The organism is Streptomyces sp. B6B3 (genome assembly GCF_039871525.1).
In the GTDB taxonomy this organism is placed as follows: domain Bacteria; phylum Actinomycetota; class Actinomycetes; order Streptomycetales; family Streptomycetaceae; genus Streptomyces.
The window spans coordinates 1-45,210 of sequence record NZ_JBDPLU010000037.1; the positions used below are offsets into that span (position 1 = coordinate 1).

At 69.8% G+C, this 45,210-nt stretch carries 32 protein-coding genes and 3 pseudogenes; 17 read left to right on the forward strand and 18 right to left on the reverse strand.

Features of this window, described 5'->3' with window-relative positions; genetic code table 11:
• Positions 1 to 151: 151 nt before the first annotated feature.
• From ABGB06_RS37595 to ABGB06_RS37615, 5 genes are all read right to left on the reverse strand, one after another.
• Positions 152 to 1,186, reverse strand: coding sequence for a LacI family DNA-binding transcriptional regulator (locus ABGB06_RS37595; protein WP_347599539.1), 1,035 nt, complete (start codon positions 1,184 to 1,186; stop codon positions 152 to 154).
• A gap of 198 nt (positions 1,187 to 1,384) precedes the next feature.
• Positions 1,385 to 2,764 (reverse strand): glycosyl hydrolase, encoded by a 1,380-nt coding sequence (locus ABGB06_RS37600; RefSeq protein WP_347599542.1) that lies wholly within the window; start codon positions 2,762 to 2,764, stop codon positions 1,385 to 1,387.
• 658 nt (positions 2,765 to 3,422) lie between these two features.
• Positions 3,423 to 4,472, reverse strand: a complete 1,050-nt coding sequence (locus ABGB06_RS37605; protein WP_347599545.1) for a LacI family DNA-binding transcriptional regulator — start codon at positions 4,470 to 4,472, stop codon at positions 3,423 to 3,425.
• A 38-nt stretch (positions 4,473 to 4,510) separates the two neighbouring features.
• On the reverse strand, positions 4,511 to 7,141 hold the full coding sequence (locus ABGB06_RS37610) for a family 78 glycoside hydrolase catalytic domain (protein ID WP_347599548.1): 2,631 nt from the start codon (positions 7,139 to 7,141) through the stop codon (positions 4,511 to 4,513).
• A complete protein-coding gene (locus ABGB06_RS37615) occupies positions 7,131 to 9,500 on the reverse strand; it encodes a beta-galactosidase (protein ID WP_347599551.1) in 2,370 nt (789 codons plus the stop codon). The genes ABGB06_RS37610 and ABGB06_RS37615 overlap by 11 nt, the downstream gene beginning before the upstream one ends.
• A gap of 511 nt (positions 9,501 to 10,011) precedes the next feature.
• Here ABGB06_RS37615 and ABGB06_RS37620 point away from each other — a divergent pair.
• From ABGB06_RS37620 to ABGB06_RS37640, 5 genes are read left to right on the forward strand one after another with little or no spacing between them, the layout of a single operon-like run.
• Complete coding sequence (locus tag ABGB06_RS37620) at positions 10,012 to 11,832, forward strand: ABC transporter substrate-binding protein (RefSeq protein WP_347599554.1); 1,821 nt, start codon at positions 10,012 to 10,014, stop codon at positions 11,830 to 11,832.
• Positions 11,833 to 11,836: 4 nt separating this feature from the next.
• The gene (locus ABGB06_RS37625) at positions 11,837 to 12,829 is read left to right on the forward strand and encodes an ABC transporter permease (protein WP_347599557.1); all 993 of its coding nucleotides are present in this window, start codon (positions 11,837 to 11,839) and stop codon (positions 12,827 to 12,829) included.
• A 10-nt stretch (positions 12,830 to 12,839) separates the two neighbouring features.
• A complete protein-coding gene (locus ABGB06_RS37630; RefSeq protein WP_347599560.1) occupies positions 12,840 to 13,997 on the forward strand; it encodes an ABC transporter permease in 1,158 nt (385 codons plus the stop codon).
• Positions 13,998 to 14,026: 29 nt separating this feature from the next.
• The gene (locus ABGB06_RS37635) at positions 14,027 to 16,201 is read left to right on the forward strand and encodes an ABC transporter ATP-binding protein (protein WP_347599563.1); all 2,175 of its coding nucleotides are present in this window, start codon (positions 14,027 to 14,029) and stop codon (positions 16,199 to 16,201) included.
• Positions 16,198 to 17,613, forward strand: a complete 1,416-nt coding sequence (locus ABGB06_RS37640; RefSeq protein WP_347599566.1) for a hypothetical protein — start codon at positions 16,198 to 16,200, stop codon at positions 17,611 to 17,613. The genes ABGB06_RS37635 and ABGB06_RS37640 overlap by 4 nt, the downstream gene beginning before the upstream one ends.
• A 526-nt stretch (positions 17,614 to 18,139) precedes the next feature.
• On the opposite strand, the gene ABGB06_RS37645 is transcribed toward ABGB06_RS37640, so the two are convergent.
• The 3 genes from ABGB06_RS37645 to ABGB06_RS37655 form a co-directional block, all read right to left on the reverse strand.
• The gene (locus tag ABGB06_RS37645) at positions 18,140 to 19,294 is read right to left on the reverse strand and encodes a site-specific integrase (protein WP_347599569.1); all 1,155 of its coding nucleotides are present in this window, start codon (positions 19,292 to 19,294) and stop codon (positions 18,140 to 18,142) included.
• Positions 19,275 to 19,604: a helix-turn-helix domain-containing protein gene (locus tag ABGB06_RS37650; RefSeq protein ID WP_347599572.1), complete on the reverse strand. Its 330-nt coding sequence runs from the start codon at positions 19,602 to 19,604 to the stop codon at positions 19,275 to 19,277. The genes ABGB06_RS37645 and ABGB06_RS37650 overlap by 20 nt, the downstream gene beginning before the upstream one ends.
• A gap of 328 nt (positions 19,605 to 19,932) precedes the next feature.
• Positions 19,933 to 21,126 (reverse strand): ROK family transcriptional regulator, encoded by a 1,194-nt coding sequence (locus ABGB06_RS37655; protein WP_347599575.1) that lies wholly within the window; start codon positions 21,124 to 21,126, stop codon positions 19,933 to 19,935.
• A 428-nt stretch (positions 21,127 to 21,554) separates the two neighbouring features.
• Here ABGB06_RS37655 and ABGB06_RS37660 point away from each other — a divergent pair, with 428 nt between their 5' ends.
• The 3 genes from ABGB06_RS37660 (at position 21,555) to ABGB06_RS37670 (ending at position 24,172) form a co-directional block, all read left to right on the forward strand.
• Positions 21,555 to 22,217, forward strand: coding sequence for a lytic polysaccharide monooxygenase auxiliary activity family 9 protein (locus ABGB06_RS37660; protein WP_347599577.1), 663 nt, complete (start codon positions 21,555 to 21,557; stop codon positions 22,215 to 22,217).
• Between the two features lie 106 nt (positions 22,218 to 22,323).
• The gene (locus ABGB06_RS37665) at positions 22,324 to 23,508 is read left to right on the forward strand and encodes a cellulase family glycosylhydrolase (protein WP_347599580.1); all 1,185 of its coding nucleotides are present in this window, start codon (positions 22,324 to 22,326) and stop codon (positions 23,506 to 23,508) included.
• Positions 23,509 to 23,755: 247 nt separating this feature from the next.
• Positions 23,756 to 24,172: a substrate-binding domain-containing protein gene (locus ABGB06_RS37670; protein WP_347599629.1), complete on the forward strand. Its 417-nt coding sequence runs from the start codon at positions 23,756 to 23,758 to the stop codon at positions 24,170 to 24,172.
• On the opposite strand, the gene ABGB06_RS37675 is transcribed toward ABGB06_RS37670, so the two are convergent.
• Both ABGB06_RS37675 and ABGB06_RS37680 read right to left on the reverse strand, forming a co-directional pair.
• Positions 24,162 to 26,984: a glycoside hydrolase N-terminal domain-containing protein gene (locus ABGB06_RS37675; RefSeq protein WP_347599583.1), complete on the reverse strand. Its 2,823-nt coding sequence runs from the start codon at positions 26,982 to 26,984 to the stop codon at positions 24,162 to 24,164. The genes ABGB06_RS37670 and ABGB06_RS37675 overlap by 11 nt on opposite strands.
• 473 nt (positions 26,985 to 27,457) lie before the next feature.
• Positions 27,458 to 29,056 (reverse strand): annotated as a pseudogene (locus tag ABGB06_RS37680) (glycoside hydrolase 43 family protein); the annotation flags it as partial.
• A gap of 783 nt (positions 29,057 to 29,839) precedes the next feature.
• Here ABGB06_RS37680 and ABGB06_RS37685 point away from each other — a divergent pair.
• The 7 genes and pseudogenes from ABGB06_RS37685 to ABGB06_RS37715 form a co-directional block, all read left to right on the forward strand.
• Positions 29,840 to 31,741: pseudogene (locus ABGB06_RS37685) on the forward strand (beta-L-arabinofuranosidase domain-containing protein); the annotation flags it as partial.
• Between the two features lie 126 nt (positions 31,742 to 31,867).
• Positions 31,868 to 32,965, forward strand: a complete 1,098-nt coding sequence (locus tag ABGB06_RS37690) for an arabinofuranosidase catalytic domain-containing protein (RefSeq protein ID WP_347599585.1) — start codon at positions 31,868 to 31,870, stop codon at positions 32,963 to 32,965.
• Positions 32,966 to 33,174: 209 nt separating this feature from the next.
• Entirely contained in the window at positions 33,175 to 34,026 is an 852-nt protein-coding gene (locus ABGB06_RS37695) for a PHP domain-containing protein (RefSeq protein WP_347599587.1), read from the forward strand.
• Positions 34,027 to 34,663: 637 nt separating this feature from the next.
• Entirely contained in the window at positions 34,664 to 34,804 is a 141-nt protein-coding gene (locus ABGB06_RS37700) for a hypothetical protein (protein ID WP_347599590.1), read from the forward strand.
• Between the two features lie 170 nt (positions 34,805 to 34,974).
• Positions 34,975 to 35,310 (forward strand): YciI family protein, encoded by a 336-nt coding sequence (locus tag ABGB06_RS37705; RefSeq protein WP_347599593.1) that lies wholly within the window; start codon positions 34,975 to 34,977, stop codon positions 35,308 to 35,310.
• Positions 35,307 to 36,554 carry a sigma-70 family RNA polymerase sigma factor gene (locus tag ABGB06_RS37710; RefSeq protein WP_347599596.1) on the forward strand — a complete coding sequence of 416 codons (1,248 nt, stop codon included), beginning with the start codon at positions 35,307 to 35,309 and terminating at the stop codon, positions 36,552 to 36,554. The genes ABGB06_RS37705 and ABGB06_RS37710 overlap by 4 nt, the downstream gene beginning before the upstream one ends.
• 28 nt (positions 36,555 to 36,582) lie before the next feature.
• A complete protein-coding gene (locus ABGB06_RS37715; RefSeq protein WP_347599599.1) occupies positions 36,583 to 37,059 on the forward strand; it encodes a DinB family protein in 477 nt (158 codons plus the stop codon).
• Between the two features lie 299 nt (positions 37,060 to 37,358).
• Here ABGB06_RS37715 and ABGB06_RS37720 read toward each other — a convergent pair whose 3' ends face one another.
• Positions 37,359 to 38,240 carry a TIGR02452 family protein gene (locus ABGB06_RS37720; RefSeq protein WP_347599602.1) on the reverse strand — a complete coding sequence of 294 codons (882 nt, stop codon included), beginning with the start codon at positions 38,238 to 38,240 and terminating at the stop codon, positions 37,359 to 37,361.
• A 367-nt stretch (positions 38,241 to 38,607) separates the two neighbouring features.
• On the opposite strand from ABGB06_RS37720, the gene ABGB06_RS37725 reads away from it, so the two are divergent.
• Entirely contained in the window at positions 38,608 to 38,859 is a 252-nt protein-coding gene (locus ABGB06_RS37725; RefSeq protein ID WP_347599605.1) for a hypothetical protein, read from the forward strand.
• Between the two features lie 23 nt (positions 38,860 to 38,882).
• The gene (locus ABGB06_RS37730; protein WP_347599608.1) at positions 38,883 to 39,245 is read left to right on the forward strand and encodes a hypothetical protein; all 363 of its coding nucleotides are present in this window, start codon (positions 38,883 to 38,885) and stop codon (positions 39,243 to 39,245) included.
• 756 nt (positions 39,246 to 40,001) lie between these two features.
• Here ABGB06_RS37730 and ABGB06_RS37735 read toward each other — a convergent pair.
• The 7 genes and pseudogenes from ABGB06_RS37735 to ABGB06_RS37765 form a co-directional block, all read right to left on the reverse strand.
• On the reverse strand, positions 40,002 to 40,667 hold the full coding sequence (locus ABGB06_RS37735) for a dihydrofolate reductase family protein (protein ID WP_347599611.1): 666 nt from the start codon (positions 40,665 to 40,667) through the stop codon (positions 40,002 to 40,004).
• Positions 40,667 to 41,203, reverse strand: a complete 537-nt coding sequence (locus ABGB06_RS37740; protein WP_347599614.1) for an SRPBCC family protein — start codon at positions 41,201 to 41,203, stop codon at positions 40,667 to 40,669. Before ABGB06_RS37740 ends, ABGB06_RS37735 begins: the two co-directional genes overlap by 1 nt.
• Positions 41,187 to 41,549, reverse strand: coding sequence for a metalloregulator ArsR/SmtB family transcription factor (locus ABGB06_RS37745; protein WP_347599617.1), 363 nt, complete (start codon positions 41,547 to 41,549; stop codon positions 41,187 to 41,189). The genes ABGB06_RS37740 and ABGB06_RS37745 overlap by 17 nt, the downstream gene beginning before the upstream one ends.
• Positions 41,550 to 41,639: 90 nt before the next feature.
• Positions 41,640 to 41,903, reverse strand: a pseudogene (locus tag ABGB06_RS37750) (MMPL family transporter); the annotation flags it as partial.
• A gap of 242 nt (positions 41,904 to 42,145) precedes the next feature.
• Complete coding sequence (locus ABGB06_RS37755; protein WP_347599620.1) at positions 42,146 to 43,312, reverse strand: iron-containing alcohol dehydrogenase; 1,167 nt, start codon at positions 43,310 to 43,312, stop codon at positions 42,146 to 42,148.
• A 32-nt stretch (positions 43,313 to 43,344) separates the two neighbouring features.
• Entirely contained in the window at positions 43,345 to 44,229 is an 885-nt protein-coding gene (locus tag ABGB06_RS37760) for an alpha/beta fold hydrolase (protein WP_347599623.1), read from the reverse strand.
• Positions 44,230 to 44,239: 10 nt separating this feature from the next.
• Complete coding sequence (locus ABGB06_RS37765; protein WP_347599626.1) at positions 44,240 to 44,803, reverse strand: DJ-1/PfpI family protein; 564 nt, start codon at positions 44,801 to 44,803, stop codon at positions 44,240 to 44,242.
• Positions 44,804 to 45,210 lie beyond the last annotated feature (407 nt).

Here is a 45,210-nt window from a genome sequence, read left to right on the forward strand (position 1 = left end):
CAGCGGGCCGGGAGAACTCAGGAGTCCATCCGGCGCCCACGCGGCCACCGCGAAACCCGTCTACATCAGTCAATCCAGCGGCCCCTGACGAGGTCGGCCTGGAACCGCCTACTCACGAATTAGGAGCCCGCCAGGCGGGCGGCGGGCCTCCTCACTCCCGCGGCGCCCGCGTGGAGTCGCGGACGACCAACTCGGGTCTGAAGAGCAACTGCTGATGCGTGTGAGCGGAGCGGTACTCGGAGAGCAGCAGATCCGCGGCCGCGTGCCCGAGCTGATAGGTAGGCTGCCGAACGGTGGTCAGGCTCGGGGAGAGTTCGGCCGCGAAGTCCACGTCGTCATAGCCGACGACGGACATCTCCGAGGGCACGCGGATGCCATGCTGCCTAAGGCCCCGAAGAAGCGCCAGCGCGGTGTCGTCGTTGAAACAGATGACACCCGTGGGGCGCTCCTCGCGCGCCAGGATGCCGGCCATCGCCTCGGAGGCGACGACGGCGGCGGCGGCCGGCGTGACGCGCACCTCCATCAGGGCGGTGGCCGGGTCCAGGCCGGCGGACCGCAGGGCCTTGTCGATGCCCTTGGCACGGTCACTGATGCTGGGCACCGTCTTCTCCGCGCGTATGTAGGCAAGCCGCCGGTGGCCGAGACCGAGCAGGTGCTGAGCGGCCAGCTCGCCGCCCGCGACGTTGTCGACGCTGGCGGCGCAGAGGTCGGTGTGGTCGCGTTCGCGGTCCAACAGCACGATGGGGGTGCCGCGCCCGCGGACCTTCAGCAGACGTTCCAGTCCGACGCTCACCGGGCTGACCATGATGCCGCCGACATCCTGTTCCTGGAGGATGTGCAGGTAGCGGGCCTCGCGCTCACTCTGCGCGTCCGTGCTGCACTGGATCAGGACGCATCCGGCTTCGGCCAGGCGGTCCTCCATGCCACGGGCCAGCGCCGCGTAGAAGGGGTTGGCGGTGTTGGGCACGATGCAGCCGATCACCCGACTGCGGGCACCGCGGAGTTGCCTGGCCGCGCTGTTGCGCACGTAGCCGACCTGCTCCATCGCCTCCTCGACCCGCCGCCGGGTCGACGCGAGCACGCGGTGTGGATTGTTCAGCACGTTGCTGACGGTGGACATCGACACGCCCGCTGCCGCGGCGACCTGCCGGATGCTGGCCCGACGGATACCCTCGCCCGCCTGCACTGGATCTCTCCTCCTCGCCCTCCGCCGCAGGTGTGGCACGCGGCAGCGCGATCAGCCTAGCCGACGGTGGCCACGATTCCCCCTGCCCACGGGGGCCGCGGCCCGCCCGGCCCGGCACGGTGGCGTGTGTGCGGCCCCCTGCCCGGCTCGGGGCAGGGGGCCGCACACGTCGCCCACCGATCGGCCGTACGCCGGTGGTCAGCCGAAGTCGGGCAGTTCGTCGCGGGTGATGACGTAGGCGTGGTTGTAGACGTACCGCAGGTGGCTGGTGGAGTTGCTCACCGTCAGGTGGTTGCCGTGCCAGGTGTTGAACAGCACCCACCTGGCCCCGGAGGACTGCAGCCGCGCCGGATCGGGGATCGGGCCGTTCTCGTGCAGGGCGATCGGCCGGGAGGGCCCGACGACGGCGTACGTCCGGTCGAACATCGCCTTCAGGGGGTCGTAGTTGCCGTCACCGGCGTAGGTGTCGGCGCCGCCGATGTCCACGTACTGGCTGCCGGGGTAGAAGGCGCTGTTGGGCTCGCCGTTGAAGCCGTGCAGCCAGATGAGGTTGTCCAGGCCCTTGACGTTGGTCATGTAGTCGTAGGTGAAGCGCCACAGCCGGTTGTACTGGCTGCCGCCCTCCATGCTCCACCAGAACCAGGTGCCACCGGCCTCGTGATAGGGCCGCCAGATCACGGCCGCACCGGCGTTCTCCAACTGCTGGAGCTGGGCCGAGACGCCGTCCAGACGGCTGATGAACGACTGGTACTCGGCCGTGCCGGGGGTCAGTACCCGGTTGATGTCGACCCGCTGGCGGGAGCCGTCGTAGCCGTCGGGGAAGGTGGGAGCGCCCATGTGGTAGCCGACCATGGGGATGCCGCCCGCGTTCCACCAGGCGATGGCCCGCGAGGCGAAGTCGGGGGAGTCACCGCGGTCCAGACTGCGGATCGCGGGGTACCTGCCGGTGTTGTTGTAGATGTGGTTCATCTCGTACTCCGGTCCGCCGATCCAGGTCGATTCCTGCTGGCCGGAGAGGATGTGGTTGCCGTACTGGCTGCGGATGTAGCACAGCACCGCACGGGCTTGAGGAGTGGCGTCGGGATTGACGGGCGATACGGTGCAGTCGCCCGGCGTGCCGCCACCGCCGACCGTCCACCGTTGGTTGGCCTGGCCGTTGCAGCCCCACAGGGCGACGCGGGTGCTGTTGGCGGTTGCCCCGCCGACCACGTCCACACACAGGCCGGATTGTTCGCTCAGGATGCTTCCGTCGCCGCGCAGGGTGAAGCGCTGGTTGGCCTGCCCGTTGCAGTTCCAGATGACCAGCTGTGTGCCGGCCGCGGTACCGCCGTTCACCGCGTCCAGGCAGCGGGTGCCGCCGAACGTGCGCAGTGAGCCGCCCACGAACTCCCATTGCTGGTTGGCCTGGCTGTTGCAGTCGTAGATGCCGACCTCGGTGCCGGGCGTCTGGCTGTTGCCGACGACGTCCAGGCAGCGGCCGGAGGCCGCGCTGACGAGCGTGGCCGGCGCGGCGCTGGCCGGCGCGGCACTGACCAGACTCAGGAGCATCGTCAGGGCCGCCATCGCGGCCCCGGCCAAGGACAGCCTCCCACGGCCGGTACGAGGGCCTCTTGTTGACCGTCTTCGTTCTCGTGCAGGCGTGCCAGAAGTCATCGTGTCTCCTTGGACGGGGGGGAAATGCGGCTCATCGGGGCCGCCTCGGAGCGGGCAGGCGAGAGGTATTGCAACGTTGCAAGCGTAGCGACATGACCCGTTCCTGACAATGAAGGAGACGTGTCCGGCCCGACCTGCCCCACCTACCTGCCGGACTCGGGATGCATGGGACCACCACGCCAGCACCGCGCTGGGCCTGCCTCCGACGACAGCGTCTGTTCGTCGACGACGATCCGGACCTGGTCGCCGCGGCGATCCGGCTCGGCTCCGCGGGGCGCGCGCTGTGTCGGGACTCGGCCGTCTCGGCCGTGCCCTCCGTCACCTCCCTGACCCGACCGCTGGACCTCGACCACCAGCGCGAGGACGTCGCCGGCTCCCCAGGCACCCGCTGGACTACCTCCGGATGTCCTCAGTCGACCTCGCGCTCCTTGGCGCCGCGCAGGCCTTGTGCTGCACGCTGGAGTTCTTCGGCCCTGATCGGGTGCTGTTCGGCTCGCAGGCAACGTGCGTCGCCTGGCCGGCCCTCGCCCGGGGACGTAGCGGCGTCAGTGACACAGGGGAGTCATCTGCTGCCGGATCCGCGTCACGCGGAGGCGCGGACGATGAGTTCGGTGTCGACCCAGACCGTGCGCGGCGGTTCGCCGCGTATTCCGGCGGCCAGCTGCCTGACCATTTCCCTGGCCACGGCTGTGACGGACTGGCGCACCGTGGTGAGCGGGGGCGAGACGCGCTGGGCGATGGCCGAGTCGTCGAACCCGGCCACGGCGATGTCGTCGGGAATGCGGAGTTGCGCCTGCTTGATCACGTCGATGGCTCCCTCGGCGAGCAGATCGGACGTGGCGAAAACCGCGTCCAGCCCTGGGGCCTGGGCGAGGAGTTGCAGCATGGCGTTCGCGCCGGCCTGTCGGGAGTACTCGCCGGCCTCCACCAGCCACTCGGGCCGGGTGATCCCGTCGGCCGCCTCGGTGAACGCCTGGACACGAGCCTGCGCCCCGACGGTGTTCAGGTGGCCCGCGATGACCCCGACGCGCCGGTAGCCGCGGGTGCGGAAGTGCCGGCCGAGATCTGCCGCACCGCTCCGGTCGTTCGTGGCCACGAACGGCAGTGGATCGCCGTGGACGAAGGGCCGGCCGCAGACGATCACGGGCACCGGCTGCGTCCGCAGCAGAGCGATCAGGTCGTCCGCCTGCTCCTCGCGAGGAGAAACGAACAGGACGCCGTCGACGTGGCCGCCGCACACGAAGCGGGCGGCGCGGTGCCGTTCGGCGGCCGTCCCGGCGGTGAGCAGGATGAGTGCGTGGTCCTGCCTGGCCAGTTCCTCGGAGGCGACCTGGAGCAGCACCGCGTAGTTGGGGTCCTCGAAGAGGTGGGTGGGGGCGGTACCGAGGATGAAGGCGATGTTGCCGGTGCGTCGGGTGGCGAGGGAGCGAGCGGTGGCGTTGGCGACGAAGCCGATGTCCGTCATTGCCTGGTGTACTCGGGCACGGGTCGAAGGGCTCACCCAGTCCCGGCCGTTGAGCACACGGGAAACGGTGCCTTTCGAGACGCCGGCGGCACGGGCGACGTCGGCGATGGTGGGCGCGGTGCCGCGTCGCCTCGGGCGTGGCTTCGTGTAGCCCTCGGGGTCTGCCATGTTTCCCGTCCGTCGGCGCCGAGATGGTCGTCGCGCGGTCATCCTGCTGAGCGGAGCGCCGCCGCGTCCTGGAACGGGATCCGCACCCTTCCCCCGCTGAGGTCGACGTTCGGACGGTTACCAGGCGAGACGAGGTTACCCGGGAGCCGCAGCGTGCCGGTGACACCGGCCGGGAGTTCGACCTCGACCGCGGCGTCCGGACCCGTGGCCCAGGCGACGGTGACCAGACCCTGTGGCGAGTCGAACGTGGCCCGTGCGGCCCCGACACCGGCGAGGAAACGGGGTTGGATCGCGACCCGCCGCCAGCCGACGGAGTCGGGTGCCTGGCGTAGGCCCACGACGTCACCCAGGATCCATTCGTCGATCATGCCGAGCATGAAGTGGTTCTGCGAACCCTGTCCGGCAGGTCCGGCCGGGCCCTGCCAGGACTCGGTGAGCGCGGTCACCCCCGAGGCGATCTGATGCCCGTATCCCGGTCCGTCGACGCGCCGGATCATCTCGTTGAGCAGATCCGCGTGGCCGTTGTCGGTGAGGGCGCGGATCAGGGCGGGCAGTGTGTTCTCGCCCACGGTGATGTGCCCCTGGGCGGCCTCCACGGAGGCCAGCAGCCCGGCGAAGGAGCATGCGTACTCGTGGGTGCTGAGTGTCTGCGAGGCGAGGCCCAGTGCGAAGCTGCCCTGGCTGCCGCTGCCCCAGGTTCCGGTCGCGGCGTCGTGGAAGCGCCGCCGGAGTGCACGGCGCACGGCGGTTTCGTGCGCCAGGAGTTCCGTGGTCCTGTCGTTTTCCCCGAGGACGGTGGCGATCCGGGCGGCGGTGCCGACGGCGTCGGCGTAGCCGGAGGTGGCGACCAACGCGCGAGGGGTGGAACGGTCCAGGGCGATCCAGTCTCCCAGGCCATGGTCGAGCAGGTGGCCGCTGGCCCGGCTGCCGAGATACCCCAGGTAGCGCTGGATCGCCGGCCAGACCGCCCGCAGCACCTCCTCGTCCCCGTAGGTCCGGTACAGCCGCCAGGGCACTTCGATGAGAGCCCGGCCCCAGTTGGGGTCGTCGCGGAAGGCGGTCCGGTCGCCGTCGACCTCATCGATGTCGAAGACGACGTATTCCGGGGCGATGCTCGGCACCAGACCGCTGTCCGTCTGCGCGTCGATCATCTGCAGCACAGCGTCGGTGAGGTGGGCCTGGACGTCGTAGTTGCGCGCTAGGACCTCGAAGTTGAGGTAGAGCTGTTCGAGCCAGCCGAGTTTCTCCCGATGCGGACAGTCGGTGAAGACACTGGACATGTTGCTCTGCACCGCTCTGTCGATGACACGGTGGAGCGCCGCGAGGAAGTGGTCATCCGTGGTGAACGATCCGACCCTCTCGTTGCCGGCCCGCAGCACCTCAAAGCGCATCCGGGCCGCCTCGTCGGCCGACAGACCCTTCGCCTGGACGTATCGGCATCCGTGGTAGCCGAAGCGCGGATGCCACTGGGCATTGTCGCCGTCGGTCGTGTAGCTGTCCCAGGTCGGCCCGCCTGTCGTCGACTGGTCCGCACGGCCGTCGTCGGTGAGTAGTTCCGACGGCGTGAGGGTGATGGTGCGCCCCGCCGGGGCCGGGTCGACGCGGAGCACGGGCCAGCCGGCCGCGTTGACACCGAAGTCGACCACGGTCGCCCCGTCCGGAAGCCGTGTCACCGCGGTCGGGGCGAGCGTTTCGGTGACCGTCACCGCAGGGCTTCGCCGCCACCAGGGGCTGGCCTGCGGGGCCGGAAGCGGCGCCGCCGGGACCCAGGAGGACGTGTCGAATCCGGGTTCGTCCCAGCCCGGGGCGAGGACACGGGCGTCGTGATCCTCGCCGCCGTACCAGTGCCCGACCGTGGTGCCGCCGAGTGTGGCCAGCCACTGCGGGCCTGTGCCCACGCACACCGAGCCGCCGTCCGCCGTCACGATTTCCAGCTGGGCCAGGACCTGGGGCCGCAGGACATCCCGGGTGAGTTTGGTGTACCGGCCGGGGATCGGCTCGATGAACGCGGTGCCCGTTCCGAGCTGGAGGGCTAGGACGTTCACGCCCGGGCGGAGTGCGCGGGTCACGTCCCATGCGCTGGCCGGGAGCCGTTTGCTCTGGCTGGAGTGGCCGGGTTCGAGACGGCCCGCGATGGCGTCCGTGCCGTTCAGCGACGGCACGACGACACCGGCTCCGGTCAGGTAGAGGCGTGCCGAGCGTACTGGCGCGTCGAGGCGGAAATCGTGGCGCAGGACCGGCAGCGCCGCAGGCGGCGGTGTGCCGGGCCCCGCGGCCCAGGCGGGGTGCGTGATCCAGCGGGCGCGCCAGTCCTCGGTATTCCACAACGGTGCCTCCACCACCGCGGGAGGGCTCCATGGGCCGGCCCGGTCCTCGGTGTCGACCGCCCGCAGTCGCCACCAGCGCCGCTCCCGGCTGGCCAGGGGATCGGTCGGCCAGGGCAGCCGTGCCAGGCTGGTGAAGGGGAAGGAGAACCGGCCGACGTCGGGCTGCTCTGTGATCAGCAGCTCCCGGGTGCTGGCGAGTTCGAGATGAACGGCGGCGGGCACGCGATCGGTGGCGCGGAGCTTCCAGCTCAGGACCGGGCGAGGGCTCGCCACCCCGACCGGATCGGTGCGTCCGTCCGCGTGCAGTGCGTAGACCCGGAGCGCGGGGCGGTCAGCGGCCATGAGGGGAGAGGCTCCCGATTCGGGTGAGGACCAGCGGCGTCGCGGCCAGCGAGGTGAGCAGATCGGCGTCGTGCGGCTGCTGGCCGAGCCCCGGCACGGTGAACGTCTGGGGACCGGCGGGGCGTGGGAGCAGCCACAGCTCGAAGCGGCTTCCGTCCCGCAGCCGGGCATGGGGGATGCGGACGCGCCAGGGCTGGCCGTGCCAGAACTGGTCGGCGACGACGTCTCCGTCGACGAGGAACCAGCCCACGTCGCCGTTCCAGATGATGGTGAGTTTCACGTCCTCGGGCGCGTCGGGCGCGTCGAGGGCCACGTCGTAGCGTGCCGCGTAGGTCTCCATGTCCTCGGCGGTCGGGGCACTGGCCCTGCGGTGCGGGCCGCCGCGCCGAGCCGGCGGGAGCCCGGGCGAGACCCGGCTGCGGGTTGCGCCGGGTGTCACCGGGGGGCACTGTGCGGGCAGCTGCTCGGCGTCCCAGCGGGGCGGGCCGGCCGCCGTCGGCGGATGCGGCGCTGACAGGGGCGGAAGGAGCTTCGGGGCGACGGTCCTGCTGCCGTCGCGCTCGATCCACGCCCCCGCCGGGTCGGTGATGACCTTGTCGCCGGTGAGGACGAGATGGTCGTGGCCCCGCAGCGTGACGACGGACAGGCGACGGGCCTGGTCGGCGCCGAGCACTCGCAGATCGAGCTCAGAACCGTCTGGCGACCGGATGGTGGTGACCGACTCAAGGCCCGGGGCGACCTCGTGGACGACCGCGGGCCCTCGCCCGCCCGGTGCGGCCGCATCGGAGAGGGTGACGGCCAGCAACGCGGGGATGCCGGGACTGGCCGCGAACACGTGCGTCCTGCGCCCCGCGAGCACCACGTCGGCCACGGGCTGGACCGTCGCCCACTCAAGCCGGACCGCGTCGCTGAGTGGCAGGCGAATCGGCCAGATCCCGTAGGCGTGGGGCGGGATGGTGAGGGGCCGGTCCGGAAAGGACACCTCGTCGCCGTCCGGCAGAGCCAGGGTGAAGGTGACGCCGGTCCTGCCGGGCAGGCTCGTCCGCGGCTCGTGATTGTTGAAGAAAAGGAAGCCGCGGACACCGTCGGACCGCAGCCCCCAGCGCAGCCGCCGGTGGCTGTAGGGGGCGTCGGTGTCGGGCGGCACCAGAGGCAGGGGCGCCAGCAGGTGCCCGTAGTACCGGGCGAAGAGGTTGATCAGCCGAAGTTCCCCGAGGCTGGGGTGGGGATGGCCGGTCTCGCCGAAGGGGGCCTGGAAGTCGTAGCACAGCACCGGCACGTCGTTGGGGTAGCCCGTCGCGTGCGACTCCTGCAGCCCGGGAGAGCCGCCCTCGGCCGGGTTCGTGCCGCCGTGGAACATGTAGTAGCCCAGCCAGTTGGCACCGCTGCCGAGCTTCGTGGTCGCCAGCGCACCGATGTCGCGGGGGTCCACGACCGGGCGCCGGTGGTAGGACTGGGACATGCCGGCGCCCAGCTCGCAGGTGAGGAACGGGAACCGGGCGGCGTCGTCGTCGACGCCGGCAGGGGTGTGAGGGCGTAGGTCGGCGCCGATCCCGTCGTCGTTGCGGGCGGGGGAGAAGTAGTAGTGCATGAGGCAACCGGGGGGCAGACCCGTCTCTGCCTCCTCCCATGCGGCCTCCGGGTAGCCGCCGAACATGGGTATGAGTTCGTCGCCGGGCAGGTCGACTCCACCCCACCCGGTGACCGTCCATAGCCGCGTGGTCATGCCGGCGCCCTGGGCGATCCGCTTCAGGGCCAGCAGATGCGGTGCGTCGCCCGGAAGTTCGTTGTCGATCTGGATGCTCACCACGGGGCCGCCGTCATCGGCGTAGAGGCCGACAAGTTGGTCGGCGATGTCCCGGTACCAGGCCGTGACGTCCGCGAGATAGGCCGGGGCGTTGGTCCGCACCCCGGCGCCGTGCCGGGTGACGATCCAGTCGGGCAGTCCTCCGTAGCGGGCTTCGGCATGGACGAAGGGGCCGATCCGGACGGCGACCACAAGGCCCGCGTCAGCCGCTTGACATACGAACCGCCGCAGGTCGTAGCGGCCCTGGAAGCACGGCGGGCCTTCGGCGGACTGGTGGTGGTTCCAGAACACGTAGCTGGATACGCCGGTGAGCCCGGCCGTGGCCATGGCCCGTAGCTCGCGCTCCCACAGGTCCGCGCGGTAGCGGCTGTAGTGGAACTCGCCGAAGGTGGGCAGCCAGGGCCGCCCGTCACGGGCTACGTATCGGTCGAACACGCGGAAGCGCTCGTCCTGCCGGGCGTCGGGGAGAGCCAGCGGCACCGCGGGAACGGGGCGGGGTACCCGGATGCGCAGCGGGTCGTTGACCGTGGTCGTCGGCTCAAGGCCTGTCATGTGAGGGATGTCCTTAGGGGTTCGATGTCCTGCGCCGTCCGCTGCCGTCGTGCGGTCAGTATGCTTAAACCGGTTTTAGCACCCTGTCAACGGTGGACGGGCCTGCGGACCGGGCTCGAATGCCCATATCGATGGGTAATGTCCGATTGATTCGCCAACGAAGTGACTCGCGGGTTTCGTTCACGGCTCTTGACGTGGACTCCGGCGCGGCGTAACACTCCGGGTTCAAACAGATTTCCACGACATCGAACGCGTCTGGGCGCGACGGCGTCCTCGCTCTCGGCGTTGTGAATCGTTTCAATAGGTCCTGGCTCGCCCGTCGTCCGGGCCGAGGTGCGGCACCGGAATCGGAGGGGCAGACATGACGGATCGGAGAACGGTCCTGCGGTGGGGAGGCGCCGCGGCGGCGACGTTGGCCGCGGGCGGCCTGAGCGGTTGCGGGGCTCTCTCGCTCGAGCCCGATGTGCCGCAGACGCCTGTTCAGCGTGGGCCGAAGGGCCCCGAGGCGCCCATGCTCGCGGAACGCGTCGCCGCCGGCGACCTGCCTCCGGTGGGCGAGCGGCTGCCGGAGCGCCCGACGGTGGTCGAGCCCGTCGAGGGGATCGGCCGCTACGGCGGTACGTTCCGGTCCGCGATGATCGGCGCCATCTCGATCTACCAGGCCTACACCCACACCGCGTACGACGCGCTGATGATGTGGGACCCCGAGTGGACCCGGCCCATGCCGGATCTCGCGCGGAGCGTCGAGGTCGGCGACGGCGGACGACGGTTCACCTTCCGGCTGCGGCCCGGTACCCGCTGGTCGGACGGGCACCCATTCACGGCCGATGACATCCTCTTCGCCTACCACGACGTGATGAGCAACCCGGACCTGATGGGTGCTCCTCCGCCGTTCATGCTGAGCGAGGGCGCCCCGGCCGAGTTGGAGAAGCTGGACGACCACACCTTCCAGTGGACCTTCGCCCAGCCGAACGGGCTGCTCCTGTCGTCCCTGGCCTCGCCCGAAGGCTATGTGTTCACCCTTTACCCCAAGCACCATCTGTCCCGCTACCACGCCGACTACAACCCCGATGTCGCCGCTGAGGCGGAGGAGGCCGGCTTCGCGAGCTGGGGCAACTACTTCTTCTCCAAGGTGGGCCAGGGCTACTGGGATCTGCCGCGCTGGCAGAACCCGGATCTGCCCACGCTGAGTGCCTGGTGTGTGACGAGCCCTTTCGGTACAGGGGCCCAGGTCGTGCTGGAGCGCAACCCGTACTACTGGAAGGTCGATCCGGAGGGCAGCCAACTGCCCTACATCGACCGCGTGACGTTCGATGTCGTCGGCGACCCGGAGGTCATGCTCATCAAGGCCGCCAACGGGGAGGTGGAGTTCCCGCAGTCCGACATCTACACCATCCGCAACAAGCCGGTCCTGGCCGCCGGCCGCGAGCGGGGCGGCTACCACTTCGTCGACGCGGTCACCGCGGAGATGAACCAGATCTCCATCTGCCTCAACCAGAACACCAAGGACGCCGGCCTTCGGGAGATCTTCGCCCTGAAGGACTTCCGCGTGGCGCTGTCGCACGCCATCAACCGTGAGGAGATCATCACCGCGGTGTTCCAGCGCCAGGGGGAGCCATGGCAGCTCGCTCCCCGGCGGGAATCGCCCTTCTTCGACGAGCAGATGGCCAAGCAGTACACCGAGTACGACCCGGCCAGGGCCGAGGAACTGCTGGATGCGGCAGGGCTGCGGCGGTCGGGTTCAGGGACCCGGCGCTCCGCCGCGGGCCGGGCCCTCCGCTTCGAGATCGCGGTGGTCACCCAGCAGCCCGACCAGGCCAACACACTGGACCTCATCGCCGGCTACTGGCGCCGGATCGGGGTCGACATGCGGGTGCGCGTCATGGACCGCTCGCTGTTCTACCAGCTCAAGGGCGTCAACGAGCTGGACGTGACGGCGCGGACCGCCGGCGGAGGGCTCCTGGACGCCCTGTACGACCCGAGGCTCTTCTTCCCCTTCAACGACGAGGCGAGCTGGGCACCGCTGTGGGCCACCTGGTACCTGACCGGCGGTGCGGAGGGCGAGGAACCACCCCGTTCGGTGCGCCGCCAGATGGAGATCTACGACCGCATCCGGACCACGCTGGACCCGGAACGGCAGTACACGCTGTTGCGGGACATCCTGGCCATCGCCAGGGACGACTTCTACAACTTCGGCGTCGCCCTGCCAGCCCGGGCCTACACGATCATCAGCGACCGGCTGCGGAACTTCCCGGCGGACTACCCGGTGTCGTTCTACTACCCCACGCCCGGCCCGATGCGGCCCGAGCAGTTCTACTACGAGGAGGCGTGAGGGCATGCTCGGATATCTGCTGCGCCGCGTCCTGTACATGATCCCCGTGCTGTTCGGGATCTCCGTGGTGGCCTTCTGGATCATCCAGCTGCCACCGGGCGACTACCTGACCACCTACGTCCAGGGGCTCACCCAGTCCGGACAGGCGGTCAGCCAGGCCCAGGTCGACGCACTCAGCGAACGTTACGGCCTGGGCGACCCCTTCGTCGTCCAGTACGGGAAGTGGATGAGCAACATCCTGCTCCACGGAGACTTCGGCACCTCCTTCGAGTGGAACCAGCCGGTGTCCGAGCTGCTGGCCGACCGGCTGCCGGCCACAGTGATCCTGGCGGTCGCGACCCTGCTGTTCACCTGGATCGTCGCACTGCCCATCGGCGTCTACTCCGCGGTCCGGCAGTACTCGGTCGGGGACTACCTGGTCACCTTCATCGGCTTCCTCGGCCTCGCCATCCCCAGTTTCATGCTGGCCCTGATCCTGATCTGGCTTGGCGCCACCTTCTTCGACCAGCCCGTCGGCGGACTGTTCTCCGCCGAGTTCGCCGACGCGGGATGGAACCTCGGCAAGCTGCTGGACCTGCTGCAGCACCTCTGGGTCCCGGTCATCGTGCTGGGCGCCTCCGGGACGGCCGGCCTCATCCGGATCATGCGGGCCAACCTGCTGGACGAACTCCGCCGGCCCTACGTCGTCGCCGCCCGCGCGCGCGGCGTTCCGGAGCGGAAACTGCTGCTGAAGTATCCACTGCGGGTCGCACTCAACCCCTTCTTCTCCACCATCGGGTGGGTCCTCCCCGGTCTGGTCTCCGGCGAGGTCATCGTGGCCCAGGTGCTCGCTCTGCCCACCACCGGGCCGCTGCTCGTGCGCGCCCTGACCAGCCAGGACATGTTCCTGGCCGGCTCGATCATTCTCATCGTGAGCACGCTGACCGTGGTCGGCACGCTCATCTCGGACATCGCGCTCGCCTGGCTGGACCCACGAGTCCGCTACGGGCTGGCGTGAGGAGGCCTCGATGACCATCACCGGACGAATCCTCCGCAGGCGCACGCCGACCGAAACCCCGGCCCCGGACGCCGAGCACCTGGCGGCCGTCCCGCAGCGCGCGCTGGTGTGGCGGGCGTTCCGCCGCCACCGACTGGCCATGGCCGGGCTCGTGGTCACCGGCCTGTTCTACCTCGTGGCGCTCTTCGGCAGCTTCCTCGCCCCATTCTCCAGCGACTACCGCAACGCCCCCCACACCTACGCCCCGCCCCAGCAACTCCACTTCTTCTCCCGCGACGAAGACGGGGACATCGACCTGGGCCTGTACGTGAACGGCCTCGAGAGCGAGCAGGACCCCGAGACCTTCGAGATCACGTGGACGGAGGACGAGGACACCCGCATCCCGGTGCACCTGTTCGTCCGCGGTGAGCCCTACAACTTCCTGGGGCTGTTCGAGACGGACATTCATCTCATCGGTCCCGCAGACCCTGATCAGCCCATGTTCCTGCTCGGTTCCGACAGCACCGGACGCGACGTGCTCTCGCTGATCATCCACGGGGCGAAGATCTCGCTGTCCATCGGTCTGCTCGGCGTGGCCGTGGCGTTCCTCATCGGGGTCACGCTGGGCGGCATCTCCGGCTACGTCGGCGGCAAGACCGACACCGTCATCCAGCGCATCGTCGAGTTCTTCATGTCCATCCCCACCCTGCCGCTGTGGCTCGGGCTCGCTGCTGCCCTCCCCGGGAACTGGGATGCGCTGCAACGCTACTTCGCCATCACCGTCATCGTCTCCATCATCGGTTGGACCGACCTCGCGCGGGTGGTTCGTGGGCGCTTCCTGTCCCTGAGACAGGAGGAGTTCGTCACCGCCGCCCGGCTGGACGGCTCGTCGGCACCACGGGTGATCTTCCGACACATGCTGCCGTCGTTCAGCAGCCATCTCATCGCGTCGCTCACCCTGTCCATCCCCGGCATGATCCTCGCCGAGACCGCGCTGTCCTTCCTCGGCCTGGGGATACAGGCTCCCGAGGTCAGCTGGGGAGCCCTGCTGCAGGAGGCGCAGAACGTCCGCGCCGTCTCCACCGCACCGTGGTTGCTCTTCCCAGGCGTCGCCGTCGTGATCGTCGTCCTCTCCATGAACTTCCTCGGCGACGGGTTGCGCGACGCCGCCGACCCGTACCGCACATGACCACGCGAGCCGTCCCGTCGGGAGACCTCATGCACCGGACCGAAGACCCCTCACCCCTGCTGCGCCTGCGGAACCTCAGGACCCACTTCACCACCCACGAAGGCACCGTCAGGGCCGTCGACGGCGTCGATCTCGACCTGCCCCGCGGGCGTACCGTGGCGGTCGTCGGCGAGTCGGGCTGCGGCAAGAGCATCACCGCCCGCAGCGTCCTGCGGCTGATCGATCCGCCCGGAAAGATCGTCGATGGTCAGGCGCTCTGGCACGGCGGCGGGCGCCAGGCTCCGGTCGACCTGATGAGCCTGGATCCCGGCGGCAAGGAACTCCGTGCGGTGCGTGGTGGCGAGATATCCATGGTCTTTCAGGAACCAATGGCCTCGCTTTCCCCGATGCACACCATCGGCTCCCATCTGGTGGAAAGCATCAGGCTGCACACCGACATGAGCCGGAACGAAGCCTGGCAGGCCGGCATCGACGCACTGCGCCGGGTGGGCGTCCCACAGCCGGAAGCGCGGATGAACGCCCACTCATTCCAGCTCTCCGGCGGCCTGTGCCAACGCGCCATGATCGCCCTCGCCCTGGCCTGCCGTCCCGAACTGCTGATAGCCGACGAGCCGACCACCGCCCTCGACGTCACCACCCAGGCCCACATCCTGGACCTGCTGGGGGAGTTGCAGGAACAGACCGGGATGTCCATGTTGTTCATCACCCACGATCTCGCGGTGGTCGCCGAGATCGCCGACGAGGTCGCGGTGATGTACCTGGGGACGGTCGTCGAACACGGACCGGTGGACCAGATCTTCCACCATCCGCAACACCCCTACACCCAGGCACTGCTGAGATCCGTCCCCCGCCTCGGCCAGCAGCGCAGGCACCGCCTGGCCGCCATCAGTGGCGCTGTACCGGCTCCCGCCAACCGCCCCGCCGGCTGCCCCTTCCACACCCGCTGCGACCTGGCCGTCCCCGGCGTCTGCGACCAGGACTCACCCCCCGTCGTCGCCATCCGCGACGACCACCACGTCCGCTGTGTCCTCCCGACCCGGACGGCGACGCCCCGGCCGGAACCGGACCCGCCCACCGCGCCGCTCAGCCCTTCGGTTCGGCAGGCTGCCATGCCGCCACGCGCGCCCGCCGAGGGGACGCTGGTGCGGGTGAGTGGGGTCACCATGCACTACGCGGCCCGCCGCAGCCTACTCAGGGGGGCCGGGCGGCCGGTGCGCGCGGTGGACGGCGTCGACCTCGTCATCCGGCCCGGGGAGACCCTCGGGCTGGTCGGCGAGTCCGGCTGCGGCAAGTCCACCCTCGGACGCATCATCGCGGGTGCCCAGCGGCCCACCACCGGCAGCGTCACTTACACCCGTGACGACGGGACCGACGTCGACGTCGCGGCCCTCGGCAACAAGGCCCTACGCCCCCTACGGCGGGACATCCGCGTCGTCTTCCAGGATCCCTACTCCTCGCTCAACCCCCGCATGACCCTGCTCCAACTCGTCGGCGAGCCTCTCCTGGTCAACAAACTCGCCAAGGGCTCCGAACTCGAAGACCGGGTCGCGGACATGCTGCGCCGCGTCGGCCTGCGTCCGGAGTACATGCGCCGCTACCCGCACGCGTTCTCCGGCGGCCAACGCCAGCGCGTCAACATCGCGCGCGCTCTCATCACCCGGCCTCGCCTCGTCATCGCCGACGAGGCGGTCTCCGCGCTCGACCTGTCCGTCCGCGCCCAGATCCTCAACCTCCTCAGTGACCTGCAGGACGAACTCGGCCTGACGTACCTGTTCATCTCCCACGACCTCTCGGTCGTCGAGCATCTGTGCGACCGCGTCGCTGTCATGTACCTCGGCAGGCTCATCGAACAGGCCACCGTCGACGAGCTCTACCGAAACCCCCGGCACCCGTACACCGAAGCGCTGCTCTCCGCCGTGCCCAACCCCGACCCCCGGCACAGCCCCACCGACCGCATCCGCGTCCCCGACCACCTGCCCGATCCTGCCTCCCCACCCCCTGGCTGCCGCTTCCACACCCGCTGCCCCTACGCCCAGCCGCGGTGCTCCCAGGAAGATCCCAGCCTCGCCCCGGCCGACGGCGACAACGGGACACACCGGGACGCCTGCCTCCTCTCGGACACGCTCACCCTCACCGGCGTCACGCCCGACCCGGTACGCCTCGGCCCGCCAGCAGGCGACCACCGCTCCCTGGAACTGCCATGACCTCCCACCGGCGCGCCACGCGGCGTCCCGACGCGGCCCCGGCAGTCGTCACGGTGGACATCGCGGCGGTCCTCAACCCGGCCGCCTCCCCGTTGCTCTTCGGCCTGTCCAACGAGCCCTCCCGCGACCACCAGGCGGCGGTCTACCCGCAACTCGCCGCATCCGGCGTGACCTTTCAGCGCGGCACGTTGCACCTCAACCGGCTCTTCGACACCCCGTATCCCGCACTCACTCTCCAGGAATACCGCGACGGCACCGGGGGCGTGCGAGACCCCGACACCTGGGACTGGGGAGCGCTTTCCTGGCTCGACCACGCGAAGGCTCACGGGATCACCACCCAGCTCAACCTGCTCCAGGTTCCCGGCTGGCTCACCCACAACGGCGCCGTGAACGGAATCCCCGTCGACTGGACCGTCTGGCGGCACATCATCACCACGGTGGTGCGGCGCTACGCCTCGAAGATCGACTCCATCGACATCCTCAACGAGCCGATGACCGACGCCATGGTCGACATCACCGACAGTCCGTTCCCGTCCCAGGCGGCCGCCGCGGTCCAGATGTACGCGCAGACCGTCCGCGCCATCCGGGAGGCCGACTCCGAGGTGCTCGTCGGCGGCCCGGGGGAGGACCGGCACGGCGGAGACTTCGGTGCGATCGGGACGATTCTCCGCGACAGCCGGCTGTCACCCACGGACCTCCAGTTCGTCTCCATCCACAGCTACGGCGCCGAGCCCGTGGGGCAGCTTCGGCTGCCCGGACTGCGACGTCTGCTGAGCGATGCCGGACGCGGGGCATTGCCCGTCTACGTCAACGAGTGGAACCACAACTACGCCGCGGACACCTCGGCCCCCGAGGTGATGGGAGAAGCCGCGGTGTCTTTCGTCGCGGACACCCTCCTCCGGCTGGCCCGCGACCCCTCGATCGCCGGCGCCGCGTTCATGTCGGCCCTGCCGGGCAACGTGCCCCTCCACCCCGACCAGAACGCCCGCGGAGCCGTCATCAGACAGGCCATCTACGACTGGCACGGCTCCCACGCGACCCTCTGGCCCCAGACCCGCGCGTTCCGCCTGCTCAGCGTGGACGCCGGGCTGGGAGCCGGACCGTTCGCCGTCTGCGCGGCCAGCCACGACGGCCTCGCGAACGCCGCCGGCTTCGTCAACACGAGCGGCACTCAGGGGGCGATCCTCATCAACGGATCACCAGCCGCACAGCCGGTGGAAGTCCGGTTCGTGCACCTGGCCGCCCCTGCCCGAACGGTGTCGGTCGCCGTCCACACAGCCGACGCCCAGGCCACCCACGACGCACCCCCGACTCCCACACGGCGAGAGGTGTCAATGGTCCGCGGATCGGCCGTGATCCGTGACCTAATCCTCCGGCCCCGGTCCGCGGTGGCCCTCGTGCTGTCAGCGTGAACACGAGGCACCGCTCAGACGGTCGAGGGAAGATCGCCTCCGGATGCTTCGCGAGGCGACCCCGACCTGTCGACCGGGCGATCTCAATCCCGGGCAGGCAGATCGACGGCCCCATCGCATGCCGCCAGAGCACAAACGAGAACGCTCCCGGAGGGCGCACAGAACGACTCCTGACTCCAGCTCGACGTCGCGCTCTCGTGTCGGGTCGCCCGGATCACAACGCGAACCGCCACCAGTGATCACCGCGAGCTGCGTGGACGGTGGTCCTCACGCGGTCCTAGCTCGACGACCCGGAAGCGGGGTGAGTGACTAACTGAGTGACAACGGGGGTGGATGGGGGTGGACGGCCGGGGACGTGGGTGGACTGTTCGGGCTGGTCAGCGGGGTGGGACGGCTGGTGGTGGAGGGCCGTGGATTGCATGGCATGCAAGAGGTCAGGAGTTCGATTCTCCTTAGCTCCACAGGTCAGAGGCCCTCTCCCGATCGGGAGAGGGCCTCTGAGTGTCTACGGATCCCGTTTCGGGGCTCAGGCCCCGAAGATGCGGTCTATCGCCACTGCCCCCGACTGGATGACGGGCCGGATCTGCTTCCGGTACACCTTCTCCGTCGTCGCCGTGGCCGCATGCCCCACGAGCCGGGCGATCTCCTCCACCGGAACGTCGTGATCGGACAGCAGCGACACGAAGCTGTGCCGCAGCTCCCGAGGCGTCCACTCCGCCGGATCGATGCCCTCCGCCTTCCCCAGCGCCCGCCGGAAGGCTCTGCGTACATTGGCAGCGTCCAGCGCGGTTCCCACCTCCGAGGTGAAGACGAGCCCGTTCTCATTCCATCCGTCTCCCGCGGCCTTCCGCTGCTGCTGTTGCCGCCTGAGCTGCGCCCGGAGCGCCGCGGTGGCTCGCGCGGGGAGTGCCAGTGTCCGGCGGGACTTCCTTGTCTTGGTCTCACCGCCGTCCCGAACCGAACGCCACACCGCGATGTGCGGCGGCACGGGCGGCCTGGTGTCCGGACGACCTACGAGGTCGACGTGATCCCAGGCGAGCGGACGCAGTTCCTCGGTCCTCGCGCCGGTGAGGAGCGAGACGACGACGTAGGCGTGCAGCGGATCGCCTTCGAGGGCGTTGAGCACCGCCTCGGCCTGGGCCAGCGTCAGCGCTTTCGAGGGACGTCCTGGCCGGCCGGTCGGCACCTCGCACAGGGTAACGACGTTGCGGTGCACCTTCTCCCGCACCATGGCCCGCTGGACCGAGCGACTCAGACAGGAGTGGATCGCCTGGAGCGTCCGTGTGCTGAGCGTCCTGGCCTTGAGGACCAGCCACCTGTCCACATCGTCGACCGTCAGGCTGGCCAACGCCCGCTTGCCCAAGGCGGGGATCACGTGCGTGCGGCACAGAATCTCGTAGTCCTCCACCGTGCTGGCGGCCTTACCAGCCAGGCCGTGAGCCAGCCAGTTGAGTACGGCCTCCTCCACCGTGTAGTCGGGCGCGGGAGCGCTGTTGCCCTCCTCGTGCTCGCGAAGCAGTTTCTTGTGCTTCGCGTTGGCTTCGGTTTTCGTCCGCCCACTCGCACGCTTCTTGATGCGCTTGCCGTTCTCGTCGAATCCGAGGTTGGCGGTCGCCATCCACCGTTGCCGTTTGGGGTCCCAGTGGATTCCGTCGTCTCCTCTAGTGCGGCGCTGGGGCATCGCACGCCTCCGCCTCGCGCTCTAGGAGCGCGACGTACTCGTGGATCGCCGAAGCCGGAATGCGGCGCGAACGTCCCTCGCTGACGGTCCGCAGCCGCCCGGTGCGCATCAGGTCGTAGATGACGCTGCGGCTGAGGTTGAGCAGGAGCGCGGCGTCCGGGATCCGGTAGAGGGCGGGGGCGTTGCCCGGTTGGTCGGGATGGTGCGCGGTGCAGTGGACGACGGCGGTCTCCCGCGAGGTGTCCGGGAGCCGCTGGCCGGTGGTGATGGCGACGGCGCGGAAGCCGCCGCAGTTCGAGCAGGGTGGCATGGTGTGGACTTCCTTCTCGAATCGCTCAGGTTCGGGTGAGGGAAGGCCCGCCCGGGCGGCGGATGCTTGGCGGTATCGAGCCACTTGGTCGGGCCGGTTCACAGCGAGAGGCTCAGGGGGCAGGCCACTCCCCAGTGCCCGCGTTCACCTGCGCCTCGGCGGCGTTGCCCTCGTGCGGGCGCCGGGCCCCTACTCCCTGCTCGCGCGAGCGCTCAGGAGGACGCCGCAGCGAAGCCGCGTGCCAGGCCCTGGGAACGCCGCCGAGTCGGTGTGACGTCGACGAAGTGGCCGGAGTGACGGGCGACGGCCCGAGCCGGTGTCCGGGTGGTCAGAGGGCTGAGACGTGATCACGGATGGCGACCACGGCTGCGCCGCGGGCCCATTCGTGGAAGTCGTGCCGCATGACGGTGATGGTGATGCCCTCGGGGCTCCCGCGTCGGGCGGTGATGCCGCTTTCCAGGTCCTCCCGGGCCGCGTCGGCGATGCCCGCGGACTCCCCGGCGAGAGTCACGGTCTTGACCATGGTGGTGGCGGAGATGGTGGCGATCAGCACACCAAGGGCCCATGCCGCTTGCCGTACCGCCTGGGAACAGACGGGGTCTCCGGTGGCTGCCAGGTCGAGAACCTCCTCGTAGGCGGGGAAGCGTCCCAGACCCTGGGCCGCCGCCATGACCACCGCGCGTGTGGTGATGTAGGAGACTGCGCAGCCGCGGTGCCCGGCGGGGCACAGCGGCCCGTCCTGAGCCAGGCGCTGATGGCCGAACAGGCCGATGTCCGCCTCGGTGATCCGCACGGGTCGGCCGTGGATCGTCAGGGCGTACCCGATGCCGTCGCCGATGCTGAGCAGCGCGAAGTCGGGGGTGTCGCCGGCGTCGCCGAACCACCGCAGGTGGGCGAGCGCGGTGACGTCGTTCTCCAGCACGCAGGAGATCCCGAGGCGCTCGCTCGCCAGGCGCCGCAGCGGCACCTGCTCCCATCCCAGCAGTCCGGAGTCGAGCAGCTCGCTCTCGCCGACCGGCGTTGGTGCGTGGCCGTCGCCGCCCAGGGCGAGGCCGGCGGCCACGGGTGGCCTGCCGCCGGCGACGACGAGGGCGTCCGCCAACTCGCCGATCTGCGCGATCACCGTGGCCGGGGAGAAGTCCATCAAGGGTGTGCTCCGCTGTGCCACCACACGGGCTCGCAGGTCGGTGAGGACTCCGTACACAGCGTCGGACGTGATCTTGAAGCCCAGGAAGTGCAGTCCCTCGGCCACCACTTCCAGGGGGCGGGTGGGCCGGCCGTGAACCGGGTCGTGGGCAACGCCGCGCTCCACCACCAGCCCGGTTTCCACGAGCGGCTTCGCCAGCCGGGTCAGGCTCCCGGGCGACAGCCCCAGCCTGCGGGCGAGCGCCGTGCGCGACTGCGGTCCGCGGATCACCAGCTCCCGCAGCACCGGCTGGGCCGCCCGGGGAACCGACCGCCATGCGTCGAACCATACGTCGAGCGCCGAGTCATGACCGCCTCGCCCCCGCACCGCTCCCACCCGAGCAGCATACTGCGGCGGCAGCCGATGACGCGGGCTCCACGGAGTGGGCGCTGCCTGCCGAACTCCGGGACGTGAGCGGCTGCGGAATGGCAGGCGCGGCACGCCGAGGCCCTTCAAACAGAAGCATCTGAGGGTCAAATGGGCGTCATTGACCGTCAAATCGTCCCAATTGCACGTTGAATAGTTCTGCTTCAGAACAGAAATTGGGTGCAAGGCGGTTCCGTTCGCCGACGCCCTCCCGCTAGGCTCCCAGCTTGGGAGCGCTCCCAAATGCAGTTCCCGGTGGCGGCCACCGCCACGCCACGGCCCCCGGTACGACCACGCCCGGCTCGACGCCGCTCCCGGACCGTCACCGCTTCCCCGGGACTGCCGGGCAACCAGCGCTGTCACCCACGCTGTCCTCCATCCAGGAACAGGAGATGAGGATGCCCTCCTTGACCACCCCCACCCTCCGCCGGGCGCTGAGCGCGTCGGCGGCCTCCCTGGCCCTTCTGGCCACCATGGCGACCGGAAGCGCCTCTGCCCACGGCGCGGTCAACGACCCGCCCGCCCGCCACTTCAGCTGCTACGAGCGGTGGGCGCCCGTCTTCTGGCAGGACACCTGGGCCGAGGAGGACCCCATGTGCTATCAGGCGTGGCGCGCCGATGCGGACGCCATGTGGGGCTGGAACGGCCTGCACCGCGACGGCGTCGGCGGCGACCACCAGGGCGCCATCCCCGACGGGCAGCTCTGCAGCGCTGGCCTGACCCACAACGGGCGTTTCGCCGCCTTCGACGAGCCGGGTCCCTGGCAGGCCGTCGACCGCCCCAACAACTTCACGCTGAACCTGAACGACACCTCCTCCCACGGCGCCGACTACATCCGCGTGTACGTCACCGAACAGGGCTTCGATCCCACCACCGAACGCCTGGGCTGGGGTGACCTGGAACTGGTCACCGAGACGGGCCCCATGCCCACCGGCTCCTCCACGACCGTCCAGGTCAACGCGCCCGGACGCACCGGCCACCACATCGTCTACACCATCTGGCAGGCCAGCCACCTCGACCAGTCCTACTACTTCTGCAGTGACGTCAACTTCACTGGCTGACCGGGACCCGCCGCCCCCACGGCTGATCGGTTCGGCGGTCGGCGGGTGTCAGGAGGGCGCCCGCGTGGGCGTGATCAGTCATCCACATGTATCGAGGGAGAGTGCAATGAGCATGCGAAGGGCGTTGCGGGCCTTCGGCGTCGTCGGAGCGCTGGTGACGGGTTCGGTGACCGGACTCGGCGTCCCGGCCCCGGTGGTCGCCTCACCGGCGGCCGCCGGGGCCGCCGCGGACGACCAGGTACATGCGGCAGCCGCGGCGCCCCAGCTGCAGGTCTCGGGCAACCGCTTGGTCACCGAGGCCGGTTCCACGTTCCGCCCACTGGGTGTGAACCGGTCCGGCGGTGAGTTCGGCTGTGTCCAGGGCAAGGAGATCTTCGACGGACCGGTGGATCAGGCGGCCGTCGACGCGATGCTGACCTGGAACGTCAACACGGTGCGGGTTCCGCTGAACGAGGAGTGCTGGCTGGGCACCGAGAACCTGCCCGCGACAGCGCCCAGCGCGGCGGAGTACCAGCGGGAGGTCAGGGACTACGTGGACCTCCTGGTGGCCAACGGCATCAACGTGATCCTGGACCTGCACTGGACCTGGGGCGAGTACACAGGTCCCGGCGCGGGCTGTCCGGACGTCGCGGCCACCTGCCAGAAGCCCATGCCGAACATGCGCTACACCCCGACCTTCTGGTCCGAGGTCGCCGCGACGTTCAAGGGGAACGACGCGGTCATCTTCGACCTGTTCAACGAGCCCTACCCCGACGCGGCCAACAACTGGGCGGATCCCACCGCCGCGTGGACCTGCCTGCGCGACGGCGGCTCCTGCGCCGGCATCGGCTACGAGGTCGCAGGCATGCAGGACCTCGTCGACGCGGTGCGCGACACCGGCGCCACCAACGTGATCATGGCCGGCGGGCTGGAGTGGACCAACAACCTCAGCCGATGGCTGGAGTTCAAGCCGTCCGACCCCACCGGCAATCTGATGGCCTCGTGGCACTCCTACAACTTCAACGCCTGCGTGGACACCGCGTGCTGGAACAGCACCATCGGCGCGGTCGCCGACGAAGCGCCGGTCCACATCGGTGAGACCGGTCAGGACACCTGCGCCCACGACTATATCGACCAGGTGATGACCTGGGCGGACGCCAACGAAATCGGGTACACGGCCTGGACGTGGAACCCGTGGGGCTGCGGCGGCGGCAGCGTGCTCATCGAGGACTGGAACGGCACGCCGACCAGCACCTACGGCGAAGGATTCAGGGAGCACCTGCTCAGCCAGAACCCGGGCGGCCGGCGATGACAGCGAGCCGCCCACCATCCCCGGCACGCCTTCCGCCTCGGGTGTGACGATCCGTCGGCGACACTGAGTTGGGCCGTGTCCACGGACAACGTGGGGGCCTTCCGGCTACGACGTTGTCCGTGTCGACGGCGGCACCGAGGCGCATCGTGCCCAGTTCACCGGCCGCCGCGCTGTTCCGGCGGTGTCCCATGCCCGGTCCAGCGCCGCCAGCGCGGGCGGCGCGGACTCTGCCAAAGCCGCACCGGCCGTGGTCAGTACGACGCTACGCGGGTCGTCGAGTCGACCTTCGGCATCGAGTCGGGCTTCGGACGCGGCGCGGACGTTGATGAACCTCGAGCCGCGGCCGACGGCGCTGTTCGCCATCAACGACAACACGGCGATCGGCGCGCTGTCGGCCCTCCAGACCCTGGGCCTGGAGGTGCCGGGAGACGTCTCGCTGGTCGGGTACAACGACATCCTCATCGTCAGTCGTCTCTCGACTCCCCTGACGTCCGTGCGGGTGCCCTTCGACCAGATCGCCGCGGCCGCGCTCGACCTGCTGGCCGGTGCCACCGGACCGGGGGACCGCGGTGACCGTCCACTGAGGACGGTGCCTCCAACGCTGATTCCACGTCGGTCGACCGCGAGCCCCCGTCCGGTCGTGGGGTCGGATATCACTCGGTGATCAGGTCGAACGATTCCTCGGGGCCGACCGCGGAGCTGTTCGCGACCAGGGGGTTGGCTCCGGCGTTGTCGGCGGCGACGTACATGTTGTTGGCCTGGGCGCGGAGGCTGATGCTGCCGTCGGCGTTGTTCACGCGCTGGAAGGTCTCCCAGAGGCCGATGGCCGTGCGGTTGGCGATGAGCGGTTCGGCGCCCGCGTTCTCCGCGCACACGTACTGGTCGTTGGCGCGGGCCCGCAGCGCGAGGGCGTCACCACCGAGGTCGATCAGGTCGAACTGTTCCCAGAGGCCGATGGCGGTGCGGTTGGCGATGAGCGGTTCGGCCCCGGCGTTCTCCGCGCACACGTACTGGTCGTTGGCGCGGGAACGGAGGCTGATCACCGGGGTGGGGCGAGCGGTGAGGCGGTAGGAGGTGCCGGCCGTGCCGGTGAACGAGACGATGGTGGCCTCGGGCCGTTCGACGGTTACCTGCTCCCCGCTCTCGGTGGTCACGTCCATCGGCGTCCTGGCACGCACGCGAATGGTGTGGGCGTGGTGGGTGTGGAGGGTGGCGTGGGTGATCTGACCGTTGTCCCAGGTGATGTCGATGGTGTCGCCGCCGCGGGCGCGTAGTCCGGTGACGGTGCCGTTGGGGAGTTCGGGTGGGAGGGCGGGCAGGAGGTGGAGTTCGTCGGTGTGGGACTGCAGGAGCCATTCGGTGATGCCGGCGGTGGCGCCGAAGTTGCCGTCGATCTGGAACGGCGGGTGCAGGCAGAACAGGTTCGGGGCGGTGCGGTCGGGGGTGAGCTGGTCGCGTAGGAGCTTGTAGGAGCGGCTGCCGTCCGCGAGCCGGGCCCAGAAGTTGATCTTCCAGGCGAGGGACCAGCCGGTGCCGGCGTCGCCGCGTCGTTCCAGGGTGACCCGGGCGGCCTGGGCCAGCTCGGGGGTGCCGGTGGGGGTGATCTGGTTGCTGGGGTGCAGGCCGTAGAGGTGGGAGACGTGGCGGTGGCCCTGTTCGGGGGCGCCCGCGTCCCAGTCGGCCTGCCATTCCTGGATCTGGCCCTGGGCGCCGATCTTGGTGGGCGCCAGGCGGCCGGCCAGTGACTGCACGGTGTTTCGGAAGTCGGTGTCGGTGTTCAGGAGGGCGGAGGCTTCGGCGACCGCTGCGAACAGGTCGCGGATGATCTGCATGTCCATGGTGGGGCCGGCGCAGACCGAGACGCCGGAGTGGTGGGGGTTCTCGGGGGAGTTGGACGGGCAGGTCACCATGTGGCCCGTGCCGGGGTCCTGGACGAGCGAGTCGACGAAGAACTGCGCCGCCCCCTTCAGCGCGGGGTAGCGGGCGCGGAGGGTGTCGAGGTCGCCGGTGAAGCGGTAGTGCTCCCAGATGTGCAGCGCCAGCCAGGCGCCCCCGGTCTGCCACATGCCCCACAGCGCGCCGTCCACCGGCGCGGTGCCGCGCCAGCCGTCGGTGTTGTGGTGACACACCCACCCGCCGGCGCCGTACTGGACACTCGCGGTTCGGGCGCCGGCGACGGCGAGGTCGTCGACCAGGTCCAGGACCGGGTCCAGCATCTCGATCAGGTTGGCCGGTCCGGCGGGCCAGTAGTTCATCTCCGTGTTGATGTTCACCGTGTACTTGGAGCTCCACGGTGGACGTAGGGCGTCGTTCCAGATGCCCTGGAGGTTGGCCGGCTGGGTGCCCGGGCGGGAGGAGGAGATCAGCAGGTACCGACCGAACTGGAAGAACAGCGACACCAGCTGCGGATCGTTCCCACCGGCGAAGCCCGACACCCGCTGGTCCGTGGGCAGGTCCACCGCGGAGGTGGAGCCGACGTCCAGCGAGGTCCTGTCGAAGTACTGCTGGTGGTCCGCCACATGGCGGGACCGCAGCTCGTCATACGGCCGGCTGCCCGCGTTGCCCAGTGGGGTGAGGGCGCGGGAGTTCTGGTCGCCGTTCAGGTCGCGGTAGCTGGTGTAGTTGGTGCCGATCGAGACCAGCAAGGTCACCGCGTTGGCGCCGTTGACCGTGAGGGTGCCGTTCTGGCTGGTCACCGAGCCGCCCTCGGAGCGGACGGTGGCCAGGGCGCGGAACCGGATCCGGCCGGTGAGGCCGCTCACGGTCTCCCCGGATCCGTCCAGGCCGATCGTCAGCGGGTCGGGCGAGTGCCGCGAGTTCGCCTGCGGGCTGTCGAAGGCGGCGGAGAACGAGATCCGACCGGAAGCCGAAGCCGTCAGCCGAACGACGATGACCTGGTCCGGCGCGCTGGCGAACACTTCACGCGTGAAGGTGACGCCGCCCTGGGCGTAGCGCGTCAGGGCGACCGCCGTGGACAGGTCCAACTCACGGTAGTAGTCCGTGGCCGATCCGGAGGGAAACGTCAGCCGCAGGTTGCCGACCGTCTGGTAGGGCATCTCGCCCAGCGGGCTGCCCATGAAGCTGCTGTCGATCAGCGACTGGGCCCCCGACCAGTCGCCGGCGAACACACGCCGCCTGATCTCCGCCAGGTTGGCCCGACCCGCCGAGTTGGCCGGGTCGTAAGGACCACCACCCCAGACTGTGTCCTCGTTGAGCTGGAGTTGTTCCGATCCGGCGCCGCCGAAGACCATGGCACCCAACCGGCCGTTCCCAATCGGCAACGCCTGCAGCCATTCGGCGGCGGCGCCGCGATACCAGAGGCGCATCGGATTCTCGGCGAGGGTACTGGTGTCTCCGCCCTTCGCCGGGGCGGCGGCATGCGCGACCGGGGCGGTCACCGTACCGCTCAGGCCACCTGCCGCGACGCCCGTGGCGGAGAGGGCCAGGAAGTTTCTTCGATTCGTGCGGGGAGACATGTCGGCTCCAATATCAGGGGAAAAAGTGGGCCCGGATCGCGTACGGCTCCGGCAGGTCAGTCGGTGATCAGGTCGAACGACTGCCCGGAGCCGATGCTGGTGCCGTTGGCGATGAGCGCGGAGGCGCCGCCGTCTCCGGCCGTGACGTACAGGTCGTTCGCCAGGGCGCGCAGGCTGATGCTGCCGTCGGCGTTGTCGATGCGCCGGAAGGATTCCCAGGGGCCGATCGCCGTGCGGTTGGCGATGAGTGCGGAGGCGCCGGCGTCCTCGGCACAGACGTACTGACCGTTGGCCATGGCGCGCAGCGCGATGGTGTCGTCGCCGAGCTCGAACAGCTCGAACTGTTCCCAGAGGCCGATCGCCGTGCGGTTGGCGATGAGCGCGGAGGCGCCGGCGTCCTCGGCACAGACGTACTGGTTGTTCGCCCGCGCACGCAGGCTGATCACGGCCGTGGGGGTGGGGGTGGGCTCGGCCGCCAGCTCGAAACGTGCCACGGTGACGCTGCCACCGAGGGCCTGGGTGGCGTGGTGGAAGATGCCGAACCGGTAGCCCATGAAGAACTGCCAGTCGTTCTTCAGCGTGAACCCGGGGCCGAGACCGGTGAAGGTGGTGCCGTCCGTGCTGTAGGAGAAGTGCCCCTGACGCCCGGCGCCCGGGCGGATGTCGGCGTCGGCGCGCAGCCAGATCCGGCCGCCGGAGACGGTGGCGCTGCCCTGTTCGGAGCCGGTGCCCGTGGTGTTCCAGTTGTTGTCCATGGTGAGGCCGGTGACCATCACCACTCTGTTCGCGCCGCTGTCGCGTTTGATGCCGATCCACGCGGAGGAGTCGCGCAGGAGCGCCAGCCCGGCCCGGTCGCCGTCCCGCATTCCAGAGTAGTCGAGCTCGATGGTCGCGGTGGAGGAGGGCCCCTGGATGCGGTGGGTGAGGGTGTTGCGGGCGGAGTAGAGGTCGTTGGTCACCGTGGCCGTCTGCAGCCGCAGCCCGTTGTTCACCGAGTACCTGGTGGTGTCGGGGTTGTGGTTCCACTCCCACTGCGGTTTGAGGGTGGTGCCGTCGAAGGTGTCGACGCCGGTGAGCGGTGTGACCTCCCTCGGCGGCGTCGGAAGGTTCGGCATGGTGTAGGAGGTGCCCCAGGCGCCGTTGACGAGTTGGAGTTGGGGCCAGCCGTCGCCGGTCCAGGTGATCGGGGCCAGGGCGGGGACGCGGCCGCCGGGGTAGGCGTCGACGAAGGCCAGGTAGTACCAGTCGCCGTTCTGGGTCTGCACGAGTCCGCCCTGGTGGGGGACCCCGCCGCCGGAGATCGGTCCTGGCAGGTCGAGGAGGAGCTGGCGCAGCTCGTAGGGGCCGAAGGGGGAGGAGGACTTGAGGATGTACTGGCCGTTGGCCGGGCGGGTCAGGAAGATGTAGTAGTTGCCGTTGATCTTGTAGAAGCGAGCGCCCTCCAGGGTTCCGATGCTGGAGGGCGTGCTGAACACCTGCTGTGTCCGAACCTGGCTGCGCGCGTCGGACGAGAGTTGGGCGACGCTGATCTGGGTGTTGCCGTAGGCCACGTACATGGTGTTGTCGGTGTCGACGAGCAGGCCGGCGTCGTAGTAGGCGGTGGGGATCGTGGTGTGCCGGCTCCAGGGGCCCTCGACCGCGGTGGCGGTGTAGATGTAGGTCTGGGCGAAGTCGATCTGGCCGAGCCAGTAGAACGTGCCGTTGCTGGGGCGGTAGGCGAGGGAGGAGGCCCAGATCCCTCGGACGTATCCTCTCCCGCCGTTGAGGTCGTACTTGGAGCCGAAGTCCAGGCTCGGCACCGAGTGGCCGGCGAACTCCCAGTTGACCAGGTCGTAGGAGCGCAGGATCGGGGCGCCCGGCGAGTAGTGCATGGTCGAGGCGGAGTAGTAGTAGGTGTCGCCGACCCGGATGATGTCGATGTCGGCGAAGTCCTGCCAGATCACCGGGTTCGTGTACGTCGCCAGTGGGCGGGGCGTCGCGGCGGCGCGTGCCAGCGGGGTGGACGCGAGGGTGAGGCCGGCGGTGGTCGCCAGGACTCTTCGGCGGCTCAGGTTCTGACGGAACCATGACATGTTTAAGCCACTCTCCTTCTGTCGTGGAAGGGTGCGCCGACGGGCTGGTGCGTGGGTGGTCGCCTCGGGCGCGGGGCGCACGGGTGGTCCGCGAACGGTGATCTCCGTGCCGGGTTTGTCCCGCGGAGGGCGCGGGATCGGTGGCCAGAGCGGACGCGGGCCAGCCGTACTGCTCTGAGCGGTGACGGACCGCATCAGAGTTCGTTCGAATTACCGAACGCTGATCGGTGGCTCGGCACTAAGAATGATAGATCGGGTACATGCGGCGTCAACACTTCGGGCACGACTTCTTTTCATTTTGAAGTCCGAAAATGAAGGTCTGGGGAGGTTGTCTGTGGGCCGCGAGATCCGGGGGTCGCCGCCGGCCGTCGGTCAGGCTTCCGCGTCGTCGCCTTGCCGTTACTGGCGCTGTTCGTCTCTGTTGGAGGTCACGTGGTTGATGGGATTGCGGGCGATGTGCCCGAGTGATGACGTGTCGCGCCCGGTCCGGTGGGGAGATTGTTTTCGTCATCAGTAACGAAAAAAAACTCATCAAGGTATTGACCCTTCATCGGGGTCGCCGCCTAGGATCCTCCGTGTCTGAATCTACGGTCATCGTTCGGGATTACGAACGACTGGCCGACTGGGCGGCTTGTGCCCTGCCCCACGGTCGTCGCACGACAGCACGCGCACCATCCGTTTCTGTTCCGGTGAGGTCCCCCCACACGCCAGTTCACCGGATGCCCAGGACAGGCGCCACGGCCGCCGCGACCCGTCCCTGAGCCGGAAAGGACACCCCCACACATGCCTTCTCACATCAGCCGCAGGCACCTGTTCACCACCGCCGCCGGAGCCGCCGCGTTGGCCGTCGGAGCGTCCCGGTTCGGGCCCTTGGGTGACCGCGCCGCCGCGACCGCACCGACCGCGAGCGGCGCGATCGGCACGCTGGACGAGATCGGGGTGTCCGCGCACCCGTTCGCGTTCGGTCAGGTGCGGTTGACCGCGAGCCGGTGGCTGGACAACCAGAACCGCACGCTGGAGTACCTGCGGTTCGTCGACGTCGACCGGTTGCTGTACGTCTTCCGCTCCAACCACGGGGTGTCGACCAACGGCGCCTCCTCCAACGGGGGGTGGGACGACCCGTCGTTCCCGTTCCGCAGCCACGTGCAGGGGCACTTCCTCACCGCGTGGGCGCAGGTGTCCGCGGTGACGGGGGACACCACCTGCCAGGACAAGGCGAACGCCATGGTGGCCGGGTTGGCCGAGTGCCAGGCCAACAACGCCGCCGTCGGGTTCAGCGACGGCTACCTGTGCGGCTATCCCGAGTCCGACTTCACCGCCCTGGAGGACCGGACCCTGTCCAACGGCAACGTGCCGTACTACACCATCCACAAGACGCTGGTCGGGTTGCTCGACGTGTGGCGGCTGATGGGCAGCACCCAGGCCCGTGACGTGCTGCTGGCGCTCGCGGGGTGGGTGGACTGGCGGACCGGCCGGCTCAGCGGCAGCCAGATGCAGGCGATGATGGGGACCGAGTTCGGCGGCATGAACGCCGTGCTGGCCGACCTCTACCAGCAGACCGGCGACTCCCGTTGGCTCACCGCCGCACAACGCTTCGACCACGCCGCGGTGTTCGACCCGCTGGCGTCCAACCAGGACCAGCTCGACGGGCTGCACGCCAACACCCAGGTGCCCAAGTGGATCGGCGCCGCCAAGGAGTACAAGGCCACCGGCACCACCCGCTACCGGGACATCGCCACCAACGCCTGGACCATCGTCACCGAGGCCCACTCCTATGTCATCGGCGGCAACAGCCAGGCGGAGCACTTCCGCCCGCCGAACGCCATCGCCGGCTACCTCAACCAGGACACCTGCGAGAGCTGCAACACCTACAACATGCTTCGGCTGACCCGGGAACTGTTCACACTCGACCCGGGGCGCCTCGCGTACGCCGACTACTACGAGAACGCACTGCTGAACCAGATGCTCGGCCAGCAGGACCCGCAGGACCCCCACGGCCACGTCACCTACTTCACCCCGCTCAACCCCGGTGGCCGACGCGGGGTGGGCCCGGCGTGGGGCGGCGGCACCTGGAGCACCGACTACGACAGCTTCTGGTGCTGCCAGGGCACCGGCCTGGAGATGCACACCCAACTGATGGACTCCATCTACTTCCACGACGACACCGGCCTGTACGTCAACCTGTTCATCCCCTCCCTCCTCACCTGGACCGACCGCGACGTCACCGTGGAACAGACCACCGACTTCCCGGCCTCGGACACCACCACCCTGCGGATCACCGGCACCGGCGGAGAGTGGGCGTTGCGCATCCGCATCCCCGGCTGGACCAGCGGCGCCACCATCAGCGTCAACGGCGAAGCACAGGACATCGCCGCCGAACCCGGCAGCTACGCCATCCTGGAGCGCGCCTGGGCCGACGGCGACACGGTCACCGTCCAACTGCCCATGAGTGTCCGGCTGCTTCCCACGCCAGACAACGAGCAGGTCCAGGCGGCCGTCTACGGGCCGGTCGTGCTCTCCGGCGCCTACGGCGACACCGACCTGGGCGGAGAACTCCCAGCGCTGGCCGCCGACTCGATCTCGCCGACCGACACCCCGCTGACGTTCACAGCGACAGCCAACGGCACCACCGTCACCCTCATCCCGTTCCACGACAACCACCACCAGAACTACACCGTCTACTGGACCGTGTAGGGGGTCGGAACCGTGGAGGGAGACCTGGTTCAGCGGCTGTCGGCCGACTGCCGACGGGTGAGCACGTGCATCGGACCGGCTACTCCCGGCTGACCTTCACCCAAGGAGGAAGAACCAATGCAGCTTCCGACCTTCACCCCGGCGGGCCGTACGGCTCGTGGGCGACGTTCACCGGCGGCCGTCGCCGCCCGCTTGGTGATGGTGCTGGCCACGGTGCTGGCCACCGTGTCACTGTGGCCGGCGTCGCTGTCGACGGCGGCCGCGAGCGGCCCGTGTGACATCTACGCATCGGGCGGCACGCCGTGCATCGCCGCACACAGCACGACGCGAGCGCTCTACGGATCCTACGACGGCGCCCTGTACCAGGTGCGGCGCTCGTCGGACGACACGACACTGGACATCGGCGTCCTGACGGCAGGCGGGGTTGCCAACGCCGCCGCCCAGGACGAGTTCTGCGCCGGCACCGACTGCGTCATCACCTGGATCTTCGACCAGTCAGGGAACGGCAACGACCTCGGCTACCAGGGCGAGGGCGGCGTCGGTGGCGCCGTCAACCCGGCCGACGCGACGAGCGAGTCGCTGACCGTCGGCGGCGAGAAGGCATACTCGCTGGTCATCAACGGTTCGAGCAGCTACTGGCGAGACGGCCACGAGACCGGAGTCCCCACCGGCAGCGAGCCCGAAGGCATGTACATGGTGACCAGTGGCACGCACTTCAACGATGGCTGCTGCTTCGACTACGGCAACAGCGAGACCACTCGGCGGGCTGATGGCGCCGGCACCATGGACGCGATCAACTTCAGCAACCAGTGCTGGTTCGGCGGGTGCGTCGGATCCGGCCCCTGGGTCCAGGCGGACCTCGAATGGGGCCTCTACTCCGGCGGCAGCCAGTCCTGGAACCCGAACCAGCGGGACTTCACCAGCCCGTTCGTCACGGCGACGCTGAAGAACGACGGGACCTCGCGCATGGCGTTCAAGGGCAGCGACGCGCAGGCCGGCGAGCTGTACACCGTGTACGACGGCTCGCTTCCCGACGGATACAGCCCCATGAAGAAGCAGGGCGCCATCATCCTGGGCAGCGGGGGAGACTGCTGCATCGACAACCAGAACATCAGCGCCGGAACGTTCTACGAGGGAGCCATGGTCACGGGCTTCCCGTCCGACGAGACCGAGAACGCGGTGCAGGCCAACATCGTCGCCGCCGGCTACCAGTGAGCCCACCCCGTTCGGTCAGGCGTTTCCTCGGGCACGGCCCGAGGCAACGCCACGCTCACGTCTGGCTCTGAGCACCACAGACACCGACGAACGCCAGCAGCGGACGTCAGGACTGCCGCGCGCAGGTGAACCCGGCGTACAGGCAGACTGTCTCAAGAATCTGATCTCGGACGTGGTGCTGGTTCATGCGCTTGAGGAACGGGGGACTCATGACGTTGCCGGCGGACAGTCACGTGCACAGCGAGTGGTCCTGGGACGCACCGAAGGGCTCGATGGAGCTCTCCTGTGCGCAGGCGGTGGACCTGGGTCTGCCGGCGATCGCCTTCACTGAACACCTCGACCACACGGTCTGGACCGTCGCCCTCGACGGCCCGCATGCCAGCGACCATCTCTCCGCCCTGGCCACGCCGGACGGGCAGCTGACTCCCCCGACCTTTGACGCCTCCGGGTATCTGGAGGCGATCGAGGAGTGCCGCGAACGGTTCCCGCAGCTTCGGATCCTCAGCGGCCTGGAGCTGGGAGAACCGCATTGGCACGCAGCGGCCATCGCGAAGGTGCTCGGCGCTGGCCGGTTCGACCGGGTGCTCGGCTCCCTGCACTGCCTTCCCCTTCCGGGTGGGGACGGATTCGCCGAGCCGCCGGGCCTGTACGAGCACCGGGAGGCGGCGGAGGTCGTTCGGGGGTATCTGACCGAAGTGACCAGGCTGGTCAGCGAAAGCGACGCGTTCTCCGTGCTGGCCCACGTCGACTACCCGATCCGCTACTGGCCGCAGCAGCAGGCCGGGCCGTTCGAACTTGCGGCGTTCGAGGAGGAGTTCCGTTACGCGCTGCGGGCGACTGCCCGGTCGGGCAGGGCGCTGGAGATCAGCACCCGCATACCGCTGCACGCGACCATCCTGCGGTGGTGGCACGAAGAAGGCGGAAACGCGGTGACGTTCGGGAGCGACGCCCACGAACCCTCAGCCATCGCCCGCGGCTTCCGTGAGGCGGCAGAGATGGCAGAGGCCCATGGGTTCCGCCCCGGGCCGAACCCGTACGACCTCTGGGGACGCGTGGACTGACCTCGCCTGCAATCCCGACACGAGCCCCGCTCGGGCCCGACTCCGTAGCCTGCCGCCCCGGTCCCGCGTCCCTCCCTGGGGACCGGCTGCGGGATGAGTGACCAACTGAGTGACAACGGGGGTGGACGAGGGTGCACCGCCATGGACGTAGATGGACTGTCGGCGCAGGTCAGAGGCGTGGGGAGGCTGATGAGGCTGATGGCCGGGGGTGGTGGATTGCAGGGCATGCAAGAGGTCAGGAGGGCGGCGTCGAGTGGCGTCCCCACCGCGGTGGTGAAGACGAGCCCGTGCTCCCGCCATCGTTCGCCCGCGGCCTGACGCTCGGCGTTCTGCGCCAGGCGACGCCGTCGCAGCGCCACGACGTTGCGCCGCACCTTGTCGCGGACGACGGCGCGTTGTACGGCTCGGTTGAGGCAGGAGTGGATGGACTGCAGGCTGCGGGTGCTGAGCCGTTTTGCCTTCGCGGCCAGCCACCTGTCGACGTCGTCGACGGTGAGGTCGGTCAGCCGTCGTCTGCCCAGGGCGGGGATGACGTGGGTGCGGCAGAGGATGGCGTAGTTCTCGACGGTGGCCGGGTCCTTGCCGCGGCCTCCTCAACGGTGCACGTCTCGGATGGCCGGACGAGGCTCCTCTCCTCGTGCTCGCGAATGATGCGCTTGAGCTTAGCGAGCCGGGCCCCGGCGTGATCGCCGACCAGGTCAACGTCTCCGTGGCGCTGGTGAGGCCCCGGTACGGGGCGGTCGTGCAGGTGCGCCTGCCGGCGGACCGGACGGAGTGAGCCGCCCGGCGGGCCGTTGACATCGGACGTCCGGGGCCGAGCAGGCGGCCACCGTCGGTGTGGCGTGCGCCACACTTTCCCGCTTCTTTTCGCGAGAATGTCCGGACCGGGAACCGTCGATCGTCATCAGGGTGCGACGAGGGACAACAACAGAGACAGGAGTGCCCGCGATGAAGTACCTGATGTTCGTCTGCACGGATTCCGAACCGGACGCCGACACCTCGAACTGGCCCGACATCGAGGAGTGGGTCGCGGAGAACGACGCCGCCGGCCGGCGCCTCCAGGGCTCGGCGCTGGGCCCCACGTCCTCGGCGACGACCGTGCGCGTGCGCGACGGCGAGCTGCTGGTCTCCGACGGCCCCTTCGCGGAGACCAAGGAGGTGATCGCGGGCTTCGACCTCCTCGAGTGCGCCGACCTGGACGAGGCGATCGAGGTCGCCCGCGCCCACCCCATGGCGCGCGCGGGCCGCATCGAGATCCGCCCGCTGGCCGACCTCGAACAGTGACCGGCCCCGGGCGCGGGCCCGCGTGGGACGCCGCCGCGTCGGCCGCCGCCGACGCCTACCCGCGGGTCGTCGCGACGCTGATCCGCACCACGGGCGACTGGACCCTGGCCGAGGACTGCGCGCAGGAGGCGCTGGTGCTCGCGCTGGAACGCTGGCCCGCGGACGGCGTGCCGGCGAACCCGGGCGGCTGGCTGATGACGGTGGCCCGCAACCGGGTGCTCGACGTGCTGCGCCGAGCCTCCGTCGAGCGGCGGAAGCTGGCCGATCTGGCAGTGCTGGAGCCGGCCATCGCCTCGGAGGAACCCGCGCCGGGGGAGCGGGAGGACATCGCGGACGACCGGTTGCGGCTGATCTTCACCTGCTGCCACCCCGCGCTGGCGCTTCAGACCCGGGTGGCGCTGACGCTGCGCGCGATCTGCGCGGTCCCGACCGCGGACATCGCCCGGGCGTTCCTGGTCAGCGAGTCCGCGATGACCCGTCGGCTGACGCGGGCGAAGGCGAAGATCGCGCAGGCCGGCATCCCCTACCGGGTGCCGGCCGGCGACGCCCTCGACGAGCGGCTTCCGGGCGTCCTGGCGGTGATCTACGTGCTGTTCACGCAGGGCTACAACGCGGACGGGGAGCCGGCGTTCGCCCAGGAGGCGATCCGGCTGGCCCGGCTGCTGGCGCGCCTCATGCCCGGCCAGTCCGAGGCGTCCGCGCTGCTCGCCCTCCTGCTGCTGCAACACTCCCGGCGCGAGGCACGCCGGGACACCGAAGGACGCCTGGTCTCCCTCGACAGGCAGGACCGGTCCCGTTGGGATCACACCGCCATCGACGAGGCCATGGCCATCCTGTCCGACCTGCGGCATGCGCCGCGTGCCGGGCCTGCCGGGCCGTACGCGCTTCAGGCACGGATCGCCGCCTGCCACGCCGCCGCCCCGTCCGTCGAGGACACCGACTGGCGGCGGATCGCCGACTGCTACGACCAACTCGTCCGGCTTCAGCCGAGCCCGGTGATCGAGCTGAACCGCGCCGTGGCGCACGGGTACGCGCACGGGTCCGCGGCGGGGCTCGAACTGCTGGCCAAGGCCCGCGCGGGCGGTGCGCTCGACGACTACCCGCTGGCCGTCGCCGCCGAGGCGGACCTCACCGCCCGCGCCGGCGACCGCGACCGCGCCGCCCACCTCTTCCGGGAGGCCGCCGCTCGCACCCAGGGCGAGTCCCAGCGCCGCGCGCTGCTCGACCGCGCCGACGAGATGTAGTCGAGACCCAACAGGAGGGGGGAGAACCGTGGAACTGCTCGCCGCACTCGATGCCCAGCGCAGGCACGTGCTGGGCATCGTGGAGGGACTGGACGAGGAGGCTCTGCACCGGCCGGTGCTGCCGTCCGGCTGGACCTTCCTCGGGCTCATCAACCACTTGGCGCTCGACGTCGAGCGATTCTGGTTCCGCGCGGTGGTCGCCGGCCAGCGAACCGCGATAGCCGAGCTCGACGCGTCCGGCGATGCCTGGAAGGTCGGTACGGACATGCCCGCTCACCGTGTGCTCGACGACTACCGGCGGCAGATCGACCTCGCGAACGCCGTCATCACCACCACGGCCGAGGACGCCGCGCCGGCCTGGTGGCCGGGTGACCAGTTCGGCGACTGGCGGATGCACACCCATCGAGAGGTGCTCCTGCACGCGATCACCGAGACCGCCTGTCACGCCGGGCACCTGGACGCCGCACGGGAACTCCTCGACGGCAGACAGTGGCTCGCCATATGAGGAGCCCGTCCTGACATCCGACGGCTCCGGTAGCGGTGAGCGGCTGCTGCGGGCCGGTGGTCCCGGATGGGCCTACTCTTCCCCCGCTATCCGCCCGTTCTCGACATCCTCTCCCGCACCATCGGAGTCGGGAAGCGGGCGACTGGGCCTGACCACCCCTTCCAGTCGCCCGGTGGCGTGTCACGCCACGACGGCGCGGGCGCCGCGGCAGGCCCCGCGAAGCGGGGTGCGCGCCACCCGCGCCGCCACGTAGCGGTCGGCCCCGACGGCCCCACCCCACCGGGGCGTTTCGCAACCGTTCAGCCGGTCTGGTGCCAGGGCTCGTCGCTGATACGCCGGAGACCGTCCTGTCCGTCCGGGGCGAAGCATTCACTGAACGCGGCTCGGTTGGCGGAGTCGGGTGAGCGGTCCCAGATCGCGAAGGTCACCCGCTCGAACGCTGTGGAGAACGCGCCGCCGGCGGTGAGGTGGGAGTGGAATGCCTCGGCGACCTCGTGGGGGTCGTTGCGGAAGACTCCACATCCCCAGGCGCCGAGAACCAGTTGGCGCGCGCCGTGGTGGGCGGCCACGGCCAGTACCCGTTCCGCGCGTTGCTGGAGGACACGCGGGATCCGGTTCCGCGCGCTGGGATCGCGGCGCTGTGCCTCGCCGGCGTTGGGCGCGGGAGAGGTCAGGAACGAGACGGGGTAGGGCTCGGCCAGCAGTCGGCCGTCGTCGTCGCGGTGCACGGGGACGTCGGGGGACCAGATGACGCGGTGACTGTAGAACAGGTCCGGGGAGTCGCGGTGGGCGGCGTAGTAGTCGGGGGCCTGGAGGAGGCAGGGAAACAGCAGGGCGTTGCGGCAGAGGTCTTCCTCCTGGGCCTTGGCGCCACCGAGGTAGCCGCCTCCGGGATTGCGGGCGGAGGCGAAGTTCAGGACGGCGATGCGGTCGGCCCCTTCGAGATACAGCCGTCGCGCGGCCTGGAGGCTGCCCTCAGCGGTCACCTCGAACGACGTCTGGTGACTGGTCGCTCTGTCGGGCACATCGATCGGCCCGTCGGGTGAATAGCTGACGGTACTCGATATCGCTGTCTCCAGTGCCGGGCCCACGACGACTACCGCACCGTCGTCGGTCGTGTACTGGCCATCGGCGACGATCTGCGCGTTGGCGGCCGCGATCCCCCGCAGTCTTCTGCTCACGCGTCCGCATGCTAGGCCGCGAACGCCTCGTCGGCCAAAGGGATTTCCGGACGGTGCCGGGTCCGTCGCGACGACGGACGCCTCGGACAGAGCGGTCACCGCGATTGAGGAATCGGTCGATGCTCCCGATCCGGGGCCACCCGGCCTACTCGTTCCCGGTGTTCTCGGCTGCCGTGTCCGCCTGCGTGACCACGGGAGTTGTCCGGGGGCGTACGCCGCAAGGATGACCCGCCGCCGCGTCCTCCGCGAGGACGGCCGGATGTCGTTGCCGCGGCCGACGCGCCGTGGCACGGCCCAACCCTAGGTTCGCTGGGGACGGCACCGGCATCCCCTCGTGACCCCAAGGACGGACGATTCCAGAACCCGTGTGATCGAACTGGCCGGCGTGGCCAAGCGCTACGACAGCGCAAGCGCACCGGCGCTCGGATTGATCGACCTCAGCGTCGCGCCCAGGCTCGGTGACCGCGTCCGGCCGGCATGTCGACCAGCTGAGCGAGCACGGTCCGGCCCGGTTCACCGCGAGCAGATCGGCACCGTCTTCCAGTTCTTCGACCTGCTCGACGACCTCACCGTCACCGACGACATCCGGATTTTCGGCCGAGCCCGCCGAACGGCCTGATTGCGAACAAGGAGCAACTTCTGATGGACAACCTCAAGAAGATAGCGAAGTGGGCAGGAATTGTTTTCACCGGCTTGTGTGGCGTTGTGCTGCTCGGCGGTGGCAAGGTGACATCGGGAATTCTGCTGATTGCTACGGCTTTTATCATGGTTCTACCGGTCCGGCGACCCATGCTGCCCCGTTGGGCCTGGGTCGGATTGATCTGTGCTGTATTCGGGGTTGTGATATGGAATATATCAACCACCGATCTTCCGAATTCGTCAAATGTGATGATGGCGGGCTGCGCTAACGAAAATTCTGATACGTACACGTCGACTGGGTTCAAGTTCCTGGATCAGGTGACGCATATCTTTCGCGGCTTTCTGTCTCAAGCCGAGGGTTCCTGATACACCGTCATGAACGTTCGTGATCGCGGTGGCCGTACCCATGCCGGAACTCGGCCCCCACACGACGCTGACCAGCACGGCAGCTGGAACCACAACTGCCGTGACAGAGCGATGGATCGCAGACCGCAGGTCGCTTCGGTCGGTGTGTCAGTGGCGAGGTGCAGGATGACCACCATGCGCCTCACGCGATGGACGGCCGACGACATGCGTGTCCGGGACGGGGGATGGTGCGATACGGCTGACGGCCGAGCAATGCCTGGAGGCGCCGCCACCGCCGGGGGACGCGTGGCAGGCCGCCGTCGAGGTCAGCGTGCGCAGCGCGACGGGTGAGTTGTGGCTCACCCCGGTCTACGGGGACGCCATCGAGGAGGCGGGGAACTTCGCGGTGGCCGGTGTGGGGTGGTATCGGGTTCGTGTGCAGGCGCGGGGGGTCGCTCGGAAGGGCGGGGTGGAAGCGGATTGGAGGAGCACGCGCTGTCCGTGTGGCCCGCGCCGCCGGAGCCGGATCGGGTCCTCGTCGTGGCGGACGAGGCGCGCGGTCACGACGGCGGGCGCCAATTAGCCAGGTTGCCCGCACCTTGTCCGATTCTCACCCGGGGAGTGGCCCAGCCATGGGGCAACGGCGCATGACTTTCCAGGCGATCGAGGTCGGCGACGGCGTGGCATTCCGGTTGTTCGCAAGGGTGCGGCGGTGCTCGTGTTCGGCTGGGGCAGTGCCGCGCCCCGTGCGATCGGGGGCGCGGGGTGGGGTGTTGGCTAGGGCTTGGTGACGGTGTAGGTCAGGTGGGTCACCCGGGGCGATGGGTCGCTGCGGGTCTGGTCGAGGGTGAGGCGGGCGGGGTCCACGCGGTCGAAGAGGGGGATGCCGGTGCCGAACAGCACGGGCGCGAGGGCGATCGAGAACTCGTCGATCAGGCCGGCGCCCAGGTACTGCTGGATCGTTTCGGCGCCGCCGGCGATGCGGACGTCGCGGTCGCCGGCGGCCGCGCGGGCCTGGTCCAGGGCGCTGGAGATGCCGTCGTTGACGAAGTGGAACGTGGTGCCGCCCGGCCGCTCCCACGGGTCGCGCTGGGTGTGGGTGACGACGAACACCGGGGTGTGGAACGGCGCTTCCTCCGGCCACGCCAGCTCGCCGGCGTCGAACATCCGCCTGCCCATGACGCTGGCGCCGGTGCGCTCGTACGTCGCCCGGGCGATGTCGTTGTCGAGTCCCTCCTCGCCGCCCTCGCCGAGCTTGAGGTTCTCCCGGAAGAACCGCTGCGGGAACAGCCATGCCTGCAGCTTCGACCACTTCGCCAGCCAGTGCTGGACCCTCGGGTCGTTCTGGCCTTCGGGCGAGAAGACGTCCTCGACGGGCACGGCCTCCGGCGCCATGAAGCCGTCGAGCGACATCGTCACGCTGAAGAACACCTTCCCGGCCATCAGTCCTCCGCTCCGTTCGGCGTGGTCCGGTTCCGGGCGGTCCGGTCCCGGGTGAGTTCGGCGACGTAGGCCGCCAGGTTGGCCAGCGTCTGCTCGCCGCCCTCGATCGCTTGGTACTTCTCAGCCGCCTCGTCGCGCAGCTCCTTGGTCGGGAACACCGTGCGCATCACGAGCCGGGTCTGCTCGCCGGCCGGCTCGAAGGTCAGGACCGACTCGAAGGCGTTGGGGTCGTCGCGGGACTCGCCGTGCAGCAGCGCGATCCGCTCCGGCGGGGCGATCTCCCGCCAGGTGATCCACTCCTGGTAGTCGGTGCCGTCCGGCCCGTGCATCACGAAGTCCCAGGCCCCGCCGACGCGGAACTCGAAGGACCGCGTCGTGGTGGTGAAGCCCTCCGGTCCCCACCACCGCGACAGGTGCCGGACGTGCGTGAACGCCTCGAACACCAGCTCCCGCGGGGCGTCGATGGCCCGGGAGATCACGATCTCGCGGTCCGCGGTCGTGTGGTCGGGCTCGCCGCCGCTACTGGTCGTCGCCATCGTGTGGTTCCTCCTGCCTTGCCTGTTTCAGGTCCTGCACGTACTCGTCCAGCCGGTCGAAGGCCTCGTTCCAGAACTCTTCGAAGCCGCCCACCCACTCGTGGATCGGCCGCAGCCCGCGGGCGTCCAGGCCGTACAGCCGCTGCTTGCCCGCCCCGCGGACCCGCACCAGCCCGACCTCGCGGAGCACCCGCAGGTGCTTGGACGCCTGCGGCTGGGTCATCCCCAGGTCCCGCGCCAGTGCGGTCACGGGTCGCTCGCCGCCGCGCAGCAGCGTCAGGATCTCCCGCCGCTGCGGCTCGGCTATCGCGTTGAACGCGTCCGAGGTCGTCGCCGCTCGTGCCATGGGCTCATCATATGCCTATATCGGCATGCGTCAACAAGAGGCTGAGCAGGCCGCCACCGCGGCGGTGCGGCGGAGGGTCAGTACGGTGGCCGGTCCGGCCTGGTGGAGGCCGACCAGGTCCTTCAGCCAGCCCCACTGGAAGACCGCGACGAGCGTGCCGAGGGACGCCAGGACCGACAGCAGGAAGCCGAGGGCGGCCTTCAGGGGCACGAGGAGGGAGCGGAAGACGAGGACGAGGACCAGGAAGGCAAGCCCCACGACGAGGGTGAGGTAGGGCACGACGGCCGCGCTGAACCTGTCGGAGATGTCGGTGTTGAGCCCGGTGGTTCCGGTGACCATGAAGCGCGCTCCGGTGGCCCGCTTTCCCACCCCACGCGTCGGTCCGGTCGGCTGCTCGCGGTCGGCGGTGCACGAGCCCGGTGGTTCCCGCTCACGCGCGGCCCCACACAGACGACCGGCCGGGCGGCGGTCCGAGTCCGAGTGCGATCTGGCGAGGGATTCGCGCGTGGGGTGAGCGACTCGACGTCATCGAGGCGGGTGATGTCGGGCCAGCGTCCCGCGGATGACCGCACACCTCGAGCGCGCGGTCCGCGACCTCACCCGCGTGCCGCGCCGAGCCGATTCGGCTCGCCGTGCCAGGCCGCCATCAGGATCTGTTCCAGCGCGTCCACGTCGAGCCGCACGGGGTTGTTGTCGATGAGTCTCCTGATGCCGATCGAGGCCTCGGCCAGTCCGCGGACCTGACCGACCTCGACCCCGATCTCGGCCAACGACGCGGGCAGTCCGACCCGCAGCCCCAGCTCGTGGACCGCGACCACGGGGTCGGTGCACTCCATCGCCCCGGCCAGAGCGGCCATCTCGGCGCGGCGCGCCGGTCGGTTGAACTCCATGACGTAGGGGAGCAGGAGGCCGGTCCCGAGCCCGTGCGAGGTGTGGGTCGCCGCTCCGACCGCGAACTGGAGGGCGTGCGCCGCGGTGACGCCGGCGTTGCCGAAGGCGATGCCGGCGAGCAGGCTGCCGTAGAGCATCGCCGACCGGGCGTCCAGGTCGTCGCCGTCGTCGACGGCGCGGGCCAGGTTCGCGGAGATGCCGCCGGCCGCGGTCAGGGCGAGGGTGTCGGAGAGCAGGTTCTTGCCGACCTGCGGTCGGGCGAGCACCGAGGACGCGGTCGGGGGCTGGCGGATCGCCATGAAGGACTCCACGGCGTGGGCCAGCGCGTCCATCCCCGAATGAGCGGTCACCGTGCGCGGTGCGCCCACGGTCAGCAGCGGGTCGCAGAGCGCGTGCCGCGGGATGAGGTGCCGACTGGCGACGCCGACCTTCATCCGCGTCGTCGCATCGGTGATCACCGAGACCGGCGTGACCTCCGAACCCGTCCCGGCGGTGGTGGGCACCGCGATCAGCGGCAGCACGGGGCCCGGCACCGACTCCACGGGGTAGTAGGTGCTCAGCGGGCCCGGGTGGCTCGCCAACAGCGCGGTGACCTTCGCGAGGTCGATGGTGCTCCCGCCCCCGACGGCGACGACCACGTCTGGCCGGTACTCCGCGGCGCACTCGACCGCTTCCGTGATGGTGCTCTCCGGCACGTCAACGACCGCTTCGGCGAAGACGCGTACGTCGACGCCCGCCTCGTGCAGCGAGGCGCGCACCGAGGTGAACCCGGGCGATCCGGCGATGTTCGGATCGGTGACGACCAGCGCCCGGTCGCCGTATCCGGCGGCGAGTTGGCCTGCCGCCGCGGCCATCCCGGTGCCGAAGATCACCTGGGCGGGTGTGCGCAGGATCGCGAAGTCGTCTACGGCTCCTCCAGGAAGGTCGTCAGGAGCCGGTGCAGCTCCGTCGGTCGTTCGGCCGGTGAGGCGTGTCCGCACGCCCCGAACAGGTGCGCCCTCACATCGGGCAGCAGGTGGAGGAGTCGCAGGGTGCTGGACTCCAGCGGCACGACGCGGTCCTCCGTGCCGTGCACCAGGAGCGTGGGCGCCCGGATCCGCGCCAGCTCGTCGGTGGTCAGCGCGAGGTCACGAACCCATCGCTCGCGCGGTGGCCGGAACATGTCGGCGAACGCCTCGAGCGGACCCGGCTCGAGCGTGGCGGCCAGCCGCGCGTCGACGGCCTCCTCGGTGCGGAACGCCTCGTCGACGTGCAGCAGCTCCAGGAGCCCACGGGCCGCCGCGCGCCCCGGCCGGTACGCCCAGAGCTGGTCCAGCCCCGGCGGTAGCGGCATGTCGAGCCCGAGGGTGCCGATCCCCACCAGCCGGGTGACCGTCCGCGGCCGGGCATGGGCCACCGACAGCGCGATGGCGCCGCCCATGGAGTTGCCAACGACGGCGCAGCGGTCCAGCGCCAGCTCGTCCAGGAGCTCCAGGACCTGCGCCGTCCACGCGCGGCGGCCGTAGGAGCGCTCCCCGTCGGACCCCGAACCTGGGAGCGGCCTGCTCCGGCCGAAGCCGACGAAGTCGGGCGCGATGACGCGGAAGTCGGGCGCCATCGCGGCCATGAGAGGCTCCCAGGCCGCGCCCGTGGTGCCCGGTCCTGAGCCGTGCAGCAGGACGACGGCCGGGCCGGAACCCGCCTCGCGCACGAAGGTCTCCCGCCCGGCGACCCGGACCGTCCGTCCCTCGATGTCGGGGCGCGTCGTCCTCGCGCCGTACGGGCGTGCGCCACCCGCGGGAGAGCTCACGGGGCGGTGGTCAGGTGGGGGCGTTGGAGCGTTCGAGGACCGATACGAACGCCCGCGACCATTCGGGCAGGTCCGGCCAGCCTCGGCAGGAGACCATGTTCCCGTCGACGACGTCGGGCTCGTCGACGACCGTCGCGCCGGCGGTCTCCATGTCCACGGCCAGAGGCCCGAACGCGGCCGTCTTGCGGCCCTTGAGGAGGCCGTAGGCGGCGGGCACCTGCGGTCCGTGGCACACCGTGCCCACGGGCAGGTTCTGGGCGAAGAAGTACTCCGTGATGCGACGGACGTCGGCGTCGAGGCGGATGTACTCAGGGGCGCGACCACCGGGGATGATCAAGCCCGCGTACTCCGTCGGATCGACCTCGGAGAAGGCCAGGTCGACGGGAAGCTTGCGTCCGTTCTTCTCCGTGTAGGCGTCCGACTCCGGCTCGAAGTCGTGGATCACCAGTTGCACGGCCCGACGCGTCAACGCGGCGACGTCCGCCTGGTAGCCCGCCTCGCGCATGCGGAAGATCGGGTACATCGCGTCCAACTCCTCGGCTGCGTCGCCGACGAGCACGAGCACTTTCCTCATCGTTCCTCCGGTTCTCCGCAGCGGTTCTCCGCAGCCCTGATCGCGCGCTTACGTCCTATCGCCTCGGGTGTTCTTCGGGAGGGAACGTACGGCATGCCTCTGGCCCGCTGCAAGACAGCGAGGGGGTCACAACACGCCAGAAGCCGGGGCCCCTTCCCCACGTCCCGGCACGCCTCGAAGCTCCCCGAACCGGGGCCGGTTGGAGCCGACAGGGTGGGGTCGACGAACAACGTCGCCTGGTTTCGCCCACCGTTTCCGCGCGGGCCGGGACCGCCGTTTCCGGCAGGCCGTTCTCGGTGGGGTTCAGGGGTGTGGGTGGTGGGGTGGGGCGGTGCTGGCGCGGGTGATGAGTTGGGTGGCGAGTTCGACGTGTTCGAGGGGTGGTTGTTCGCCGCGGGCGAGGGTGA

Bases quoted from the DNA above. Each gene is read 5' to 3' on its own strand.
- ABGB06_RS37605 (WP_347599545.1), bottom strand. From the start codon at position 4,472: ATGGCAGACCCCGAGGGCTACACGAAGCCACGCCCGAGGCGACGCGGC.
- ABGB06_RS37610 (WP_347599548.1), bottom strand. From the start codon at position 7,141: ATGGCCGCTGACCGCCCCGCGCTCCGGGTCTACGCACTGCACGCGGAC.
- ABGB06_RS37615 (WP_347599551.1), bottom strand. From the start codon at position 9,500: ATGACAGGCCTTGAGCCGACGACCACGGTCAACGACCCGCTGCGCATC.
- ABGB06_RS37620 (WP_347599554.1), top strand. From the start codon at position 10,012: ATGCTCGCGGAACGCGTCGCCGCCGGCGACCTGCCTCCGGTGGGCGAG.
- ABGB06_RS37625 (WP_347599557.1), top strand. From the start codon at position 11,837: ATGCTCGGATATCTGCTGCGCCGCGTCCTGTACATGATCCCCGTGCTG.
- ABGB06_RS37630 (WP_347599560.1), top strand. From the start codon at position 12,840: ATGACCATCACCGGACGAATCCTCCGCAGGCGCACGCCGACCGAAACC.
- ABGB06_RS37635 (WP_347599563.1), top strand. From the start codon at position 14,027: ATGCACCGGACCGAAGACCCCTCACCCCTGCTGCGCCTGCGGAACCTC.
- ABGB06_RS37640 (WP_347599566.1), top strand. From the start codon at position 16,198: ATGACCTCCCACCGGCGCGCCACGCGGCGTCCCGACGCGGCCCCGGCA.
- ABGB06_RS37645 (WP_347599569.1), bottom strand. From the start codon at position 19,294: ATGCCCCAGCGCCGCACTAGAGGAGACGACGGAATCCACTGGGACCCC.
- ABGB06_RS37650 (WP_347599572.1), bottom strand. From the start codon at position 19,604: ATGCCACCCTGCTCGAACTGCGGCGGCTTCCGCGCCGTCGCCATCACC.
- ABGB06_RS37660 (WP_347599577.1), top strand. From the start codon at position 21,555: ATGCCCTCCTTGACCACCCCCACCCTCCGCCGGGCGCTGAGCGCGTCG.
- ABGB06_RS37665 (WP_347599580.1), top strand. From the start codon at position 22,324: ATGAGCATGCGAAGGGCGTTGCGGGCCTTCGGCGTCGTCGGAGCGCTG.
- ABGB06_RS37675 (WP_347599583.1), bottom strand. From the start codon at position 26,984: ATGTCTCCCCGCACGAATCGAAGAAACTTCCTGGCCCTCTCCGCCACG.
- ABGB06_RS37690 (WP_347599585.1), top strand. From the start codon at position 31,868: ATGCAGCTTCCGACCTTCACCCCGGCGGGCCGTACGGCTCGTGGGCGA.
- ABGB06_RS37695 (WP_347599587.1), top strand. From the start codon at position 33,175: ATGACGTTGCCGGCGGACAGTCACGTGCACAGCGAGTGGTCCTGGGAC.
- ABGB06_RS37705 (WP_347599593.1), top strand. From the start codon at position 34,975: ATGAAGTACCTGATGTTCGTCTGCACGGATTCCGAACCGGACGCCGAC.
- ABGB06_RS37730 (WP_347599608.1), top strand. From the start codon at position 38,883: ATGGACAACCTCAAGAAGATAGCGAAGTGGGCAGGAATTGTTTTCACC.
- ABGB06_RS37735 (WP_347599611.1), bottom strand. From the start codon at position 40,667: ATGGCCGGGAAGGTGTTCTTCAGCGTGACGATGTCGCTCGACGGCTTC.
- ABGB06_RS37740 (WP_347599614.1), bottom strand. From the start codon at position 41,203: ATGGCGACGACCAGTAGCGGCGGCGAGCCCGACCACACGACCGCGGAC.
- ABGB06_RS37745 (WP_347599617.1), bottom strand. From the start codon at position 41,549: ATGGCACGAGCGGCGACGACCTCGGACGCGTTCAACGCGATAGCCGAG.
- ABGB06_RS37765 (WP_347599626.1), bottom strand. From the start codon at position 44,803: ATGAGGAAAGTGCTCGTGCTCGTCGGCGACGCAGCCGAGGAGTTGGAC.